Genomic DNA, 54,776 nt, shown 5'->3' with positions numbered 1-54,776 from the left:
TACGACCTGCCGGTGATCGACACCTTCTTCGCTCTCGACGACCCGACGCCCGTGGGCGACACCGCCTTCGTGCCGCCGAAAACCGAACCCGTCCGCTGGGTCGAGCATTTCGCCGGGCTAGACATCGCCACCGGGCAGGAGGCGATCGAGGCCACCATCGACTTCGCCGAGGCCGCGGGCTGGGGTCGGGGTGTCGAGCAGTTCCGCCTGCGCGACTGGGGCCTGAGCCGTCAGCGCTACTGGGGCTGCCCGATCCCGGTCGTCCATTGCGACAAATGCGGCGTGGTGCCCGAGCGCAAGGAAAACTTGCCCATCGCCCTGCCCTATGACGAAGACGGGCGGCCCATCGACTTCTCGATCCCCGGCAACCCGCTGGACCGGCACCCGTCCTGGCGCGACTGCGCCTGCCCGGCCTGCGGCGCCCCCGCCCGGCGCGAAACCGACACCATGGACACCTTCGTCGACAGCTCCTGGTACTTCGCCCGCTTCACCGCCCCCCGGGCCGAGACCCCCACCGACCCGGCCGAGGTCGGCTATTGGATGAACGTGGACCAGTATATCGGCGGGGTCGAACACGCGATCCTGCACCTGCTCTATTCACGCTTCTTCGCCCGGGCGATGCATCTCTGCGGCCACCTGCCCGAAAGCGCGCGCGAACCCTTCGACGCGCTCTTCACGCAAGGCATGGTGACCCACGCGATCTACAAGACCACCGGCACCGATGGCCGCCCGGTCTATCACTACCCCGAGGAGGTCGAAACGACCGAGGAGGGCGCCGTCCTGAAAAAGACCGGTGCGCCGGTGGATATCGTGCCGTCGGCCAAGATGTCGAAATCCAAGAACAACGTGGTCGACCCGCTCGCGATCATCGACGCCTACGGGGCCGATACCGCGCGCTGGTTCGTGATGTCCGACAGCCCGCCGGAGCGTGACGTGGAATGGACCGCCTCGGGCGCCGAGGCCGCCTTCAAGCACCTCGGAAGGGTCTGGCGTCTGGCTGAGGATCTGCGCCGGAACGCCGAGGAGGCCGCGACCGCAGGAAGCGCCGAGGAGGCGCGCGCCCTGGCGCGCGCCTCCGCCCGCGCCATCGCCGAGGTCACCGCCGGGATCGAAGGCTTCGCCTTCAACAAATCCGTGGCCAAGCTCTACGAATTCACCAACACGATCCAGAAATCCAAGGCCCCCCGCGCCGAAAAGCGCGCTGCCCTGAAAACCATGGCGCAGCTGATGTCGCCCATGACGCCCCACCTCGCCGAAGAGGTCTGGTCGATGCTCGGCGGCATCGGCCTGGTGGCCGAGGCGCCCTGGCCCGAAGCCGACCCGGCGCTGCTCGTCGAAGACACCGTCACCCTGCCGATCCAGATCAACGGCAAGCGCCGCTCCGAGCTGGCCGTGCCCAAGGACATGCCCCGGGAAGAGGTCGAGAAACTGGCGCTGGCGGACGCGGCCGTGCTCAAGGCGCTCGCCGGGGGCGCGCCCCGGAAACTCATCGTCGTGCCGGGCCGGATCGTGAATGTCGTCATTTGACCGCCGCACCCTCCTGATCCTGCTGGCGGCGGCACCCCTCGCCGCCTGCGGCTTCACGCCGGTCTATGCCCCGGGCGCGGAGGCGACCCGGCTCCGTGGCGCGGTCCGCATGCCCGACCCCGAAACCCCGGACGAATTCGACATCGTGCGCGAGATCGAAGCCCGCCTCGGCCGCCCGGACACCCCGCTTTACGAGCTGACCATCACCCCCCGCGTGACCGAGGATTCCCTCACCCTCGTCGGGGCCCGCGACATCACCCGATTCAACCTGATCGGCACCGCGCGTTACAGCCTGCGCCCCATCGGGTCCGAGACCGACCTTCTTTCGGGCGAGGTCAACAGCCTGACCTCCTATTCGGCGACCGGCACCACGGTCAGCACGCTCTCGGCCGAACGCGACGCCCGCAGCCGCCTGATGATCATCCTCGCCGACCTGGTCGTCACCCGGCTTCTGGCCAATGCCGACAGCCTGCCGCAATGAAACTCGCCCCCCGCGACCTGCCCGGATTTGTCGCCCGGCCCGAACCGGGACGGGCGGGCATCCTGCTCTACGGCGCGGATGCCATGCGGGTCTCCCTGCGCCGCCAGGCCCTGCTCAAGGCGCTGGTGGGCGAGAAGGGCGACGAGGAAATGCGCCTGACCCGGCTGCACGGCCCCGACCTGCGCCGGGATCCCGCCGCCCTGATGGACGCCATGAAGGCGATCAGCATGTATCCCGGCCCCCGCGCCGTCCATGTGGATGCCGCGACCGATCAGGCGGCCCCCGCCATCACCGCCGCCCTGGGCGACTGGCGCGAGGGCGACGCGGTGCTCGTGGTCACCGCCGGCAGCCTCGGCGCGAAATCCGCCCTGCGCAAGGCGTTCGAGGGGCATCGCAACGCCTATGCCGCGGGCATCTATGACGACCCCCCCGACCGGGCCGAAATCGAAGCCCTCCTGCGCAGCGCCGGCATCGCCGAGGTCGGGCGCGACGCCATGTCGGACCTGACGGACCTGTCGCGCGCGGTCGATCCCGGCGACTTCGCGCAGATCGTCGAGAAGCTCGCCCTCTACAAACACGGCGATGCCAGCCCGATCACCCCCGAGGATCTCGCCGCCGTCGCCCCCGCCACCACCGAGGCCGAAATCGACGCGCTCCTGCATGCCGTGGCCGAGGCCGAGGTCGCGCGCATCCCCCCCCTCGTTGCGCGGCTTTCGGGCCAGGGCGAGGGCGCGGTCCGGCTCTGCATCGGCGCGGTCATGCACTTCCGCCGCCTCTACACCGCCGCCATCGACCCCGGCGGCCCCGCCGCGGGCATCTCCCGCGCCCGCCCGCCGGTCTTCGGCCCGGCCCGCAACCGCATGATCCGCCAGGCCCAGTCCTGGGGCGCGCCGAAACTGGAAACCGCGCTCTCGATCCTGACCGAAACCGACCTCGCCCTGCGGTCCTCGCAAAAGGCCCCGCAAATGGCGCTGATGGAACGCGCGCTCATCCGCCTCGCCATGCTGAACGCCCAACGCTGAGACCGGAGGCCCCCATGCCCGACTACACCCTCTACGGCACCCCGCGCAGCCGCGCCTTCCGCGTGTTGTGGATGCTGCACGAGTTGGAGCTGCCCTTCAACCACCACCCCGAGCCGCCCCAATCGGCAGCGGTCCGCGCCGTCCATCCCGGCGGCAAGATCCCCGTGCTGGTGGCCGACGGGACCCCGATCTCCGACAGCAGCGCGATCCTCACCTATCTCGTCGACCGCCATGGCGGGCTCACGCACCCCGCGGGCACCCTCGACCGCGCCCGGCAGGACGCCCTGCATTTCCGCATTCTCGACGAGATCGACGCCCTGCTATGGACCGCCGCGCGCCACTCCTTCGTGCTGCCGGAGGCGGAGCGTGTCCCCGCCATCAAGGACAGCCTGAAGACCGAGTTCACCCGCAACGCCGCCCGGCTTGCCGATGACCTCGGCGCGGCTCCGTTCCTGATGGGCGACACGCTCAGCCTGCCCGACATCGTGCTGGGTCACTGCCTCGGCTGGGCGAAACTGGCGAAATTCCCCGCCCTGCCCGACCCGCTCGACGCCTATCTCGCCCGGATGCGCGCCCGCCCCGCCTACGCCCGCGCCGCCGCCTGAGCACCCCGCAGCCAGTCCACCGCCCCCAGCCCGGCCCAACGCCCCGTCGCGAAACAGCCCGTGAGCAGGTAGCCCCCCGTCGGCGCCTCCCAGTCCAGCATCTCGCCGCAGGCGAACACGCCGGGCCGGTCGCGCAGCATCAACCGGTCGTCCAGCGCCGCGCGCGCGACACCCCCGGCCACCGAAATCGCCTCGTCCAGCGGGCGCACCCCCTGGTGCGGCACCCCCAAATCCTTGAGAACCCGCGCCAAATCCGCCGGATCGCGCGACAGGGGGCGCGCGCATTCCTGCACCAGCGCCTGCTTGACCGGCGACAGGCCCGCGCCCTTGCGCAACCGGCTGGCCCCGCTGGCCTTGGCCGGCACCCGGGCCAGCCGCGCGGCCAGCGCCCCGACCTCCAGGTCCGGGCACAGATCCACCCGCAGCCCCGCGCCCTCCCGCAGGGCCGGGCACAGCGGATAGAGCCCGCCGCCCTCCAGCCCCCGGGCCGAGACCACGACCTCGCCGCGCGACACCACCCCGCCCGACGACAACGCGGCCCCCTTCACCGGCGCCCCGAAATGGCGCGCCATATGCGGGCTCCAATCCACCCGCAGCCCCACATTCGCCGGGGCGAACGGCGCGCACGCGGCCCCGATCCACCCGGCCCAGGCCCCGTCCGAGCCAAGCCGCCGCCAGCTCGCCCCGCCCAGACCCAGCACCACCGCCCGCGCCCGCACCCGCACCGGCCCCGCGGGCGTCTCGAACCGCAGCGCCCCGTCCTGCCACCCGAGACAGCGCCAGCGCGTGTCGAGCCGCACGCCCAGGCCCGCCAGCCGCGCCAGCCACGCGCGGAGCAGCGGCGACGCCTTCATCGCCTCGGGAAACACCCGCCCCGTGGACCCGGTGAAGACCGGCTGGCCCAGCCCCCGGGCCCAGTCCTGCACCGCGTCGGGCCCGAACGCCTCCAGCATCGGCGCCAGCCACGCCGCCGCCCCGCCATAAGCCCCCAGGAACGCGGGCATCTCTTCATCCTTGGTCAGGTTCAGCCCGCTCTTGCCCGCCATCAGGAACTTGCGCCCGGCACTGGGCATCTGCTCGGCGATACGCACGGAAAACCCCGCCTGCGCCAGCTGCTCGGCGGCCATCAGCCCCGCGGGACCGGCCCCCACGACCAGCGCATCCGTCTCGATCTCGGGCAAGGGGGCGATACCTGTCATGCCCCCGTCATCCGGGCTCCGCGCGCGGAAATCAACCCACTTGCCACTGCCCGCCCGCGCCCCACCCTTGCCCCATGGACCAGCCCGACGCGCCGCCCCTCTGCCCGCTCTGCGACCGCCCGATCCCGCCGGGCGCGCCCCAAAGCCTGCACCACCTCGTCCCGAAGCTGCGCGGCGGCAAGGGCGGCCCCACGGTTCTGCTCCACCAGATCTGCGGGCTTATGTATCAAGCGCACCAAGCTTTAAGCCCGCGAAAATCTCTATTATGCTTGCCTTCTAGAGGCTGAGGGTAGTGCATTGAGGTTTGTCAAAAGACTTCTGATCTTGTTCATCGCTGCTGTCGGAGCGGCAAATTTGGCCTTTTTTGTTTACTGGTACAGCGCCTCTGAAGTCACAGCGATCATGCCCGTTAGCCCCAACGGGTACACGATTGAAGCGTTGGCCTTGAATGTGACCATCCTTGAGATGATATTAGTTCTGGTAGGTTTTGTGTTCGCAGCGCTTGGCCTTTTCGGGTATACTGAGATCAAGAGCGCAGCTGTGCGCGCAGCGGTTAAGGCGGCGGAGAGAGAAGCGAAAGATACAGTCTCGGAGCAGTTGAAGCTGCTTGATGCTGTGAGGGGCCGAAGTGACACAAGCGCGCCTGAGTATGGCGGAGATTACCGCTTAGGCGACCAGACCACAGAAGGCGCAACACCAGCGAAAGACGAATGACTCTAACGTACCCAGAGCAGCTAGAAGTAATTCAAAAGCACCAGGCGTCCGCCCCGGTGCAAACTGTTGCGCTTGCCGATGATCTTGGTCTGAAGGTTTGGCACGTTCCTAATTGGCCGGATGATCTGTCAGGCAAGATCGTGAAGTCCGCCGATCAAGGTGGGCCATCTGGTTATGCAATCTATGTAAATAAAGGCCATCACGTCAATCGTCGGCGCTTCACAACCGCCCACGAAATTGCACACTTCATTCTCCACAGGCAGTTCATAGGTGACGGTCTGGTGGACGACGGCCTGTACAGAAGCCGCCTGAGTAACTCGATGGAAGCGCAAGCTAACAAACTTGCTGCGGACATTCTCATGCCGCGCAACCTCTTGAACCAGCATATTGCAAACGGTGTGACGTCAGTTGCGCGATTGGCAGAGATTTTCCAAGTTTCCGAAAGCGCAATGTCGATCCGCGTCGGCGCTCCCAACTAAAGTCGAACTTCAGATACACCTACCGCATCCAGGCATTGCATCATGTAGGCTGCGCTGAACTTTCCTCGTGAAAGCTTGTTCCTAATGTTCGCTTCTTTGTCCCCGATCATGTCGGCGAGCTGGGCATAGGTTACGCCTTTCCGCTTCAACTCGGCTTTCAGGAGGTTTGCGGCTTTAGCCTCCCACTCTGTTTGATCTGCCATGTACCACTCCCGGTGCAAAAGTATCGTATCCGATACATACGCCCTTGTATGCGGTACGGCAATGTACTATATTTGATGCATAGGCATCGGATACAGTACAAATGGCACAGCACTTCCTCCTTTCGGCGGCATCCCGCACCCTCAGCCTTCGCTCGATCTACAAGGCGGGCGAGGATGCGGCTTACAACGTGTTCTGCGAAATGCGCTGGCCTGAGACCAATGGCGAGGCTGTGTGCCCCCGCTGCTCTCACGGTGAAACCTACTCGATCAGCACGCGCCGCAAGTTCAAGTGCAAGAACTGCCACCACCAGTTCAGCGTCACGTCTGGCACCATCTTTGCCAGTCGGAAGATGGACTTTGTCGACCTGCTCGCGGCGATCTGCATTCTCGTAAACGCCTCCAAGGGCGTGTCCATGATCCAGCTTTCCCGCGATCTGGACTGCCAGTACAAGACCGCCTTCGTCCTGGCCCACAAGCTGCGCGAAGCCATGGCGCAAGAAGTTCAGACAGGCGAAGTTCTCGAAGGTCACGTTGAGATTGATGGGGCGTACTTCGGCGGGCACATTCGTCCGGAGAACCGGAAAGAGGATCGCAAGGACCGTCGCCTGAAAGAGAACCAGACCGGCAAGCGCCGCGTTGTCGTCGCCCTGCGCGAGCGGGAAGGCCGCACCCTGCCGTTCGTGACCAAGCTGGAAAGCGAAGGCGTTGCGCTGGCGAATGAGAACGTTTGCCGCATGGCGACAGTTTCTGCTGACGAGGCAAGCCACTGGGACATGCTGCACAACGGCTGGGACGTGCAGCGCGTGAACCATTCGCAGGTCTACAGCGACCACGGCAAGCACACCAATCTGGTAGAAAGCTTCTTCTCGCGCCTGCGCCGCATGGTGCAAGGCCAACACCACCACGTCAGTCCGCAGTACCTCTACCAGTACGCGAACCACGCGGCGTGGCTTGAAGACAACCGCCGCAAGGACAACGGTGCGCTGGCATCTGCGCTGATTACGAACGCGATGGATGCGCCGGTCAGCCGTCGGTGGAAAGGCTACTGGCAGCGCGCGGCGTAACAAAGTCTTGGTGTAACAACGTACTTGCGACGACAAATCATCGACCAGCTAAGATCTTGTTGGTAGCTTCACCGCCATGAAAGCCCAAACCATAATTGAAGTTTATGACGAAGACCTTGTGGAACTCTTCGCCAGCAGGAGGCCCGAGTTAGAAGTGGGCACACTGCCCTTCGAGGTAAGAAAATACTTGGGCTGCTCAAGAGACACAATTTTTCTATCTGACCAGTCGGCCCGGCACATTATCCAAGCTCACGGCGATCACATCACGAACACTCAACTGAAGCTATTACCAAAGATACTCTGTGAGGGTCTTTGGTTAAGCGACAACAGGGCAACACATGCAGTTGTGAGCTGCAACGTTTACGAAGTTGACTACAAAACGGTTATTAAAGTCACTGAAGATCGTACGCGCACTTATGTGAAGACGCTTCACCGCACTTCAGATCGCCAAAAGAGAGCGTTGCTAAGAAAGACCAATGTATTGCGCAACCGTTGGTAAGTGGCGGCTATGCGGTGGGGCCTGCCTGGAACCCCACAATGCGCTCCCACCCGCGAGTGGTGCTACGGCCGGCAGAATGTCACCGTGTCACGCATAGCCTATGCCTTGGTCAGCGGCCAAGTTGCACGCTTAACGGTAGCTAATTTTGAGCACCACAGTCAAGCTTAAATTAAGAAATATCCTATATTTTACAGATACTTACCTAAGTCATTGAAAGAATCCACTTTTTTGCAGCCTGCCAAAAAAGGCCAACAAGAAATCCGTCAGTTATCCACGACCTTACTCACACTCGCCAGCAAACCACTCCCCGTTCTTACGCTTGACCATCCCATGCCCCCGAAGCTGCGCTAAACAAACATACACGCGCTTGTATGCAGCGCCCTTCGGTAGGTCGGATCTTGCCGCCTCAACATAATCTGCGATCTGACGCCCTGTCTTCGGCCCTTCGCGCAGTGCCTGCAAAACCAAGCGGCGCAGTTCTCCCTTCTTGAATGCCTTGGGCGTCTTGCGCGGAACGGTAAGCGCGCTGGGGTTAACGCCCCGCATCTCAAGTAGGGCGTCTATGTGCGGAAGCGTATTGCACCCATCGCGCACCGCCTCTTGCCGCAGGAAGTGCAGCACGGAGACAATCGTATCTTCTTGGATGGGGCGGAAGTACCTGCGCGTCATAGGGATTCAATACATGAATCCAGCGTGTTATGCTTGGTGCGTTTGATACATAAGCCCGCAGATCTGCCATAACGAGATCCACGCCACCCTCTCGGAGGCGGAGCTTGCCCGCAGCTATGCCAGCATCGCGGCGCTGCGCGCCCATCCCCGGCTCGCCACCTTCATCGCCTGGGTCGCCAAACGCCCGCCCGACTTCCACGCCAAGACCGCAGGCGGCCGCCGCGCGTGGAAGTCGCGGCGGTGACAACCTGCGCTCCGGCCGGTATCCTGCCCCCGAAGGATCAAGGAGGGAGACCCATCATGGCCGTGACCTACACCGCCGACAGCCAGGCCCGCGTGGTCGAGCTGACCGTCTCGGGCAAGATCACCCACGCCGAGTTCGAAGAGGTCGTGCCGAAACTCGAAGCCGAACTGGCCCGCGGCCCGCTCAGCCTCGTCGAAGTCATCGACAGTTTCGAGGGGTTCGATGCCCGCACGCTCTGGGACGGGCTGAAATTCGACCTCGCCCACTGGTCCGAATTCCGCCGGGTCGCCGTGGTCAGCGACCTGACATGGTTCAGCCCCTTCACCCGGCTCGCGGACAGGCTGACCCATCTTCAGATCAGGGAATTCAAACGCGACCAACTCGAAGAGGCCCGCGCCTGGGCGCGGAACTGGACCAGCCTCGACGACTGATCCCGCTCAGAGACGACTGTCCTGCAGACGCAGCTGCCGCGCACGGGTCAGGATCGCATCCTCGACCGCCAGCACCGTGTCCGGATCCGCAGGCCCCGACCGCGTGGCCAGCGCCAGCCGCAGCGACCGCGCATCCAGCGCCGGGTCCTGGACATAGACCGTCGCGCGGTAGGCCCGGCTCGACCCAGGTGCCGTGCCGAACCCGGTCACGATCACCCCGGTGAACGGATCCACCGTCTCGATCGGCAGGAAATCCAGCACATCGAGGGCCGCGGCCCAGATATACTTGTTCACCTCGACCGTGGTGTTGGGATCGTCGCGCGCATCGAACAGGTCCCAGATCGTGCTGTCGGTCCCGGGCGCATCGTCGATATTGGTCGGCAACTGGTCCCGCGGCGCACTCGGCCCCAGACCGCAGGCCGTCAGAAACACGACCGGCAGACCAAGCCACGCGGACCTGTTGAAACGTTGCGCCATGTCGCTCTCCTCGCCCATCCCGGATCGACCATTCCGCAGGCTGTGTACCCGAGCGGCCCGAGCCTCACAACCCGTTCCGACACGGGGCCGATCGCCCGGCACCACGCCCACCGGGAGTTTCCGCCGAGCCCCGATTCCAGCCCGGTTTTTTCACTGTGTCATTGTTGCACCATTCCATCCGCAGAACGGAAACCCTCAAATGCCATTTCTTGCAATCAAGTTGGGAAAGGCGGAAAGAGAAGCATACCCAGCCGGATGCACTGCGCTGGGGTGCACTGTTTAACACACGAGGGAAATCCGATGAAAAAGCTTCTCATCGCTTCTACCGCCCTGGTTGCTACGTCCGGCTTCGCTTATGCCGACGTGACACTCGGCGGCTCCGCCCAGTTCGGCATCATCTACATCGAAGACCGCGCTGATCCGGTTGACCCGACCGAAGACGAAGAGCTGTTCCTGGATTACGAACTCCAGTTCGACTTCTCCGCTTCCGGCGAAACCGATGGCGGCCTGGGCTTCGGCATGAGCGCCGAGCTCGAGTCCGACTCCGACGCTGAAGGCAACCAGTTGTCAGACAACAACGTCGACCCGGAAATCTTCATCACTTCCGGCTTCGGCACTCTGACCGTTGGTGCGCTCGACACCGCCCCTGACCAGGCGGGCTTCGGCAACACCCGTGACCCCGGCTACGACGGCGTTGGCGTTGACAACCTGATCGACGCGATCCTGTTCCTGGACGCCGGGGCTCTGTTCAACGCAGACGAAGGCGGCAAGTCCAACATCATGTACCAGGGTTCCTTCGGCGGTCTGTCGCTGACGGCAACGGCCCACGCGCATGAGCAGGACTTCGGCATCGTCGCCGAGTACGACTTCGGCGCCTTCCGCGCTGGCCTGTCCTACATGGAAGTCGACGAAGTTGAAATCGATGGCGACCTCGGCGGTGGTGACACCATCGGTGTGACCGTTGGCGGCACCTTCGCAGGCTTTGACCTCGACTTCGTCTACGCTGATCACAGCAACGACTTCGACGTGGACGCAGAAGCCTACGGTCTGTCCGGTGCCTACGACCTCGGCGCCTACGGCATCACCTTCGGCGTGAACCAGGTGGAAATCGGCGACGTCGACGGCACCACCTACGGTATCGGTGTCGAGTATGACCTCGGTGGCGGCGCAGAGCTGCAAGCCGGTGTGGCCTCCCTCTGGGATCCGGAGGACGACGACAACTTCACCACCGCATCCTTCGGGATCGCGATGTCCTTCTAATCGACCTCGGTTGATTGAAGCGGAGAGCGGGCCTTGTGCCCGCTCTTTTCTTTTGGGATGACCCCATACAGCAAAGGGAGAATTCCATGGGAGTGTCCGAGATCACCGCACGGATCGGCGCCGCCGCCCGCAAGGCCGGCCGCGATCCCGCCGAGATCACCTTGATCGCCGTCTCCAAGGTTCAGCCCCTCGACCGCGTCGAGGCCGTGCTGGCCGAGGGCCACCGGGTCTACGGCGAGAACCGCGTGCAGGAGGCGCAGGGCAAATGGCCCGCCTTCCGGGAGAAATATTCCGGCATCGACCTGCACCTGATCGGCCCGCTGCAATCCAACAAGACCCGCCCGGCGGTGGAGCTTTTCGACGCCATCCACACCGTGGACCGCGCCAAGCTCGCCCGCCGCCTCGCCGACCACGCGCAGGAGCGCGGGCAAAGCCCAGACATCTTCGTGCAGGTCAATACCGGCGACGAGACCCAGAAGGCAGGCTGCGCCCTGTCCGAGGTGGACGCGCTCGTCACCGAATGCCGCGCCCTGGACTTGCCCCTGAAGGGCCTGATGTGCATCCCGCCCATCGACGAAGAACCCAGCCTGCATTTCGCCCTCTTGGCCAAGCTCGCCGCCCGCAACGGGCTGACGGGGCTGTCCATGGGCATGAGCGGCGATTTCGAGAGTGCCATCGCCCAGGGCGCCACCCATATCCGCGTCGGCTCCGCCATCTTCGGCGACCGGGTGAAACCCGCCTAGACCACGATCAGCCGCGTCTCGTACCGGATGCGCGGCGCCAGCCAGCGCAGGTCCGCGCGCGACAGGGCCACGCAGCCCTCCGTCGCCCGCCCCGGCCCGCGCCACTGGTGGATGAAGATCGCCGAGCCCGCCCCCTTGCGCGCAGAGGGCCAGTTCCAGTCCGTCAGGATCACCAGATCATAGAGCGGGTCCGCCCGCCACAACCGCTCGTGCCCGAACCCGTGGGGCCGGGTGACCATCAGGTTGTAGTCCGGGTCCCTCACGTCGTCCGACCACCCGTCCCGCGGCCGGATCGGCAGCGCCCAATCCGCGGGCCGCGCCATCCGGTCGGGGCGGTACAACATCCCCACCAACCGATGCACCCCGCGCGGCGTCGCCCCGTCCCCCTCGCGCTTGCGGTCCGTCACCCCGCCCCGCCCGATCGTGCAGGGCAGCACACGCCCGCCGAAGCGCAGGCCCATCGGGGTCAATACAAGGTCACGCGGGCCCATTCGGCCTCAGAGCCCAGTCACGATGCGCAGATCGGTCTCGGCCACCGCCTCGCGGATCGCCTTCGCCGCCGTGTACCCTGCGGACTCGTAGAACCGGCGCGCTGTCGCCACGTCGTCGAACTCCACCAGAACGGCAATCCCCGTATCGGCTCCCTCGCGCACCTCCGGCTGCGGGTCACGCGCCAGCACCCGCCCTCCGTACTCCGCGATCACCGGACCGGCGGCGGCGGCGAAGCGGCCGATCGTCTCCATGTCGTTGCTGCGAATGCTCGCGACGATGTATCCCTTGGGCATGATCCCCCCCTCCTTTTCCGGGCCGGCCTACAACAAATGCCCCGACTTCGCCGCCTTGGTCGCGAGGTACCCGGCGTTCTGCGGCGTCTCCCCGACCTTGAGCGGCACGCGCTCGGTCACCGCGATCCCGCAATTCTCCATCATCGCCACCTTGGCCGGGTTGTTCGTCATGAGCCGCGTGGCCGAAAACCCCAGCCGCCGCAGAAGCTCCGCCCCGATCCGGAAATCCCGCTCGTCATCCTCGAAGCCCAGCCGGTGGTTCGCCTCCACCGTGTCGAACCCCTGGTCCTGCAAGGCATAGGCGCGCATCTTGTTGGCCAGCCCGATCCCCCGCCCCTCCTGGTTCAGGTACAGCAATACGCCCGCCCCTTCGGCCCCCATCTGCGCCAGCGCCCCACGCAATTGCGGCCCGCAATCGCATTTCAGCGACCCCAGCAGGTCACCGGTGAAACACGCCGAATGCAACCGCGCCAGCACCGGCTGGTCGCGCGGCGGCGTGCCGATCTCGACCGCGTAATGCTCCTCGCTGCCATCCTCGGGCCGGAACACATGCAGCCGCCCCGCCTCCGACACCGACAGCGGCACGCGGGCCGAGACGACCTCGTCCATCACCATCGGCACGCGCAGGTCGGCGGCATCCAGAACCGTCAGACCCTCCGCCGGGCCGAACCCGGGCACCACGGGCGCGACCACCGCCGCAGGCAAGAGCCGCGCTTCCTTGCACAGGGTCAGCGCCAGCCGGTGCAACACTGCGTCTCCGTCGCGCAGCACCCGGAACGGCCCCTTCATCGGCATCCGCAGATCATCCGCAGGATCGGCCACCGCCCGCACCCAGTGCGCATCCGCATTGCCCGGCAGGGCGATCCGCGCGATATCCCCGTCATAGGGCACCGCGCGCAGGGTCTCGGCCCGCCGCGCCGTGATCGCGAGCACCGCTTCCGCCATGCCCGCCACCACCGACAATCGCGCAGGCTTGAGCGTCTCGCCCGCCAGCGCCAGCACCGCACGGCCCTCGGAATGCAGCACCACGGGCACGCCCATGCGCAGGTCCGCCCAGGCACGGGCGCGCAATTCGCGCGGATCGGGGGTCAGGGACATGGCCGGTTCCTGTAACACTTGGCCCCTCCCTGTACCCGTTGGCAGCGGAAATTGAAACAAATCCCGCGCTTGCGACACGAGGCCGTGAGCATTTTTCTCCAACCCTTGCTGGAACGCGGCACCGGGCGCATTTCTGATGCAGCGAACCGGAGGACCACATGGCCACTTTGAGAAAGATCCTGCTTGTCGACGATGACGAGGACCTGCGCGAGGCGTTGTCGGAACAACTCGTGATGACCGAGGATTTCGACGTGTTCGAAGCCGGTTCCGGCGCCGAGGCGATGGAAAAGACCAAGGCCGGGCTCTATGACCTGGTGATCCTCGATGTGGGCCTGCCCGACACCGACGGGCGCGAGTTGTGCCGCCTGATGCGCAAGCAGGGGGTGAAATGCCCGGTGCTGATGCTGACGGGCCATGACAGCGACGCCGACACCATCCTCGGGCTGGATGCCGGGGCAAACGATTATATCTCCAAGCCGTTCAAGCTGCCGGTGCTGCTCGCCCGGATCCGCGCCCAGCTGCGCCAGCACGAGCAATCCGAGGACGCGGTCTTCACCCTGGGGCCGTACACCTTCAAACCTGCCATGAAGCTGCTGGAGACCGAGGACGAGCGCAAGATCCGCCTGACCGAGAAGGAAACCAACATCCTCAAGTTCCTCTACCGCGCCACCGAAGGCGTGGTCGCCCGCGACGTGCTGCTGCACGAGGTCTGGGGCTACAATGCGGGCGTGACGACCCACACGCTGGAGACCCATATCTACCGCCTGCGCCAGAAGATCGAGCCCGATCCCTCCAACGCCCGGCTGCTGGTCACGGAATCCGGCGGCTACCGGCTTGTGGCCTGATTGCCGCACGCAGCCGAAAGTCGTATTTCAGCACCCGCAATGCTGCGGCTAGGGTGTAGGGTGAAGCAACCCCATGCTGTGACGGGGCATGACACAGCAACCTCCCTGTTGGACTTGCCGGGCCTCGTGCCCGGCATTTTTTTCGACAAGGCGTCCCCGAACACGAAGAAGCCGGGGTAAAACCCCGGCCTGGATCGTCGCGTTGGCCTCTGGCCTCAGCCGCGCGCCTTGCGCCGCCGCATCACCGCCAGACCGCCTGCCGCAAGCAGCAGGAGCGGAGCCGTCGCCGGCAGCGGAACGGGGGTAGGGCCCGCCCCGGGAAGCTGCGTCAGATACGCACCTTCGAGCAGGATGCCGTTCGGGCTGTCGGTGTTCGGGTCGAAAGTGAAGGTCAGGCTGTCTGCCGTGAAGCTCACCTGCAGGTTCACAAGATTGGTCTGCGTGACCAAGAATCCCGTCAACTCGGACCCGTCGTTGAAATTCATGTCGCTGATGACAAGACTGCTGACGTTCCCCACGGTCCCGAAAACGTCCCCGTCCACAACCAGCAGGTTGTTGGTGCCGTTTGGATTCAGGTCGAAGGTTGTGCCGTCGAGATCAAATTCGATTCCGCTGCCCACCACGACATCTACGGCGCCGAAACCGGGAAGAGCCAGGTTGACTGTATCGCCCGCAAGCGTCGTCGCCGAAGCAACCGCTGGACATAATGCGACGAGAGAAGTCAGAAGAAGTTTACGCATAGTACACCTACAATTCACACAGGTCAGTTATCAACCGTTAGCGCGACCCGCGCAACGCTGCCTTGCACATTAAGCTTTTCTTAACCCCGATTGCGAGGGCCGATCGCTCATTATTACAGTAATGTGTGCGTACAAACCGACTTTTTCGATGAAAACCGCGCGTCCGGGCCAGTGTTAACCATTTCCAGCCAAGTCTCGACGGCCGAAGGGCATTGATTTGCAATGGTTAACAACCAGATCCGAATCACGCAGCCCGCATGCCCCCCTTTCCGGCCCCGGGCCTCTGGCGGTCGCGCCCGATCTCCCCTAGGGTCGCGCCGGTCCGCGAGGGAGCACGCCCATGTCCATCACCATCGCCACCTGGAACATCAACTCCGTCCGCCTGCGGGCCGATCTGGTCGCGCGCCTGCTGCGCGACGAGGCGCCGGATGTCCTGTGCCTGCAGGAATGCAAGAGCCCCGTCGACAAGATCCCGCTGGAGACCTTCGCCGCCCGCGGCTACGGCCACATGGTCGCCCGCGGCCAGAAGGGCTATAACGGCGTGGCGATCCTGTCCCGCCTGCCCCTCGAAGACGCCGGGCACCGGGATTTCGTCGGCAAGGGTGACGCCCGCCACGTCGCTGCGCGGCTGGAAAACGGTCTGACCATCCACAACTACTACGTGCCCGCGGGCGGCGACGTGCCCGACCGCGACGTCAACGAGAAATTCGGCCACAAGCTCGACTTCCTGGCCGAGATGCGCGCCTGGTTCACCGATACCGCGCCGGAGAAATCCGTGCTCGTGGGCGATCTGAACATCGCCCCGCGCGAGGACGACGTCTGGTCGCACAAGCAACTCCTCAAGGTCGTCAGCCACACCCCCATCGAGGTCGACACCTTCGAGACCACCCGCGAAGCCGGCAACTGGGTCGACGTCACCCGCGCCGACATCCCCGAGGGCCAGCTCTATTCCTGGTGGTCCTACCGCGCCCGCGACTGGTCGGCGGCCGACAAGGGCCGCCGCCTCGATCACGTCTGGGCCAGCGCCGACATCGCCGCCGCGGCCCACGGCTCGCGGATCCTGCGCGAGGTGCGCGGCTGGGACCAGCCCAGCGACCACGCCCCGGTCTTCGCCAGCTTCGACCTCTGAACCCGCCATTCGGCCCTTGGAGTCCGGCGGCAGACACGCCATATACGAAACCGAACGGACAATGAGGGAAGCCATGCTGGAATTCGGACAGACAGGCGGCGGCGCCCCCGCCGCGGGCGATCTGGTCAAGGACACCACCGAGGCGACATTCATGGCCGATGTCGTGGATGCCAGCCAGGAAATCCCCGTCATCGTGGATTTCTGGGCCCCCTGGTGCGGCCCGTGCAAGACCCTCGGCCCCGCGCTGGAGGCCGAAGTGACCGCCGCCAAGGGCAAGGTCCGCATGGTCAAGGTCAACGTGGACGAGGCCCAGATGATCGCGGGCCAGATGCGGATCCAGTCGATCCCCACGGTCTACGCCTTCCACAAGGGCCAGCCGGTCGACGGCTTCCAGGGCGCGATCACCCCCGCCGAGATCAAGGATTTCGTCTCCCGCGTGGCCGCGCTCGGCGGCGATGACGGGCTGGGCGAAGCGGTAGAGGCCGCCGAGGCAATGCTGACCGAAGGCGCCGCCGTGGATGCCGCGCAAACCTTCGCCGCGATCCTCGGCGAAGAGCCCGAGAATGCCGCGGCCTATGGCGGGCTCGTGCGCGCCCACCTGGCAATGGACGAGCTGGACAAGGCCGAGGCCCTGATCGCCGCCGCCCCCGATGCGGTCGCCAAATCGCCCGAACTCGACGCCGCCCGCGCGCAGCTCGAACTGGCGCGCCAGGCCGCCCAGGCCGGCCCCGTGGCCGAGCTGCGCGCCAAGGTCACCGCCGATCCCGACGACCACCAGGCCCGCTTCGACCTGGCCCAGGCGCTCTATGCCAACGGCGACACCCAGGCGGCGGTGGACGAGTTGCTCGACCTGTTCCGCCGCGACCGCGACTGGCGGGACGGCGCCGCCAAGACCCAGCTCTTCACCATCTTCGATGCATTGAAGCCCGAAGACCCCATCGCGCTCCAGGGCCGCCGCCGCCTGTCGTCGATGATATTTGCCTGAGCGCGCCCCGGGGCTACCTGAACCTCATGAAACTTTCGGCTGCAGACCTGCCCGACACCATCCCCGTCTTTCCGCTGCCCGGAGCCCTGCTCCTGCCGCGGGCCCGGTTGCCCCTTCACATCTTCGAGCCGCGCTACCTCGCCATGCTCGAAGATGCGCTGAAGACGCCCCACCGGCTGATCGGCATGGTGCAGCCGCGCGAAGTGCCCGGCTCCAAGGACCGCCGCCTGCACAGCATCGGCTGCGCGGGCCGGGTCTCGGCCTTCTCCGAGACCGAGGACGGGCGCTACATGATCACCCTGAACGGCATGTCGCGCTTCCGCATCACCCGCGAGGTCAGCGGTTTCACCCCGTATCTCAAGGCAGACGTGACCTGGGACGATTTCGGCCGTGACCTGGGCAAGACCGAAGAAGACCCGGGCTTCCAGCGCGGCGCCTTCCTCGACCTCTTGCGCCGGTTCTTCGAAGACCAGGACATGCGTACCGACTGGGACAGCCTGTCGGAGGCCGAGGACGAGTTGCTGATCAACTCGCTCTCGATGCTCTGCCCCTTCGATCCGGAGGACAAGCAGGCCCTGCTGGAGGCGCCCTCGCTCTCCACCCGGCGCGAAACCCTCGTCACCCTGATCGAGTTCGCCCTGCGCGGCGGCTCCAGCGAGGAATTGCTGCAATGAGCGCCGACGAGATCGAGGCGGAGTTCGACCGCCACATGCTGGAATCGCTTGTCTGCCCGGTGACCCGCGCGCCCCTGACCTACGACGCCGAGGCGCAGGAGCTGATCTCCCGCGCCGCCCACCTGGCCTTCCCGATCCGCAACGGCATCCCGGTGATGATCGAGGACGAGGCGCGCAAGCTCGACTGAGCCCCCGCGCCGCCCTGCCGGACCGCGCCGCGGCGACCCCGGCCCACCGGCCTGCATCCCATGCTGCCTTGAACGCCCCATGTCCGCCCCTTAGGCTGCGCCGCGACCCCAGCCCGGAGCCCCCCGTGATCCAGCCCGCCTCCAACCCGCGCCACACCCCATGAGCGCCGCCTTTCCCCGCTCCGCCGCCCTGTGGCTCTACCTTGCGGTGAACGCGCGGCTCACCGGCTGGGCCGAGCGCAAGATCGCCGAGCGTCGCGAGGCCGGCAAGGAAGACCCCGACCGCTACGGCGAACGTCTCGGGCGCCCCGGCCTGCCCCGGCCCGACGGCCCGCTGATCTGGATGCACGCCGCCAGCGTGGGCGAGGCGCTCTCGGTGCAGGAACTGATCCGCCGTCTGCGCGAGGAACGCCCCGACACCACGATCCTGCTGACCACGGGCACCCGCACCTCCGCCGAACTGCTGGCCACCCGCCTGCCCCAGGGCGCGATCCACCAATTCGCGCCCGTGGACACCAAACCGGCCATCGCGGGCTTTCTCGACCACTGGAAACCGGACCTCGCCATCTGGATCGAGAGCGAGCTCTGGCCCCGCATGATCCACGACACCGCCGACCGGGGCATCCCGATGATGCTGATGAATGCGCGCATGTCGCCCGACAGCTACCGGCGCTGGCGCTGGATGCGCGGCCTGTCCCACGCCCTGCTGTCGCGGTTCCGGCGCATCCTGGCGCAGGACAAGGACACCATGCGCCTGCTCGCCCGGCTCGGCGCGCCCCAGGACCGCCTCCGCACCATCGGCACCCTGAAGGAAGGCGCGCAGCTCCTACCCTACTCCCAGACCCAGTACGCCTCCTTCCTCGACGAGATCGACGGCCGCCCCCTCTGGCTCGCCTCCTCCACCCATGCGGGCGAGGAGGAGATGATGAGCGACGCGCATCGCAGCCTCGTGCGCCGGATGCACCGGCTCCTGATGGTGCTCGTGCCCCGCCACCCCGAGCGCGGCCCCGAGATCGCCCGCGCCCTGCGCGCCGAAGGCTGGGAGGTCGCTTTGCGCAGCGACGACGACAGCGTCGATCTCGACACCCAGATCTATGTCGCCGACACCCTGGGCGAGCTGGGCCTGTGGTACCGCCTCGCCCCGGTCAGCTTCATCGGCGGCTCCCTCACCGAGGTCGGCGGCCACAACCCGTTCGAGCCCGCGGCCCTCGGCTCCGCCATCGTCCACGGGCCCCATGTGTTCAACTTCGCCGATATCTATGACCGGCTGACCCAGGCCGGCGGCGCGCGGCAGGTGGACGGGCCGGTCACGCTGGCCGAGACCATCGACGACCTGCTGGCGCCGCACAACGCCGCCGCCATGGCCCATGCCGCGTGGGAGGTCTCGTCCCGTGGCGCGCAGGTCACCGACCTGGCCCTCTCCGAAGTGCTCGACCAGCTCGACGGCGCCGAGCCCGCCGCGCGCAAAGCCCCCTGATGCGCCCGCCCGGCTTCTGGCACGCGCCCCCCGACGCGCTCGGCTGGCGCGCCCGGGCGCTGGCCCCGCTGGGCGCGCTCTACGCCGCCGCCACCGCCCGGCGCGTGGCCCGGCCGCCCGCCCACCGGCCCGGCATCCCGGTGATCTGCGTCGGCAACATCAATGCGGGCGGCACCGGCAAGACCCCGACCGTGATCGCGCTGCAGATGATCCTCGCCGCTCGTGGCATCGCCGCCCATGTGGTCAGTCGCGGCTATGGCGGGCGGCTGGAGGGCCCCGTCGCCGTGGACCCGCGCCGCCACGATGCGGCCGAGGTGGGAGACGAGCCGCTGCTGCTCGCCGCCTTCGGTCCCACCTGGGTCGCCCGGGACCGCGCGGCAGGGGCACGGGCGGCGGAAGGCGCAGGCGCCCAGGCGATCCTGCTCGATGACGGGTTCCAGAACCCGACGCTCGCCAAGGATCTCTCCCTCGTGGTGGTGGATGCCCAACGGGGCTTCGGCAATGGCCGGGTCATCCCCGCGGGCCCGCTGCGCGAACCCGTGGCCCGCGGCCTCGCCCGCGCCGACCTGCTCCTGACCATCGGCCCCCCCGCGGCGCAAGCCCGCTTCGACGCGCTCTGGGGGCCTGCCACCGTCACCCTGCCCCACCTGCGCGGCGCGCTCACCCCGCTGCAGACCGGCATGCGGTGGGAGGGCCTGCGCGCCGTCGCCTTCGCCGGGATCGGCCATCCGCAGAAATTCTTCGACACCCTGCAGGACCAGGGCGTGATCCTCTGCGCCACCCACCCGCTGGACGACCACCAACCGCTGGACGCGCGGCTGATCACCCGGCTTCTGGCCGATGCCAAGGCCCAGGGCGCGCAACTCGTGACCACCGAAAAGGACGCCGTCCGCCTGCCGGCCGAGCTGCGCGGCCAGGTCCTCAGCCTGCCCGTCCGGCTCGCGCTTGCCGACGACACCGCCCTGACCGCGGCCCTCGACACGCTGTTTCCGAACGCAACACGCCGCTTGTAACCCCGCGCGGCGCGTCACATTCCCCGGCGCGGGGCTTATTCTTCGAGCAGCCCGTCCAGCACCGCCGCGAAATCGCGGAAGTTCATGTTGGAATAATTCTCGCCATTGATCACGAAGGACGGGGTCGAGTTGATCCCGTCCGCCTCGGCGTTCTGCTGGTACCAGGCCACCAGCGCCTGTGCCTTCTCGCCGTCCTGCAGGCAGGCATCGACCTGTTCGTCCGACATGCCCGCAACCCGCCCGATCCGGCGCAGGTTGTCGGCAACCTCCGCCGGGCTGCCATTGCCGGTCCATTCGCTCTGCTGTTCATAGAGCATGTCGGTGATCCCGAAATACCGCTCCTCGCCGCCGCAGCGCGCGACCATCCCGGCCCAGAGCCCGAACCGGTCGAAATACACCTCCCGGTAGATGAACTGCACCTTGCCGGTCTCGATGTAATTCTCCTTCAGCTCCGGAAACACGTTCTGGTGGAAGGTGGCGCAATGGGGGCAGGTGAAAGAGGCATACTCCACCACCGTGATGGGCGCATCCGCCGCGCCCAGGGTCATCTCCACGATGCCCGACGTATCGACCTCCTGCGCCTCGACCGACCCGACCGGGTTCAGGGTGACACCGGCCGTGGGCACACCGGACTGGCTGGTATACCAGTAGGCGCCCGCAGCGGCGATCGCGACCCCGAGGGCCAGAGAGGTGAGTTTCCGAGCCATGACGGATCCTTTCAAGAGGGATGTTTGCTGTTCAGAATGTTGCTGCCCAACCGCGCAAGCGCGTCGCGCAGACCGGGGTCCTGCACCGCACCGGCCACGGCCCGCGCGGCTTCGGTGACCGGCTTGGGCTTGGGCGGCCCTTCGCGCCTCGGGGCGGGGGTGAAATCCGCGCCCGGCTCGGCAAAGCCGGTGGACGCGGTCTGGGTGATCTTGATCCGGCTGATCGCGTTGTAGCCGTAACAGGCATTGACCTTCTCGCGCAGCCGCTCCTTCTGCATCTCCAGCAGCGGCGCGAAGGCCCCGCTGGTCAGCACCGTGAGCGTGGCCCCGAACCCCTTGCGGCCGTAGTTGACCGTCACCGGGCGCACCTTGGCCGCCATGTCCGGACCTGCCACTTCCTCCCAATGGGTCAGCAGCTTGGACACCGCGAAGCCCCGGCTCTCCCCCGCCGTTCGGATCCGGGTCTCCAGAAGCTGTCCCGTCTGGCGGAAGCCGTAGCCGCGCCGCCGTGTGCCTGTCGCCATCTCGCGCTCGCTTTCGATGCGTTCGACCCTAGTCTAAGCTCATGCGCGCCCAGAACCAGAGGCGAAGCGACGGAGACCGCGCAGAATGCATAAAAAAATCGCGAGCGACGCGGCGGCGGCGGCGCTGAGCAGCACCCTGCTCGACTGGTACGATGCCCATGCCCGCGTGATGCCCTGGCGCGTGGGGCCTGCCGAGCGCGCCGCGGGCACGCGCCCGGACCCCTATCGCGTCTGGCTCTCCGAGGTGATGCTGCAACAGACCACCGTGGCCGCCGTGCGCGACTACTTCCGCGCCTTCACCGACCGCTGGCCCCGGGTCACCGACCTGGCGGCGGCCGCGGATGCCGATGTCATGGCCGCCTGGGCGGGGCTCGGGTACTACGCCCGCGCGCGCAACCTGCTGAAATGCGCGCGGGTGGTGACGCAGGACCATGGCGGGCGCTTTCCCGACACCGCCGAAGGCTTGCGCGCCCTGCCCGGCATCGGCCCCTATACCTCCGCCGCCATCGCCGCGATTGCCTTCGACCGGCCCGAAACGGTGGTCGACGGCAATGTCGAACGGGTCATGGCCCGGCTGCGCGGGATCGAAACGCCCCTGCCGCCCGCCAAGCCGGAACTGACCGAGGCCGCCGCGGCCCTCACGCCGGACAAACGCCCCGGCGACTACGCCCAGGCGGTGATGGATCTCGGCGCCACGATCTGCACCCCGCGCAACCCCGCCTGCGGCATCTGCCCGTGGCGGGACCCTTGTGTCGCCCGCGCCACCGGCATCGCCGCCGAACTGCCCCGCAAACTGCCGAAGAAGCCCAAACCGACCCGTTTCGGGCTGGTCTATGTCGCGCGCCACCCGGACGGTGCCTGGCTGCTGGAAACCCGTCCCGACCGGGGCCTTCTGGGCGGCATGCTCGCCTATCCCTCCACCGACTGGACCGAGGAGGCGCCCGCCGACGCCCCCCCGGTCGCCGCGGACTGGCACGACCCGGCCCTCGAAGTGCGCCACACCTTCACCCATTTCCACCTGCGCCTGGCCCTGCGCACCGCGATCACGGACGCCCCGCCCGCAAGGGGCCGCTTCGTGCCGCGCGCCGCCTTTCGCCCCGCCGATCTGCCCACGGTGTTCCGCAAGGCCCATGACCTCGCGGCGGCACATCTTGACACAGGCTTCCCTTCCCCGCTCTGATCACGCCATGAGCACCCCCGACACCGCCTCCATTCCCCCCGCCCGCATGGCCCGCCTGACCCGGGCCCTGCCCTTCTGGCTGTCGCTGGGCCTGTTCCCGGCGATCCTGCTGGCGGCGGAATATGGCGGCTGGGCGCTGCTGCTGCCGCCCCTGGCCAGTTGGGGGCTGTTTTCCCTGCTGGATGCGCTCGCGGGGCTGGAGACCGGCAATGCCGACACCGGCACGCCCGAAGAGGCACTCGGCTGGTACCGGGCCATCACCCTGGCATGGTTCCCGCTCCAGGCGGCGATGCTGATCTGGCTGCTGGCCACCGTGCCCGCCGCCGCCCATCTGGGCGCGGCCGAGAAGGTCGGCGTGTTCTTCGGCATGGGCGTGGCCTCCGGCACGGTCGGGATCACCTATGCGCATGAGCTGATGCACCAGAAGAACCGGCTGGAGCGGTGGCTGGGCGACCTGCTCATGGCCTCGGTGCTCTACGGTCATTTCCGCTCAGAACACCTGCTGGTACACCACCGCTACGTGGGCACGCCCCGCGACCCGGTCACCGCGCGTTACAACGAGGGCTTTCACCGGTTCTATCCGCGTGTGCTGTGGCAATGCCTGGCCTCGGCCTGGCGGGCGGAGGCGGCGATGCTCGCCCGCCGCAACCGCCCTGTCTGGCACCCGGCCAACCCGTTCTGGCGCTACGCCGCGCTGCAGGCAGGCTGGCTCGCGCTCGCCTTCGCCCTGGGGGGCTCATCGGGCGTTGCCCTCTTCGCCGTGCAGGCGGCCACCGCCATCTGGCAGCTCGAACTGGTCAACTACGTGGAACATTACGGCCTGACCCGGAAACATCTGGGCGACGGGCGCTACGAGCATGTGCAGCCGCGCCATTCCTGGAACGCCGCGCAGAAGGCGTCGAACTGGCTGCTGATCAATTTGCAGCGCCATTCCGACCACCATTACAAGCCCGACCGCCGCTTCCCCCTGTTGCAGACCTACGGACCCGAGGAGGCACCGCAACTGCCCTTTGGCTATCCGGTGATGACCATGGCCGCCATGGTCCCGCCCCTCTGGCGCCGGATCATGAACCCCCGCGTGCGCGCCTGGCGTCGGCAATACTACCCCGAGATCGAGGATTGGGGCCCCTACAAGCGCGCCGAAACGCCGCTGCCACGCTGACTGGACCGGGCGCGGCCTGTGGTCCGCGCGTGGATTGTCAGACAATTTGCCCGACAGGTGCCCGACAGGTGCCATACACCTGCCATACAGTTTGCCGACACGCCCCCGACGCGCGTTTTCGGCTCAGCGCACCAGCACCGGCGCGTCGTGAATATGGCTGCCCTCCTTGAGCGCGCGGATCAGGAAATCCCCCACATCCGCCCGCGAAATCAACCCGTTACGCCACTCCGCGGGATCGCTCAGCACCCGGTACTGCCCCGTCCGCGCATTGTTGGTCAGGATCCCGGGCCGCGCGATTGTCCAGTCGAGGCCAGAGCCCTTGATCATCTCCTCCTGCACCGCCTTGTCCGCATAGGCGCGGCCCAAAAGTGCTTTATGTCCAAGGCGTTCCAGGGTGCTCATGGCCGCGTTGCTCTCGCCCGCACCGAACCCCGTGACCGCCAGAAGCCGGGTGATCCCCGCCGCCTTCATCGCCGGGATCAGCACTGCCGTCGCGTCGGAAAACACCGTCGTGGGCCGCGCCAGCGCCGGCAGGCTTTTGGGAATGCCGATGGCCGAGATCACCGCCTCGCACCCCGCCAGCGCATCGCTCACCGCCATGGCATCGGTCGCGTCCCCCGCCACCAGTTCCAGATCTGCGTGCTCCAGCCCCACAGCCTCGGGCTTGCGCGCCATGACCCGTACCGCAAACCCCTGTTCCAAGGCGATTTTCACGGCCTCCAGGCCGATCCCCTTGCTGCCACCGATCACCAGTATCTTCTGCATCGCGCACCTCCTGTTGTCCGACACATAGGCCGCCCCACCCGGAGGAAACCCCCAACGCGACGATTGGCCTGGCTCAGGCCGCTTCCTGCATCGGCAAATGCCCGGTCTTGACGTAGATCAGGCAGCCCTCCTCCGAGAACGGCGCATGTTCGGACTGGTGCGGGCTGCGCAGCCAGCTGCCCGCCGGGTAATCCCCATGCTCGTCCTGGAACACCCCCTCCAGCACGAAGATCTCTTCCCCGCCCCAATGGCGATGCGCGGCAAACCGCGTGCCAGGCGCCCAACGCACCAGCGCCACCGACTCCCCCGGCACCGTATGCAGCGGCAGCACGCTCAGCCCCGGCGCGGCGCCCGGCAGAAACGCCGCCACGCGGGTGTCGATGACCTTCTGCTCGGTGTCCTCCGGGTCGAACTGGTGCAGTTTCACCAGGATCGTCGCGCCCTCGGGCCCGATATGGGGCGTATGGGCGGTGCCGATGGGATTGCGCACGTAAGACCCCGCCGGGTAATCCGCATGCTCATCCGAGAACACCCCCTCCAGCACGAGGAACTCCTCGCCCCCACCATGGCTATGGGCGTCGAACTGGCTGTTGGGGGCGAAACGGACGAGGCTGGTGGCCCGCGCCACCTCGTCGCCGATCCGGTCCAGCATCATCCGCTGCACCCCGCTGGCCGGGCTGTCGACCCAGGCGTAATCCTCGGGGCGCACCACCACGCGCCGGGTGAAATCCGCGTTCAGTTTCATGCTCGGCTTTCCTTCGTCACCTGTCCCGTTTGCCCGAAAATAGGCCATGACCCCGGGATTGTCGCCCCACATGGGCAACGAGCGCCGACCAAGCGGTTTCGAAACCGCTTGATGCACCCGGCGGCACGGCCCCGCACCGCCCCTGTCGCAGCGCCTATCCCGGGCCGGGCACGGCGCGCGCCATCCCAGCCCGCGCGACCCCAAGCGGTTTCGAAACCGCTTGTTCCCCGCACGAAAAAACCCCGCCTGACAGGCAGGCGGGGCAAGTCGCGTGCCACTTCGGCAAGGGCCGCAGGCACGGGCGGTAACCCGGAATGCGGGGATCAGTTGGCGCGCATCTCCGCGCGGATCTGCTGGCGCAAGAGGTCGATGGGCACCGACTTGCCGTCGCGCTTGAAGTGCCAGTAGGTCCAGCCATTGCAGGACGGCGCATGCTCCAGCGCCGCCCCCACCTGGTGGATCGAGCCCGCGACCTGGTCTGCCACCAGCGTGCCATCAGCACGGACTTTCGCGACCTTCCCGCCCGGCGAGGTCAGCACCTCGCCCGGGCGCAGCATCCCGCGCTCGACCAGCTGGCCGAAGGGCACCCGCGGCTCGGACCGTTTGGATTGCGTCACCGCCAGGCTTTCGCGGTCGTATTTGCGCACATCGGCCAGACGGGCCTCGGCCACCTTGCGATAGGCCTCTTCACGCTCGATCCCGATGAAATCTCGGCCCAGCTTCTTGGCCACGGCCCCGGTCGTGCCGGTCCCGAAGAACGGGTCGAGCACCACGTCGCCGGGATTGGTCGTCGCCACGATCACCCGGTGCAGCAGGCTCTCGGGCTTCTGGGTCGGATGGGCCTTGTCGCCCGCCTCGTCCTTGAGCCGCTCATGCCCGGTGCAGATCGGCAGCACCCAGTCGGAGCGCATCTGGATCCCCTCGTTCAGCTGCTTCAGCGCCTCGTAGTTGAAGGTGTATTTCGCCCCCTCCGACTTGCTGGCCCAGATCAGGGTCTCGTGCGCGTTGGTCAGCCGCTTGCCGCGGAAATTCGGCATCGGGTTCGACTTGCGCCAGACCACGTCGTTCAGGATCCAGTAGCCGGTGTTTTGCAGCGCCGCGCCCACACGGAAGATGTTGTGATAGGACCCGATCACCCAGATCGCCCCGTTGGGCTTGAGCAACCGGCGCGCCGCGGCCAGCCAGTCGGCGCTGAAGCGGTCATAGCTGTCGAAGCTCGCGAAGCGGTCCCAGGCATCGTCCACCGCGTCGACCTTGGAATTGTCCGGCCGGTGCAGATCACCCTTCAATTGCAGGTTGTAGGGCGGGTCCGCGAAGATCAGGTCCACCGATGCCTCCGGCAGGGAGTTCATCACCTCGATGCAATCCCCGGCCAGAATCTCGTTCAGCGGAAGCATGCCCGCTTCCGGCTGTTTGGTCTTGGTTTTCATTGTCTGCCTCGTCTCGCGCTTTGCGCTTCTTGTTGCGCCTAGGATGAGTCAAAGCTGATTCGCCGTCAAATTCTTTTTTGAATCAAGGGCTTAGTTATTTTTCTTGATACAAGATATTGTGGACGGGGCGGAAACTGCGTCTATGATGTGGGCTGACCCCAATATCTAGAAGCGCGGCGCGATGGGCCTGGGTCGGGTATCCGGCGTTCGTCTCCCATCCATAGCCCGGAAATTCCGCCGCCAGCGCCGTCATCACCCGATCCCGTGCCACTTTTGCAACAATGGACGCGGCGGCGATGGACAGGGATTTGGTGTCCCCCTTGATGATCGCATGGGCCGCGCAGGGCAGGTCATCAGGCCGGTCGCGCCCGTCGATCAGCGCCATGTCCGGCGGCGCGGGCAGGGCGTCCAACGCCCGCAGCATCGCCAGATGCGCCGCGCGGCGGATGTTGAGCCGGTCGATCTCGGCCACCTCCGCCACCCCGACACCGACCTGGGCCACCTGCGCCAGCTGCGCGGCCAGCGCCTCCCGCCGCTTCGCGGTCACCTGCTTGGAATCGTTGAGCCCCTCGGGGATGGCACCCGGGTCCAGCACCACCGCCGCGGCCATCACCGGCCCGGCCAAGGGGCCGCGCCCGACCTCGTCCACCCCGGCGATGCGCAGATACCCCCGGGCGGCGAGGTCGGTTTCGAACTGGAAATGCGGGCGGCTCATGGGCCGGACTGTCGCCCGCGCCGCCCGCAGGCTCAAGACCCGATCACACCGCGTCCACGATGCCGAAGCGGCGCAGGCAGCCCCGGCTGAAATACTGCACCCAGCGCCCCTGCGCCCAACGCTGGCGCAGGCAGGTCTGGGGCACGTCCACATCCGCCCCCACCCGGTCGAGGCAGGCCTGGCTGTAGAACTTCACCCAGCCGGTCTCGGTCTGCAGCTTTCGTTGGCACTGGATGCGGCGAGTCAGCGCCTCGCGCCGGGTCCCCGCCCCCTCGAACGCCTGCCCGGGCCGGGTGCCGGGACCATAGACTACCCGCCCCCGGGGACCATAAGCGCGCCAGCGGTCGGCCTCGACCACCTGCACCGGGGGCGGGGCGGCCCGGGCGGCCCGTTCGCGGGCCTTGCGGTCCTCCCGGTCGTTATAGACCTTGGCGGCAAGCGCGATGGCCGCCGCCCCGAAGAGCAGCTGCCCGAGGGTTTCACGCTCCAGCGCGCGGGCGGGGCTGGCGGTGGCGGCCAGGCTGGTCGCCCCGATCACCGCCGACAACAGGAGCGCGGCGGCGGCGCGGAGACCGCGGGTGCAAAAGGTCTGGGTCATGGCATCTCTCCATCTGTGAACGATGCCCCGACCGTCGCCCCGCCCGCGCCGCGCAGGCAATAACCGCCCGCCGCCAGCCGATGACGGGCCTGCGCTATTGAATATCGGCGCGGCGGCGGTCACGATCTTCCCCATGGACAAGATCCGCCTTCCCCTTCTGGCCGCCTGCTTCGCGCTGCTGGCCGCTCCGGCCCAGGCCGCCTGCTATGCCGATTACAAGGCCAAGCAGGACGATCCCCTGCGGCTGCATTACGGGGTGATCGCGCTCAGCGACGGGGCCTGCGACGACCGCCGCGCCGCCAGCGAGGAGGCCGCGCGCAAGATCGCCGCCGGGGGCTGGACGCTTCTGAATATCGTCTCCACCTTCGGGGAGGACGGGCTTGCAGAACGGAAAGACAATGCCGGACCCTATTACCTCCGCTTCTAGGACGCTGCGCACGGGCACGCGGGTGGTCACGCTCGGGCTGGCGGCGATCGTGGCGATCCTGCTGGTGGCGGCGGTGGTGCTGTTCCGGAGCCTGCCCGACGCCAATGCGTTCAACAGACAGGTCGAGCAGATCTTCGTCGAGAACGACGCCCTGACCACCACCGACCAGATCCGCCTGCTGGAGATCCTCGCCCAGAGCGGCACGGCGTTTTCGGATGTGCTGGCCTCTTACCGGGTGGTGATCTTCGTGCTGCTGGTGTTCTCGGCCGCCCTGCTGGTGGCGGCGCTGGCGAGCCTCGTGGCGCTGGTGACAGTGAACCGGCGGGTGTCGGAGATCGACAAGAAGGGGATCATCGTGTCCTCCCTGCTGATCAGCCGCGAGGAGCGTCTGGTGGTGCTCAACGACATGGAATTCAAGCTGACCGAAGCAGCGATGGAGACGCTGTCGGTGCTGGCCGAGGCGCGAATGGACGGGGACATCCTGTCGGGGGCCGCACTGGAGGGGATGATCCAGGGCCGGGACGCGAGCGACTGCGAAGAGGCGGCGGGGGCCACGCGGATCAAGCGCCTGCGCGACGCGCTCGGCAACCAGATGGTGAGCGAATTGCTGGTGCGGAACATCTCCCGCAAGGGCTACCTGCTCAGCGTCGACAAGACCGCGATCAAGATGATTTAGGCTGCATTGCAAAGCAATGCAGCGCAGTGGGCGGCAGCGATTGGCAAAGACAATCGCGTGCCCACCCAGATGATCAAGCCACGCAACAGACCCACCAGAGCCAACACGCGATGCAGCGCAGTGGGCGGCAGCGATTGGCGCAGACAATCGCGTGCCCACACCGTGGATCGAACGCGCAGACGGAGGCGGACGGACCGGATAGCAATGCCGCGCCGGTGCCACCTCTGGATCGACCGCATGCTCCCAATGCACCGACTCACCCCGCCCAAATTGGGGGATTCGTGGCGCTCCCGCCCCCGGTCCGCGCCCCCTGCCGGGGGCTTGCCCGGCCTTGGGCCCGGCCGCCGCTGCGCGGCGGCGGGCGCATAGCCCCCGAAAGACGCCAAAACCTTCCCCGCGGGGAAGGTTTTCGTTGCGTTTTCAAGGTATTGACCGCGCGCCCCGTTCACGAAATATCAAGGTTAACGCGCCCGGCACGCGCCGCAACCCGAACCCGCGCCAGCCCGCCGATGCCCCCCGGCGCGTCCCCGCAAGACCCGCCCCTGTCTTCTTTTGTGCAAAAATACTCCGGGGGGGTCGCGCAGCGACGGGGGCAGCGCCCCCAACCCGCGCCTCAGCCCGCGCGCGCCTGGCGCTTGCGCTCATGCGGGTCCAGGTACCGCTTGCGCAGCCGGATCGCGTTCGGTGTCACCTCGACCAGTTCGTCATCGTCGATATAGGCGATGGCCTCTTCCAGGCTCAGGGTGATCGGCGTGGTCAGCCGCACCGCGTCATCGGTACCCGAGGCCCGCACGTTGGTGAGCTTCTTGCCCTTCAGCGGGTTCACCTCCAGGTCGTTTTCCCGGCTGTGCTCCCCGATGATCATGCCGGTATAGACCGCCTCCTGGGCGCCGATGAACATCCGGCCCCGCTCTTCGAGGTTCCACAGGGCATAAGCCACCGATGTGCCGTTCTCCATCGAGATCAGCACGCCCGCCCGGCGGCCCGGGATCGGCCCCTTGTAGGGCGCCCAGTCGTGGAACACCCGGTTCAGCACCCCGGTGCCGCGGGTGTCGGTCAGGAACTCGCCATGGTAGCCGATCAGCCCGCGCGAGGGCACATGGGCCACGATCCGGGTCTTGCCCGCGCCGGCCGGTTTCATCTCGACCAGATCGCCCTTGCGCGCGCCGGTCAGCTTTTCGATCACCGTGCCGGAATACTCGTCGTCCACGTCGATGGTGGCTTCCTCGATCGGCTCCATCTTCACGCCGTCGACCTCGCGCATGATCACCTGCGGGCGGGAGATGCTGAGCTCGAACCCCTCCCGGCGCATGTTCTCGATCAGCACGCCCATCTGCAACTCGCCCCGGCCCGAGACCTCGAAGGCCTCGCCGCCGGGCGTGTCGGCGATCTTGATGGCGACGTTGGATTCGGCTTCCTTCATCAGCCGGTCGCGGATCACCCGCGACTGCACCTTCTTGCCATCGCGCCCGGCAAGCGGGCTGTCATTGATCCCGAAGGTGACGGTGATGGTGGGCGGGTCGATCGGTTGCGCATCGAGCGGCGTGTCCACGGCGAGCGCACAGATCGTGTCGGCCACGGTGGCCTTGGACATGCCCGCGATCGACACGATGTCGCCCGCCTGGGCTTCCTCGATATCCGCGTGGCCCAGGCCGCGGAAGGCGCGGATCTTGGTGACGCGGAACTGCTCGATCTTCTGGCCGATGCGGGACAGGGCCTGCACGGTGGCCCCGACCTTGAGCGTGCCGCTCTCGACCCGGCCCGTCAGGATGCGGCCCACGAAGGGATCCGCGCTGAGCGTGGTGGCCAGCATGCGGAAATCCTCGTCCAGATGGGCGATCTGCCGGGGCTTGGGCACGTGGTGCACGATCAGGTCGAACAGGGCGGCGAGATCCTTGCGCGGCCCGTCCAGCTCCGCATCGGCCCAGCCGGAGCGGCCCGAGGCGTAGAGATGGGGAAAGTCCAGTTGGTCGTCATCGGCGTCGAGATTGGCGAAAAGATCGAAGCACTCGTCCAGCGCCCGGTCGGGCTCCGCATCGGGCTTGTCGACCTTGTTGAGCACCACGATGGGCCGCAGCCCCAGTGCCAGCGCCTTGGAGGTGACGAACTTGGTCTGTGGCATCGGGCCTTCTGCGGCATCGACCAGCAACACGACCCCGTCGACCATGGACAGGATCCGCTCCACCTCCCCGCCGAAATCGGCGTGGCCGGGGGTGTCGACGATGTTGATCCGGGTGCCCTTCCATTCCACCGAGGTGGCCTTGGCCAGGATGGTGATGCCGCGCTCGCGTTCGAGATCGTTGCTGTCCATCGCCCGCTCGGTGGTGGCCTGGTTGTCGCGATAGGTGCCGGATTGCTTGAGAAGCTCGTCCACGAGGGTGGTCTTGCCGTGGTCCACGTGTGCGATGATCGCAATATTGCGAAGGTCCATGGGAGTGCCTTTGGATAGGGAGTTGGCCGCCACGTAGCGGGAGTCGGCCGCGAAATAAAGCGTTTTCTCTGCGCTGCGGCGCCACGGGCGCGGGGCGAGGCGGTGCGGGCACGGGACGCGGCCGGGCGATAAACCTTGATCGGAGCCGGGCTCTGGGCCACGCTGGCGGCGGGTGGTCGAGACGGATCCGGGCGCGGCTTTGCGCCCTTTATTTCTGATTCACAAGGACTTTTCCCATGGCAGCACATGTTTCAACCTTCACACGCCGCGCCTTCCTGGGGCTTCTGGGGACCACCGCGCTGGTCCGTGCCACGGGCGGGCCGGGCCGAGCCCAGGCCCGCACCACCGGCAGCTTCCGCGCCCCGCCCCTGATGACGCCCGCCCCGACCACCGGGCCGGGGCAGTTCGACGCCCCCGCCTGGGCCACCTATGCCGACAGTTTCGCCGATTTCGTCGAGACCTGGCGCGACCAGCCCATCGCCCGCGAGCGCCCGCCGCTGGATCTCGCGCCCGGGGACTACGCCAGGATCGACCGGTTCTACGCGGTCGCCGCCCTGTCGCGCGACGGTGTGGAACTGACCCGGGCGGACGGCACGACCGCACGGCTGTGGTCGCCGGTCTATGCCGACCGGATCGCGCCGGAGGCCGCCAGCCTGCGCGCGGTGGGCCCGACCATGGAATTCACCCGCGGCGAGATCACCGGCGTCTGGCTGACCAACGACCTGCAGGTCTGCGGCACCAACCCCGAGATCGCCCCGGACGCCCCCGACGCGGGCTACACCCCGCATAATTTCAATTACACCAACCTGCATACCCACGGGCTGCACGTGACGCCGCGCGCGCCCTCGGACGATGTGCTCGTCACCGTGGTGCCCGACGAGATCAAGGAGATCTGCCTCAAGCACCCGGATGCGATCACCGCCGAGGACCCGGCCACCTTCCCCTATTTCTACGACGTGCCGGACGACCACCCCGTCGGCACGTTCTGGTACCACCCGCACATGCATGGTGCGGTGGCCAGCCAGGTGGGCGCGGGCATGGCGGGTGCGCTGCTGATCCGTTCCAAACCCGGCGAGATCGACCTGGACGAGGCGCTGGCGATCCACTGCAACATCACACGGGACGACGAGCGGATCATGGTCCTGCAACAGATCGCCTATAACACCCGGCCCGAGGCCGGCACCGGCATCTATGTCGCCGACAATTTCTACGCCAGCACACCCGCGCAGAACTTCGCCTGCACGCCCTCGATCCTCCCCGGCAGCCCGACCTACCAGGCGGGCAGCGCGGTCACGGCGGTCACTTCGGTCAACGGGATGGTCACCCCGACCCTCGCCATGGCTCCGGGCGAGATCCTGCGCTTTCGCATGATCAACGCCACCAATGGGACGAACTACATTCCGAAATTCCGCATCCTGGGCGACGCGCCCGCGGGACAGCCCCTGCCCGAGGTCTATGCCATCGCCGTGGACGGCATCCCGCTCTACCCGGTGAACCCGGCGGACGACCCCGAGGGCCGGTTTGCCCCCGATGCGCCCTGGTTCCCCATCGACTACGACCAGCCGCGTCCGGAGGACGGTGACACCTCCCATGCCGCCCGCAGATACTGGACGACCGCCGAACTGATCACCCTCGCACCCGCCCAGCGGCTCGACCTGCTGGTCAAGGCCCCAGACATCCAGGGCGCCGAAGAGGTCCGCTTCGCCCTCGCGGGCGTGCCGCAATACGACACCCCCGCCAGCGGCACCTCCCCGGGCACCGCCGCGCGCAGCGCGCCGAACGTGCTCGACAACGAAGAGGCCGGCAAGGCCGCGACGGACGGGATCGTCACGGTGGTGGTCTCCGGCCCGCCCAGGACCGACCAGAGCCTGCCCCACATGGCGTTCTTCGAGGTCGCCGCCCTGCGCCGCCTGCCCGGCCTTGGCCAGGCCAACCTCGTGCGGCCCGAACTGCCCCTGGCCGACATGCCCGGCGCCGCCCAACCCGACAGCCTGTCGGTGGCCGAGATGCTGGCGCGCTGGCGCGCAAGTTTCGCCGCCGCCGCCGAGACCGTCACGACACCCAGCCTCGGGGTCACGGACCCGCACTGGAAATCCCTGAACTTCGCCTTCGTCGCCGAGCCCGACCCGGACGGCACCCCGGCCAATTTCCAGATCAACGGCCAGTCCTTCGATGCGGACCTGAGCGACGATCCGCAATTGATGCTGCCGGCAAGCGACTGGACGGCCTGGGAGCTCTATTCCAGCAGCGACCTGCACATGTTCCACATCCACATCAACTCGTTCATGGTGCTCGGCCGCTACCGGGTCAGCGCCCCGGACGACCCGGAGGCGATCACCAGCTTCATCCCCTACCTGCTGCCGATCTGGCGCGACACGGTCTATTTCGACGCCGGGAACGACGCGACCGCCACACCGCTCACCGGGCGCCGGGTGGCCGCGCTCAGCTACCAGGTCGATTTCACCGGGGAATTCGTCTTCCACTGTCACAGCCTCTATCACGAGGATAACGGCATGATGTTCACGGTGGAGATCGCCTGACCGGCACCCCTGCGGACCGCCCGCCCGCGACGCCGGATGACCGATCCGCCGCCCCCCTTCATCCTTGCCGAAATACTCCGGGGGAGGCCGCGCCCCGCGCCGGCGGGGGCAGCGCCCCCCCCCTTGGGAACCAACCGGCCCCCGGGGCGTTGGCAGCCCATGTCCGCACACACCCCCCATGCCGCCTTGGCGCGGCAACCCGGCTTTCTTGCCCTGCTCGCCTGGATCGGCGTGATCGGCGTCGGCGCCCTGCTGACCGGGACGGTGATCGGCCCGCTCTTTGTGCCCGCCCATGACCCCATGGCCGACACAATCAGCGATCTTGCCGCCGGACGTGGCGAGATCATCATGGATGTGGCCCTCTACGGCTTCGCGGCGGGGCTGTTTGCCCTGGCCCTGGCCTGCGCCCATGTCCACCAGGGGGGGCTTGCGTGGTCCGCGGGCACGCTCTGCCTCGCGGTCCTGGCGGCGACGATCGTGGTGGTGGGCGCGCGCAACGAGTATGGCGACGGCGATGCCGAGGGCGTGGTGATCCACGAATACCTCGTCTACGGGCTGGGGGTCCTGTTCACCGCGATGCCGCTCTGCCTCGCGCCCCGGGCGGCCCGGCTGCTGCCCTGGAGCCGCCCGGCGCTGATCGGGACGGGCCTGCTCTGGGCGGTGATGTCGCCGGTCTTCTTCCTGCTGCCCACGGATGTGGATGGCGGCTACGAGCGGCTGCTGGGGGGCGTGGCCTGCGCGCAGGTGCTGATCCTCGCTACGGCCCTCTTCGCTCATGCGCGGCAGGCCCAGCCGGAACACGCCCGCTGACCCGCCACCCCCTTCATCTGTGCAACACGCCTCCGGAGCAGGCCGCGCGCCCTAGCCGAGATGTTTTGCGCCGCAGGCGCGCCGTTGGATCACCGCAAGCGCCGCAGGATGTCGAGCGAGGCATACCCGTCCGGCACCACCCCGATGCTGGCCTGGTAGCGGCGCACCGCGTCGATGGTGTTCGGCCCGATGATCCCGTCCACCTTGCCGGTGTCGAACCCGGCCCGGCCCAGCAGGCGCTGCATCTCCTTCTTTTCGGTGAAGGACAGCGCGCGATCCCCCCGGGGCCAGTCCGCGCGGATGCCTTGCCCGCCCGCGATCCGGTCGCTCAGAACCCCCACCGCGATGACATAGGCATCGGCGGTGTTGTAGCGCTCGATCACGTGGAAATTGTCGAAGATCATGAAGGCCGCGCCCCGCGCCCCGGCCGGCAGCAGGATCGACGCCCGCCCATGGTTCGGCACCGCGCGCCCGTCCATGTCCAGCACCCCCAGCCGCGCCCAGTCCGCCGGGCTGCGCTTCACCTTCTCGCCCGTCAGGCTGTAATCGAACCCGGCCGGCAGGCGCACCTCCACCCCCCAGGGCTGCCCCCTGGTCCAGCCGAACGCCTCAAGATACGCGGCGGTCGAGGCCAGCGCATCGGTCGGATCCTCGCCCCAGATATCGCGCCGCCCGTCGCCGGTGAAATCCACCGCGTAGTCCAGGTAACTCGTGGGCATGAACTGCGTATGCCCCATCGCCCCCGCCCAGGAGCCGGTCATGCGCCCCGGCGTGGTATCGCCGTCTTGCAGGATCTTAAGCGCCGCGATCAGCTGGTCTTCGAAAAACGCCGCCCGCCGCCCCTCATAGGCCAGGGTCGCCATGGCCGACAGCGTGGGCGTCGCGCCCCGGTAGCTGCCATAGGCGCTCTCCAGCCCCCAGATCGCGGTGACCACCTCGGCCTCGACGCCGTAGCGCCGCTCGATCGCGCGCAGGGTGTCGCGCCGGGCGGCAAAGGCCGCGCGCCCGTTGCGCAGCCGTGCGTCCGAGACCGCGCTGTCCAGGTATTCCCAGATCTGCTTGGTGAACTCCGCCTGGGACCGGTCCCGCCGGATCACATCGGGCAGGTAATCGACCCCGGCGAAGGCCGCGCGGAACGTGGCCGGGCGGATGCCCGCGGCGCGCGCGCGCCGCTCGAACGCACCGATCCAGGCCTCGAACCGCGCAGGCAGGGCCACGGCCTGCACCACCGCGCCGGGGCGGGCCGTGGGATGGGGGGATTGCGCCAAAGGGGTGGCCATCGCGGCCACGGGAAGGGTGATCGCCACCGACAGGGCGGCCAGCGTTGCACGGATCATGGGGTCTGCTCGTCCCTGTTGTTGATCTCTTGTTGGGCCAGAGGGTAACCCGAAAACCGCGTTCGGCAAAGCGTTCCGCACTCCGCAAGGGCCCGGGCGCGATCCACTGCCCATCTCAAGTCTGGAAATATCCCCGCCGGAGGCTCCCAGATTATCCAAGGGGTGCGACCGCGGGATTTCTGGCGAAAACCGCTGCCGCGCACGCGGCGCGATGCCCTCCGGGCACACGCCGGATATCCCCGCCGGAGGCTCTTTCGATGCAACCGGGTGTCGGTCGCAGGTTTTCGAGGAAAACCGCTTTCCCGCACGCGGCGCGATGCCCTTCGGGCACACGCCGATATCACCGCCGGAGGCTCTTCCGATGCAACCGGGTGCCGGTCGCAGGTTTTCGAGGAAAACCGCTTTACCGCACGCGGCGCGATGCCCTTTGGGCACACGCCGGGGCTGCGGATCAGACCCGCTTGCGCTTGAGCTTCTTTTTCAGCTTGCCCGCCTTGGCCTTCTTCGCCGCGATCTTGCGCCGCACGGGCCGGGATTTGCCGCGCCTGCGCCCGGTGGGCACGGTCTCGTCCTCCACCGCGAGCAGCTCCAGCCCGATGCCGCCCGTCACCGGCACCGCCTCGGCCAGCCGCACGGTCACTCGCTGGCCCATGGCCAGCCGGAAGCCCGTGTCGGAGCCCACGAGCGCCTGCGCGTCCGCGTCGAAATGAAAGAACTCCGCCCCGATGGTGCGGATCGGGATCAACCCGTCCGCCCCGGTCTCGTCCAGCCGCGCAAACGCCCCGAACCGCGCCACGCCACTGATCCGCGCGGAAAACTCGTTGCCCACCCGGTCCGCGAGATAGGCGGCGAGATAGCGGTCGATCGTGTCGCGCTCGGCGGCCATGGACCGCCGCTCGGCTTCCGAAATCAGCTTGCCGGTCTCGTCCAGCCGCTCGATGTCGGCCTCCGACAACCCGTCCTCGCCGAATCCATGCGCGGTGATCAGTGCCCGGTGCACGATCAGGTCCGCATAGCGCCGGATGGGCGAGGTGAAATGGGCGTAGTTTTGCAAGGCCAGCCCGAAATGGCCGAAATTCTCGGGGCTGTAATAGGCCTGGGTCATCGACCGAAGGGTGGAGATGTTGATCAACTCCGCATCATCCGTGCCCGCGGCCTGCGCCAGCAGCCGGTTGAGGTCCGCCGTGCGCAGCACCCGCCCCTTGGCCAAGGTCAGCCCCGCCGCCTGCACGGTCTCGCGCAGCGCATCGAGCTTGGTCTCGGCCGGCTCCTCGTGGACGCGGTACAAGAGAGGCGTGCGTTTCTTGGCGAGCGTCTCGGCGGCAGCCACATTGGCCAGCACCATGAATTCCTCGATCAGCCGGTGCACCTCCAGCCGGTCGCGGAAGGCCACCGAGGTCACCTCCCCCGTCTCGCTGAGCGCGATGCGCCGCTCCGGCAGGTCCAGGTCCAGCGGTTGCCGCCGGGCCCGCGCGGCCTTCAGCGCCTCGTAGGCGGCAAACAGCGGACGCAGGATCGGCTCCAGCAGGGGCTCGGTCCGTTCGGTCGGATCGCCATCCACCGCCGCCTGCACCTCGCCGTAGGCCAGCGAAGCGCGCGACCGCATCAGCCCCCGGTGGAAGGTCTGGCCGCGCTTGGTGCCCTCGGCATCGATCACCATCCGCACCGCCATGCAGGCCCGGTCCACATCCTCGTGCAGCGAGCACAAATCCCCCGACAGGCTATCGGGCAGCATCGGCACCACCCGGTCGGGGAAATAGGTGGAGTTGCCGCGCTTGCGCGCCTCGCGGTCCAGCGCGCCGCCCGGGCGCACCGCCGCGGCCACATCCGCAATCGCCACCCAGAGCACGAAGCCGCCGGGATTGGCCGGGTCGTCATCGGGGATCGCACAGACCGCGTCGTCCCGGTCCCGGGCATCGGGCGGGTCGATGGTAATCAGCGGCAGGTCGCGCAGGTCGGTGCGCGCGCCCAGCTCGGGGGCTGTGACCGCCTCGGCCTCCGCCAGGGCGGCCTCGGGGAATTCGTCGAGAATGCCATGCTGGTGGATCGCGATCAGCGAGACCGACTTCGCCCCGCCCGGATCGCCCAGCACCTGCGTCACCCGTGCCAGTGGCAGGCCCATGCGCCCCTTGGGTCCGGCCTGCTCGGCCTCCACCAGGTCCCCGTCCTGCGCGCCCAGCAAGCCCCCCTGGGCCACGCGCCATTCGCGGTCCGCGCCCTTGTCGATGGGCACGATCCGCCCGCCCTCGGCGGTCTTGCGCAGGATGCCGAGGATCTTGCGCGGCCCGGTGCCGATCCGGCGAATGAGCCGCGCCTCATAGGCGTAATCCTCGCCCTCCACCCTGGTGAGACGCGCGAGGATCCGGTCGCCCTCGGCCAGGGCCGGATCGCCCTTGCGCGGGATGATCAGGCACGCAGGCTCCGCCCCCGCGCCCTGCCAGTCCAGTGGCCGGGCAAAGAGATCGCCGTCGCCATCGGCATCCCCGACCTTCAGGACCGAGACCGGCGGCAGGCTCTCGGGATCGCGGTAGCTGCGCTTGCGCTTTTCCAGATGCCCCTTGCCCTCCAGCTCCTTCAGGAGCCGCTTGAGGTCGATGCGCGCGGCCCCCTTGATGCCGAAGGCACGGGCGATCTCGCGCTTGTTGGCGCGGGCGGGATTGTCCTCGATCCAGGCGAGAACTTCGTCTTTGGTGGGAAACCGATCCATCCCCGTCGCCTAGCGCGTTTGCCGCGCCCGTTGCAACCGCGACGCGCAAGGTCCCTTCATCTTTGCCGGAATACTCCGGAGGTGCGGGGGCAGCGCCCTCGCGGTCTGTTCGCTTCATTACGCAAAGCGCCCGCGCAGGCCCCAGAGGCGCGCGCGCAGCGCGCGCCCCCGGCGACGGGGCTCTGCCCCGGCGCAATCCCTCAAACCCGGCGCAAATCTTCGACTGTGTCCACATCCTGCAATTCCGCCACGTGGGCGATCCGGCAATCGCCGAGCGACCGGATCGTATCGGCGCGGGTGTGTTCGGTGGACCAGCGGACGCTCTCGAAGGTGGCGGCTGGCAGCGCGCGGCGCCCCGCCCAGCCGATCAGCCAGTAGCCGCCGTCCGGCGCGGGCCCCAGCACAGCGTCGGCGCGGCCCAGCGCGGCGAAGGCCTCAGTGATGCGGGCGCGGTCGATGCCGGGAATATCCGCGCCGATCACCGCCACCGGCCCCGGCCCGAACCCGCGCAACGCCCGCCCCATCCGATCGCCCAGATCGCCCCGTCCCTGCGGCCAGCGCGGCAGGTCGGCGGGCCAGACCCGGCTGGCCAGCCCCTCGGTATCGGGCGAGACCGCCAGCACCAGCTCCCAGCGCGGATCGCGCAGCCGCCGGATCAGGCGCGCGCCCTGGTGCCGGAACCACCAGGCCGCCCCGACCATCCCGATCTCGCGCCCCAGACGGGTTTTCACGCGGCCCGGGCGCGGCTCCTTGACCATCACCACCAGCGTCGGGCGCATCACAGCGGCTTCGTCATCCAGCGGTGGGGCATCCCGCCATCCATGAATTCCGCGCCATGGGCCGTGAACCCCAGCGCCTCGTAGAACGGGATCGCGTGGAGCTGCGCGCCCAACCGCGCCTCGGTCACCCCGGGCGTCTCGGCCAGCGCCGCCAGGGCCGCGCGCATCAGGGCCAGCCCGTGCCCCGAACCGCGATGGGCCGCGCGTACGCAGACCCGCTCGATCTTGCCCACCTCGCCCAGCACCCGCAGCCGCATGGTCGCCACCGGCACCGCGCCGTCGAAGACCAGCCAATGGCGCGCCTCCGCGTCCAGCCCGTCCCATTCCTCGGCCTCGGGCACGGCCTGTTCCTCGATGAACACCTCCCGGCGCAGGGTGCGGCACAGGGCCAGCTCCTGCGGCCCGGAAATCTCCCGCACCGTGCTCATGCGAAATAGTCGCGCAATATCCGGGTGTAGATCGCCTTGAGCTGCGGGATCTGGGCAATCGCCACCCGCTCGTCCACCTGGTGCATGGACTTGCCCACAAGGCCGAACTCCACCACCGGGCAGTGGTGCTGCACGAACCGCGCGTCCGACGTCCCGCCAGAGGTCGACAGCACCGGCACCCGGCCGGTCTCGGTCTCCACCGCCGCGGCGACCAGGTCCGACAGCCGCCCCGGGGGGGTGATGAAGCTCTCGCCCGAGACCGACACCCGGTCGGTGATCTCGATCCCGGTCTCGGCGGCCACCTCCGCCGCGATCCCGCGCACCATCGCGGTCAGGCTTTCCGACGAATGGGCATCGTTGAACCGGATGTTCACCGTGGCCCGGCACGCCGCCGGGATCACGTTATTGGCCGGGTTGCCGGTGTCGAAGGTGGTCACCGCGAGCGTCGAGGGATCGAAATGATCGGTCCCGGTATCCAGCTCCAGCCCCGCCAGCCGATCCACCAGCTTGGCCAGCGCGGGCAGCGGGTTCTTCGCGCGGTGCGGATAGGCGGAATGGCCCTGCACGCCCAGCGCCTCGAAGAAAAACGTCATCGAGCCGCGGCGCCCGATCTTCATCATCTCGCCCATCTCGTCCGGGCAGGTCGGCTCCCCCACCAGGCAGACATCCATCGCCTCGCCCTGCGCCGCCATCCAGTCCAGCAGGGCGACGGTCCCGTCCTTCGCATCGCCCTCCTCGTCCCCGGTGATCGCCAGGATCACCGCGCCATCGGGGGGCGTGTCGGCCACGAAATCCATCGCCGCGGCGGCAAAGGCGGCCACGGCGGATTTCATGTCCACCGCGCCCCGGCCATACATCCAGTCACCCTCCACCTGCGCCCCGAACGGGTCGAACCGCCAATCGGCCCGCGCGCCCACGGGCACCACATCCGTGTGCCCGTTGAACCCGAAACTCCGCGCATGGCCCTTTTCGCCCCACCGGGCAAAGAGGTTCGCGATCCCGTTCCGGTCCACCCGGGTGCAGGCGAAACCCGCCGCCGACAGCCGCGCCTCCAGCAGGCTCAGCGCGCCGCCCTCCTCGGGCGTCACGGACGGGCAGCGGATCAGATCGGCGGTCAGGGCAACAGGGTCGGTCATGGGCTCAGTCTTCGTAAAACGCGGTGGTCTGGGCCACCACCACGGAATTCTCGTCCAGCGCCCGCTGCATCAACGCGCGCTCTTCGTCGGAAATGTCGTGGCCGTCCTCCAGCCGCTCGTCGAGCGTGCCATAGCCCGTCACCTCCAACGGGTTGAGATCCGCCTGCTTGAGCAGCGCCACGGTCTCCCGCACGGCCTCGGCCTCGTCCACGCCGGAGGCATAGCACATCAGCGCCGCGCCCGTGGCCGCCTTGGGCAGGCCGTCATCCTTGGCCCGGCCCACCTCCACCAGCAGGGTATAGACCTGGTGCGGGCGCTTGGCGGGTTTGTCGGTCTTGGGATTCCGGGCCATGGCCCCCTCCGGGTTCGGGATCGCGCGAGACCTAGCACCACAACCCGACCGAGACCAGAGGCCGCCCGCGCCCGGGAACGATCCCCGGCGTCGGACGTTTGACCCATGACACCCACCAACCCCGGGAGATCGGCATGACCCAGCACGACACCGCCCACACCGGCGCGCACAAATCCGGCACCGGCGCGAATTACGGCCGGTTCCTGGCCATGATCGCTACCTCGACCGCAGTGATGTACGGGCTGATGTATCTCAACACCTATGCGCTCGACCACGTGTTCTTCTCGCAGACGCGGGCCTGGATGGCGCTCTACATGGGCGGGGCCATGGCGGTGGTGATGCTGGCCTTCATGCTGGGGATGTATTCCAACCGCCGCGCCAATATCGCCGTGTTCACGGGCGCGGTGCTCGCCTTCGCGGCGGGGGTCTTCCTGGTGCGGTCCCAGGACACCGTGGGCGACGTGGCCTGGATGAAGGCGATGATCCCGCACCATTCCATCGCCATCCTGACCAGCGAACGCGCGACGCTGTCGGACCCCCGCGTGCGCGCCCTGGCCGACGAGATCATCGCCACCCAGCGCGCCGAGATCGCCGAGATGAAGCGCTACATCTCGCAGATCGAGACCGCCGCGGAGGCAAGTGACCCTGCGTCGTGACCGGGGCGGCGCGCGAATAGCGCTTGCTTAATTGCGCACAAGAGCCTAGGGAGAGCGGGTTACGTTACCTCTATCGAAAATCCTGCTCCTTACGGCTCAGTGTCTCGATCTAGCACTGACATAGCCGACCTGCCGCATCCCGCGGGCAGCAAACAAGGAGACTTACGATGGCCACTGGCACCGTAAAATGGTTCAACGCAACCAAAGGTTTTGGATTCATTGCCCCCGATGGCGGCAGCCGCGATGTGTTCGTGCACATCTCCGCGGTTGAGCGCGCCGGCCTGACCGGCCTCGAGGACAACCAGAAGGTTACCTTCGACATCGAATCCGGCCGCGACGGCCGCGAAAGCGCCGCCAACCTCGCGCTGGCATAAGCCCGGTCCCGTTTCGGGACAGAGCTGACAATTTCGAACGGGCGTATCGGCAACGATACGCCCGTTTTGCGTGTGGGGGTCGGGTCCACGCGATCCGGGAGCAGGGTGCAGAGCCGCGCCAGCCCCTGCCCGGGGGAGGACGCTCATGGGCTCTGGGCTAGAGAGCTTTATGGCCGCCACGCACATCTTCGCTACAGGCTCCGCGCGACCCCGACCCAAGCGCCAACCCGCCGGACCGGGCAGGCGCCGGCGCGGCGGGCCTGCGGCCCTCGTCCCGCGCCGGGCGCCATAACCAACGACCTCTCTGATTGCCCTACAGCGCACCGATTGGCTCAGCGGACCTTTGCGTGGTCCAGTTGGCCAGATCTAGAGTGGACGAAAACGGTTGTTATCGCCGGTGACGGAAACGGTTGAGTTTTGGTAATTTTTAGGAGCATCCGGTTTTAAGTCTTTTTGGCATTTTTCTACGCTATTGTAGCTGGCTGAGCCGATTATTGCGTTTCCAACGCTAGCGCACCGGACACAGAATTTACAACGATCATCATAGTGGAGATGTTCGAGACGACTCGATTTACTGTCGTGCGACCTTCAGAATTTGCAGCGGCGTCCGGGCCAAAGTCAATTTCCTGAAGCCTACCCATCAATTCAGCTAGTGCCAAACTTTGGTCACTAGAATAGCGCGCGAGATCGGCTGCAGTCTCGATCTCCGCGTTCCTTACCAGCTGGATAGCACCCTCATCGATTTGTGCGACGGCCTCTATTGACACGACGAGTGCCTGTAAGTCGTCTGTCTGCAAATCCTGAAACAGTTCCGCAGCTGAAGTAAGCCTCTCTATCGCAGCAGAAGTTGCTTCTAAGGAGTTAACGCTCGTCTCAGCCTGCTCAATTTGTAGCAGCACTTGGTGGATTAGCGCCAAACCTTCGAGAGTATTTACTGCCGCTTCTTGAAAGCGTGCCAGCGTCTCCTCCGAAACCGATCCTGGCGGAGGCTGGAAGAACCATGCATGAGCGGGCAACGTATAAACTACGGCGCTGAGGAGTATTCCGAGAAGTCTATTGCGCAATGCTGCATCCTCTTAAAATATCGGTGAAGTCACTTGGAAAATCGCCACGCTCAAGCAAAGGAGCAGCTATTCTAAGAAAGCCAGGCGATTGATATGTTTGACACATTTCCCGCTGGACTAGTTCCCACGTTTCATCATCGATAAGACCACCGTCACGGTAAATGTATTGTTCTGAGAAAAAGCTAAGTGTCTTTTGGACGAAAACTGTTTCTTCTAGCTGCGGAGGCTCTACTCCAAAAAGCCTCTCAGCGAGATCAGCGTTTGCCGCTAGAGCATCATAGAGGTCTCTACCGTGCGCAAGCGAGGTTCCAATGGCCTGCGCTTGAACGGCTTGGCGGGCCAGGTAGAACTGCCGAGCGCTGATGACAACGGACACAATTAGAACGATTGCTGAGATTATCGAAATGATCGCAGCGGTTGAGGCAATCTCGTCTTTGTATGTCTTGAGGAAAGCCAAATTCAAATGCCTTTCTGTTGGTTGATGCGTACCACGCTCCTCAATCAGTGAAGCAGATACCGGTCATCTTCGCAGTTTAGCTGGCTCGCGCAACCCCAAAGGGACAGCACGGATTTCGGTGATGCCAGAATTGAGACCCAAACCCCCTGACAATACCTATACGCCAAAATCCGTCACCTATAAGCCAAAATTCGTCGTTTTTGTCACTCGCGGTACTTCGCCCGCAAGCGTTGAAAAGTCTTGCGCCACAAACCCATGGCAAAACCGTCTTCAGGTTTGTCACGTTCTTGGCCGAGGCTTGGCTTCAAGGCATTGCTGAGTCGCTCCCCACGGACCTGCCGCGGGGAGCATGGTAAGCGGTCCCGCAGGCTTAATCGCGCAGCAGCTCGTTGATGCCGGTCTTGGAGCGGGTGCGTTCGTCCACGCGTTTCACGATCACCGCGCAGTAGAGGTTGACGCCGTTCTTCGACGGCATGGACCCGGCGACCACCACGGAGTAGGGCGGGACCTCGCCATACATGACTTCGCCGGTCTCCCGGTCCACGATCTTGGTGGACTGGCCGATGAACACGCCCATGCCCAGCACCGAGCCTTCGCGCACGATGCAGCCCTCGACCACCTCGGAGCGCGCGCCGATGAAACAGTTGTCCTCGATGATGGTCGGGCCGGCCTGCATCGGCTCCAGCACGCCGCCGATCCCCACGCCGCCCGACAGGTGCACGTTCTTGCCGATCTGCGCGCAGGACCCGACCGTGGCCCAGGTGTCGACCATGGTCCCCTCGTCCACGTAAGCGCCGAGATTGACGAAGGACGGCATCAGCACCACGCCCGGCGCGATATAGGCCGACTTGCGCACCACGCAGCTGGGCACCGCGCGGAAGCCCGCCTTCTCCCAGGCGCCGCTGTTCCACCCGAGGAACTTGCTGTCGACCTTGTCCCACCAGCCGCCGCCCTGGGGGCCGCCCGACTGCGCCTCCATGTCCTTGATCCGGAACCCCAGCAGCACCGCCTTCTTGGCCCACTGGTTGACATGCCAGGACCCGTCCGCACCGCGTTCGGCCACGCGCAGCGCGCCACTGTCCAGCGCGTTCAGGGTCTCTTCGATGGCCTCGCGGGTCTCGCCCGTGGTGGCCGGAGAGATCGTGTCGCGCGCCTCCCAGGCGGCCTCGATGGCGGTTTCAAGCTGAGCGTTGGACATGGGCTCCCCTCCGAGCGTGCAGATCAATTCCGCTGGCTATAGACGACCCCGCGCGGGGCTGCAATTGCACGCGCCCCGCTGCGCTTGCGCCGCGGCCCCGCGCCTACCGCCCCGCGCGCGAACCTGCATGACGCTCCGCCTCCCCCGACCGGGCGCGCAGGTCGTCCGGCCTCCGCTCGGTCAGCGCCCCGCCCGGCCCGTCCGGGCCCCGCAACGCCCGCGCCACCGTCCGCGCCGAGAGCGTGAAATCCACCGCCACCGAGACCAGGATCCAATCCCCCAGCCGCCCCACCGCCCCACGCAGCACCAGATGCTCGAAATGGGCCTGGCCGAGCACCTCCCAGGACCCGGCCGCCCGCTGCTCGGCGGTCAGGGCGGCATGGGTGTCCACCGCGAACCGCGCGGGCGGCAGCTCCGCCTCCACCGCCGCATGCAGCGCCGCGCCAGACACCCCCAGCCCGTCGCAGATCCGCGCCATCATCGCCCGCTCCGCCGCCCCGTCGCGCACCCCGAACCCGTCGCTCACCAGGCACTGCACGGCGGGCCGCAGGGTGATCGGCGCCTCCAGCGGCGGCGCCCGCCAGGCCCGCGCACCATGATCCCAGTGGTTCAAGACCGCCGGGCCGGGCACCAATCGCGCCGCCCAATGGGCCGAAAACCCCCTGAAATCATCGAACCGCTCGAACGGCACCACGTCCAGCGACCTGGTCCCCACCGCAATGCTCAAAGCCACGCGCACCCCCAACCAACAGAACCGGCCCCTGCCACCCGCGCAAATTACCCCGGTCCCGCGCGGACCCGCAAGCATTCCGCGCTCGGGCCGCACGAGACGCCGCAGATCGGGCGCTTGGTCTTGCGTTTCCGACAAATCCCGGCACGGTGGACACTCCCGTCCCCCCACAAGGCAGCAGCGATGAGAGACGACCACAAGCAAGGCCCCTTCCGCGACGCCCACCAGGATGTGGAAACCGCCGAGAGCATCCCGGACACGCCCCAGACCCGCGCCCCGGCCTACCGGCTGGCCTTCGACGACCCGGATTTCCTGTGCCGCGAGGAACTGCGCCCGGTCCGGCTGCAACTGGAACTGCTCAAGCCGCAGATGGTGCTGGACGAGCGCGGGGTGGAAAGCACCATCGTGATGTTCGGCGGCGCGCGCATCCCGGCCCCAGCCGACAAGGCCAGCGCCCGGACTGAAACACTCGCCGAGCTGTCGGGCTATTACGAGGAGGCCCGGAAATTCGCCTATGCCATGACCCAGAAAAGCATGGAGACCTATGGCCGCGAGAACGTGATCGTCACCGGCGGCGGGCCGGGGGTGATGGAGGCGGGCAATCTCGGCGCCCACGAGGCCGGCGGCGCGTCCATCGGGCTGAGCATTGTGCTGCCGCACGAACAGGCCCCGAACACCTATGTGACGCCGGACCTGTGCTTCAACTTCCACTATTTCGCGATCCGCAAGATGCACTTCCTGATGCGCGCCAAGGCCATCGCGGTCTTCCCCGGCGGCTTCGGGACTTTGGACGAGTTGTTCGAATCCCTGACCCTGATCCAGACCGGGCGCATGTCGCGCCTGCCCTTCCTGCTCTTCGGGACGGAGTTCTGGAAGACCATCATCAACTGGGACGCCCTCGCCGAAGCCGGCACGATTTCGGAGGAGGATCTGGACCTCTTCCGCATGGTCGACACCGCCGAAGAGGCCGTCGCCCTGATCGAGGCCTGGGACCGCAAGGCCGGCTGGCATGACAGCCCGCCGGGCCAGCCTGCACTTTAGTCAACATTCAGCTCAGCTAAAAGTGCACTTCCACAGCAAGACTTCTTTGTCGATCTCAATGATTTCATAGAACAGTCTGAAACCGGGCCTAAAGCCCGATCGCGCTGTTTCGTGAACCCAAAAGTCTCTGTCTCGATCGAACTTTAGCGGGGTGCCACGGGAGCGCGGGTCGTACTGCAACCAGTCTTCCGTAGCCTCAAGAAGCTGAAAAATCGCTTCTGTCGAGTAATGGGGCGACTCAATGGCGATCAAGCATTGCTGCTCGTAAAGCTCTTGGTGGACGACCTTCCAAGTCGGCCGCTCTGATGGGTCGCGCGTCTTCAATTTCCTTTGCAACGGACATACCCCAAGAAAGAGCATCTTCCGTTTCTTCGTTGGGAACGAGATTTAACGCGGAATGATAGGGTATATCTTCGCCAAATTCTACCATCTGCCACACGATGTCGTGTGAAAACTCAGATATAGTTACAGCACTGTTCCTTAAACATACAAACTCAACAACGTCTCTAAGTAGAGAGATCTCATCCGCGCTGATCAATGTTGGTGAAAACCTACCAAGAAGAGCGAACGTTGTCTTTTTGTAGCCATAGTAGTTCTGACGCGTAACTTCGAGGCAACCTTCCTTGGAAAGCTCGTCTTGTATTCCCAGCAGCGCGTCGCAAGTCGGCCCGTAAGGTCGTTTACGGAAAATCGCCCCTGTCAAAGGTCTACCAGTAGCGAGGAAAGTGAGCATCTCTGCGTAGTAGAGAACCTTGTGAAGCTTTGTTTGACCAAGCGCCTCCGGGCCAACCGAGTTTACAACCCAGCAGACTACTTCCTTCAACTTCGCTCGATCTAGCTGTTCGCTCATATGAAGATGATAGGAGATTACCCTTGAAGATTCAATCGGTTAGAAAAAAAGTAAAGCAATTCTCCTAACCGATTCCAATCGTTAGACTATTCCGCCGGGATCGCGCTGTCCTCGATGCCGAGCGGCGCGGGGATATGGACCAGCATCTCCTTCGGGCAGACCTGCAGGAAGTTGGCCTTCTCGATATCCCAGTGCTGCAGGATATCGGCGGCCTTGCGGCTTCCGGTCTCCGCCAGGTGGCGCTCGATCAGGCCCTTGAGCTGGCCCTCCCAGTGATCCACCGTCACCGGGCAGGTCACCAGCGTCTCCATGTTCATCATGTCCGGCGCGCGGCCCGCAGGGTCATAGAGATAGGCCATCCCCCCGGTCATGCCCGCGCCGAAATTCGCGCCGATCTCGCCCAGGATCACCGCCACACCGCCGGTCATGTATTCGCACCCGTTCGAACCGCAGCCCTCGATCACCACCTTCGCGCCGGAGTTGCGCACGGCGAACCGCTCGCCCGCCCGTCCCGCGGCGAAGAGATAGCCGTCGGTCGCACCGTAGAGCACCGTGTTGCCGATGATCGTGTTCTCATCCGCCTTGAGCGGCGAGCCCAGCACCGGCTTGACCACCACCGTCGCCCCGGACAGACCCTTGCCCACGTAGTCGTTGGCATCGCCCGAAACCTCCAGCTTCAGCCCCGGCGCGCCGAACGCCCCGAGCGACTGCCCCGCGGATCCCTCCAGCTTCACCGTCAGGTGATCGGGCTGGAGCGCGTTGCGCATCCCGAAATTGGTGACGATATGGCTCGACGTGCGCGTCCCGATGGTCCGCAGCGTGTTCTGCACCGCATAGGACAGCTGCATCTTCTCGCCATCCTTGAGGAACCGCGCCGCGTCCGAGACGATCTGCGCGTCCAGCGTATCGGGCACCGGGTTGCGCGGCTTGTTGCGGTCGTAGACGATATGCTGCGCCCCATCCACCGAGATCAGCAGCGGATTGAGGTCGAGATCGTCCAGATGCGCCGAGCCGCGGCTGACCTGGCGCAAGAGATCCGCGCGCCCGATCACCTCGTCAAGGCTCCGCGCCCCGATGGCGGCGAGCACTTCGCGCACCTCCTGGGCATAGAAGGTGATCAGGTTGACCACCTTGTCGGCGTTGCCGGTGAACTTGGCGCGGAGCTCCTCGTCCTGGGTGCAGACCCCTACGGGGCAGGTGTTGGACTGGCACTGGCGCACCATGATGCAGCCCATGGCAATCAGCGCCGCGGTGCCGATGCCGTATTCCTCGGCCCCCATCAGCGCGGCCATGACGATGTCGCGCCCGGTGCGCAGACCGCCATCCGTGCGCAGGGTCACGCGGTCGCGCAGGTTGTTCATCGCCAGCACCTGATGCGCCTCGGTCAGGCCCATCTCCCAGGGCAGACCTGCGTATTTGATCGAGGTGGCCGGCGAGGCCCCTGTGCCGCCATTATGGCCCGAGATCAGGATCACGTCCGCCTTGGCCTTGGCCACACCGGCGGCGATGGTGCCGACGCCGGACGACGCCACCAGCTTCACCGTCACCTTGCAGCGCGGGTTGATCTGCTTGAGGTCGTAGATCAGCTGCGCCAGGTCCTCGATGCTGTAGATGTCGTGATGCGGCGGCGGGGAGATCAGGGTCACACCCTTGGTCGAATGCCGCAACCGCGCGATCAGGTCGGTGACCTTCATCCCCGGCAACTGTCCGCCCTCCCCGGGCTTGGCACCCTGGGCGACCTTGATCTCCAGCTCCTCGCAGTGGTTGAGATACTCGGCGGTCACCCCGAACCGCCCCGAGGCCACCTGCTTGATCTTCGCGGACGGGTTGTCGCCATTGGGCTCGGGCACGAAATGGGCCGGATCCTCCCCGCCCTCGCCGCTGTCGGATCGCGCGCCGATCCGGTTCATCGCCACGTTCAGGGTCTTGTGCGCCTCCGGGCTCAGCGCGCCCAGGGACATCCCCGGCGTGACGAACCGCTTGCGGATCGCGGTGACGCTCTCCACCTCCTCGATGGGCACCGGCGCGCCGAGCGGCGAGATCGCCAGCAGATCGCGCAGATGGATCGGCGGGTTGGCCTGCATCGCCTTGGAATACTGCTTCCACAGCTCATAGGAGGACCGGTTGCACGCCGCCTGCATCAGATGCATCGTCTGCGCTTCCCAGGCGTGCTTCTCGCCCGACCGCCGCGACTTGTAGAACCCGCCGATGGGCAGCACATCCTGCCCCCCGCGCCAGCCGCGCGCATGCACCTCTTCGAGCTTGGTCTGGATCCCCGTCGTCCCGATCCCGGAAATCCGGCTGGTCATGCCGGGGAAATACTCCGCCACCATGGCGCGGCTCAGCCCCACCGCCTCGAAGTTCAGACCCCCGCGGTACGACGAGATCACCGAGATCCCCATCTTCGCCATGATCTTCAACAACCCCTGGTCGATGGCATTGCGATACCGCGCCACCGCCTCGGTCAGCGTACAGTCGAGCAGCCCGCGCCGGATCCGGTCCGCCAGGCTGTCCTCGGCGAGATACGCGTTCACCGTGGTCGCCCCGCAGCCGATCAGCACGGCGAAATAATGCGGGTCCACGCATTCCGCCGCCCGCACGTTCAGCGAGCAGAACGTCCGCAGCCCCTTGCGCGTCAGCCAGCTATGCACCGCGGAGGTCGCCAGGATCATCGGCATCGGCACCCGGTCCTCGGACTGGCCCAGGTCGCTCAACACGATATGGGCCGCGCCGGAGCGCACCGCATCCTCGGCCTCGGCCCGGATGCGCCCGAGCTCGCGGCGCAGGGTGTCGCGATCCTTGCCCGCCGGGAAGGTACAGTCGATGTAGCACACCGACTCCCCGAACTGGGCGATCAGACGCTCGAACTGGGCATTGCCCACGAACGGGCTCTCCAGCACCAGGATCTCCGTCTGCTCGGAGGTCTCGTCCAGCACGTTCTTGAGGTTGCCGAACCGGGTCTTGAGGCTCATCACCCGGTATTCGCGCAAGGAATCGATCGGCGGGTTGGTCACCTGGCTGAAATTCTGCCGGAAGAAATGGCTCAGGGGCCGGTACTGGTTCGACAGAACCGCGGGCGGCGTGTCGTCGCCCATCGACGCCAGCGTCTCCTTGCCGTCCTCGGCCATGGGCACGAGGATCTGCTCCAGCTCCTCGATGGAATAGCCCGCCGCGATCTGCCGCTTGCGCAGCTCGCCCCCCTCGTGGATCGCCACCTCGGTCACCTTGGCCAGGGCACTGTCGAGATCGGTGATCTTGCCCACCCACTCGCCGAACGGCTGGGAGGCCGCGAGCTTGTCCTTGATCTCGGTGTCATGGAAAAGCCGCCCCTCTTCCATGTCCACGGCCAGCAACTGCCCGGGGCCGAGCGCGCCCTTCTCGACCAGGTTCGCCTCGTTCACCGGGACCATGCCCGCCTCGGACCCCGCGATGACCAGCCCGTCGCCGGTCACCACGTACCGCATCGGACGCAACCCGTTCCGGTCCAGCCCGGCGCAGACCCAGCGCCCGTCGGTCATGGCCAGCGCAGCGGGGCCGTCCCACGGCTCCATCACCGAGTTGCAGTAGGAATACATGTCGCGCCAGGCCTGGGGCAGCTCCACCGCCTGCTTGGACCAGGATTCCGGCACCAGCAGGGTCTTGGCCATGGGCGCGTTCCGGCCCGAGCGCACCATCACCTCGAACACCGCGTCCAGCGCCGCCGAATCCGACGACCCCCCCGGGATGATCGGCTTGATGTCCTCGGCCATCTCGCCAAACGCCGCCGAGGCCATGCGGATCTCGTGGCTCTTCATCCAGTTGATGTTGCCCTTGAGCGTGTTGATCTCGCCGTTATGGGCCAGCATCCGGAACGGCTGCGCCAGCCACCACTGCGGGAAGGTGTTGGTGGAATAGCGCTGGTGATAGATGGCGAAGGCCGACACGAAGCGCGCATCCTGCAAGTCGGGATAGAACTCGGCCACCTGCTCGGCCAGCATCATGCCCTTGTAGATGATCGACCGACACGACAGCGAACAGATATAGAGACCCGCAACCTGCGCCGCCGCCGCCGCCTTCTCGATCCGGCGGCGGATCACGTACAGTTCGCGCTCGAAGGTTTCCTCGTCCACGCCCTTGGAGTTGGAAATGATGATCTGCTCGATCTCGGGCCGGGTCGCGTTGGCCTTCTCGCCCAGGCACGAGATGTCCACCGGCACATGCCGCCAGCCATAGATGTGATAGCCCAGGCGCAGGACCTCGGATTCCACGATGGTCCGGCAGGTCTCCTGCGCCCCGTGATCGGTGCGCGGCAAGAACACCTGGCCCACCGCCATCAGCTGGTCCATCTCCGGCTCGTGGCCGGTATTGCGCACCTGGTCATAGAAGAACTCGACCGGGATCTGCACGTGGATGCCCGCCCCGTCGCCGGTCTTGCCGTCCGCATCCACGGCGCCCCGGTGCCAGATCGCCTTCAGGGCGGTTATGCCCGCCTCGACCACGGCGCGGGACTTCTCGCCCTTGACGTTGACCACGAGGCCCACGCCGCAGGAGGAGTGCTCTTCTTGCTCCGAATACATGCCGTTTTCGGCCAGCCACTTGCGCTTGGCCTCTTCGGCGGCGGCCCAGTTTGCGTCATACTTGGTCATGGCGTGTCTCCTGGCGGGGGAGGGGCGTGCGCCGCGCTCCGGGTGATTTCGGTGTCTGTTGCGCCCCGTTACGGGAACCCGTGCGGGGCGCGTTGCGATTTTTAATTGGGTCAGCGGTCCTGACCGTTGCGTTTTTTGGCGTTAACCGGATGCCATACACTTGCCCGACACTTTGCCGACAGGTGTCCGACCCCGATCCGACCGGGGTCGGGCCCTATTCCGCGGCCATGGATGTGGCCTTGGCGTTGAATTTTTCCAGCATGGCCTCGGCGGCCTCGCGCCCGTCCCGGATGGCCCAGACCACCAGGGACGCGCCGCGCACGATATCGCCCGCCGCATAGACCCCCGGCAGCGCCGTCTCATGGGTGCGGAAATCGGCCTTGATCGTGCCCCAGCGGGTCACTTCCAGCTCCGGTGTGCCCCAGAGCGTCGGCAGATCCTCGGGCTCGAAGCCCAGCGCCTTGATGACCAGATCCGCGTCCTCGACGTAATCCGCGCCCTCGATCAGTTCGGGGGCCTGGCGGCCCGTGGCGTCCGGCGCGCCGAGGCGCATCTTCTGCACCATGACGCCGGTGACGTCCGTGTCGCCCGCAAACCCCTGGGGCGCAGTGAGCCAGACGAATTCCACGCCCTCCTCTTCGGCGTTCTGCACTTCGCGCTGGGAGCCGGGCATGTTCGCCCGGTCCCGGCGATAGAGGCATTTGACCGATGTCGCGCCCTGGCGCGTGGCCGTGCGCACGCAGTCCATGGCCGTGTCGCCGCCGCCGATGACGACCACGCGCTTGCCTTCGGCGTTCAGCTCGCCGCTGTCGAACTCCGGCACCGCGTCGCCGAAGCTCTTGCGGTTGGACGCCGTGAGATAGTCGATGGCGCGCACGATCCCGCCCGCGCCCGCGCCCGGACCGCCCAGATCCCGTGATTTATAGACGCCCGTGGCGATCAGCACGGCGTCGTGCTTCTCGCGGATCTTGTCGAAGGAGATGTCCGTGCCCACGTCACAGTTCAGCTCGAACGTCACCCCGCCCTGCTCCAGCTGGTCGTTGCGGCGCATGACCACGTCCTTTTCCAGCTTGAAGCCCGGGATCCCATAGGTCAGCAGGCCGCCCGCGCGGTCGTAGCGGTCATAGATCGTGACCTGCACGCCCTGGCGGCGCAGCACGTCCGCCGCCGCAAGCCCACCCGGGCCCGCGCCGATGATGCCGACGCTCTCGGGGCGTTCCTGGGCGGGGGTGATCGGCTTGACCCAGCCCTTTTCCCAGGCGGTGTCGGTGATGTATTTCTCGACCGAGCCGATGGTGACGGTGCCGTGCCCGGACTTCTCGATCACGCAGTTGCCTTCGCACAGGCGGTCCTGCGGGCAGATGCGGCCGCAGATCTCGGGGAAGGTGTTGGTGGCCTGGCTGAGCTCATAGGCCTCTTCGAGCCGGCCTTCGGCGGTCAGCTTGAGCCAGTCGGGGATGTTGTTGTGCAGGGGGCAATGGCTCTGACAATAGGGCACGCCACACTGCGAACAGCGCGAGGCTTGCTCGGCGGCCTTCTCGGCGGCATACTCCTGGTAGATCTCGTCGAAGTCCTGCTTGCGCGTATCCGCATCCCGTTTCTCGGGCATGTCCTTCGGGATCTTGACGAACTTGAGCATCGGCTGGTTGGCCATAAAGTCCTCCTAACTAGCCCGCGCTGTATAAAGCCGCTTTTCGGCAAATAAAAGTCACATTTACTGACCTAGTTCGCAAAAATTCTATCGGGGACGTTGGGAAACAATGAATCTCGACATATTTTAT

55 protein-coding genes and 2 pseudogenes (1 of these 57 running past the window's edge) are annotated in these 54,776 nt (G+C 66.7%); 28 read left to right on the top strand and 29 right to left on the bottom strand.

Annotation, left to right across the window (positions count from 1 at the left end; genetic code table 11):
- The 4 genes in view from leuS to DSHI_RS00255 are tightly spaced (at most 14 nt apart) and all read left to right on the top strand, a layout consistent with a single transcriptional unit that may run on beyond the window.
- Positions 1–1,527: the 3' portion of a leucine--tRNA ligase gene (gene leuS, locus DSHI_RS00270; RefSeq protein ID WP_012176739.1), read on the top strand. It extends 1,083 nt beyond the left edge of the window; 1,527 of the gene's 2,610 nt are visible here — the last part of the coding sequence; its start codon lies off the left edge, out of view; it ends in the stop codon at positions 1,525–1,527.
- A complete protein-coding gene (lptE, locus tag DSHI_RS00265; RefSeq protein ID WP_012176738.1) occupies positions 1,514–2,008 on the top strand; it encodes an LPS assembly lipoprotein LptE in 495 nt (164 codons plus the stop codon). The genes leuS and lptE overlap by 14 nt, the downstream gene beginning before the upstream one ends.
- On the top strand, positions 2,005–3,030 hold the full coding sequence (gene holA / locus DSHI_RS00260; protein WP_012176737.1) for a DNA polymerase III subunit delta: 1,026 nt from the start codon (positions 2,005–2,007) through the stop codon (positions 3,028–3,030). Before lptE ends, holA begins: the two co-directional genes overlap by 4 nt.
- Before the next feature lie 14 nt (positions 3,031–3,044).
- Positions 3,045–3,635 carry a glutathione S-transferase family protein gene (locus DSHI_RS00255; RefSeq protein ID WP_012176736.1) on the top strand — a complete coding sequence of 197 codons (591 nt, stop codon included), beginning with the start codon at positions 3,045–3,047 and terminating at the stop codon, positions 3,633–3,635.
- Here the strand turns inward: DSHI_RS00255 and DSHI_RS00250 are convergent.
- Positions 3,614–4,834 carry a TIGR03862 family flavoprotein gene (locus tag DSHI_RS00250; RefSeq protein WP_012176735.1) on the bottom strand — a complete coding sequence of 407 codons (1,221 nt, stop codon included), beginning with the start codon at positions 4,832–4,834 and terminating at the stop codon, positions 3,614–3,616. The two genes, DSHI_RS00255 and DSHI_RS00250, sit on opposite strands and share 22 nt — an antisense overlap.
- A 74-nt stretch (positions 4,835–4,908) precedes the next feature.
- Between DSHI_RS00250 and DSHI_RS22670 the strand changes: the two are divergent.
- The 3 genes and pseudogenes from DSHI_RS22670 to DSHI_RS00240 all read left to right on the top strand — a co-directional run.
- A pseudogene (locus tag DSHI_RS22670) lies at positions 4,909–5,049 on the top strand (HNH endonuclease); the annotation flags it as partial.
- A gap of 109 nt (positions 5,050–5,158) precedes the next feature.
- Complete coding sequence (locus tag DSHI_RS00245) at positions 5,159–5,548, top strand: hypothetical protein (protein ID WP_044027557.1); 390 nt, start codon at positions 5,159–5,161, stop codon at positions 5,546–5,548.
- The gene (locus tag DSHI_RS00240) at positions 5,545–6,027 is read left to right on the top strand and encodes an ImmA/IrrE family metallo-endopeptidase (protein WP_012176732.1); all 483 of its coding nucleotides are present in this window, start codon (positions 5,545–5,547) and stop codon (positions 6,025–6,027) included. The genes DSHI_RS00245 and DSHI_RS00240 overlap by 4 nt, the downstream gene beginning before the upstream one ends.
- On the opposite strand, the gene DSHI_RS00235 is transcribed toward DSHI_RS00240, so the two are convergent.
- On the bottom strand, positions 6,024–6,230 hold the full coding sequence (locus DSHI_RS00235; protein ID WP_012176731.1) for a DUF6471 domain-containing protein: 207 nt from the start codon (positions 6,228–6,230) through the stop codon (positions 6,024–6,026). The two genes, DSHI_RS00240 and DSHI_RS00235, sit on opposite strands and share 4 nt — an antisense overlap.
- 101 nt (positions 6,231–6,331) lie before the next feature.
- Here DSHI_RS00235 and DSHI_RS00230 point away from each other — a divergent pair, with 101 nt between their 5' ends.
- On the top strand, positions 6,332–7,294 hold the full coding sequence (locus DSHI_RS00230) for an IS1595-like element ISDsh3 family transposase (RefSeq protein WP_012176730.1): 963 nt from the start codon (positions 6,332–6,334) through the stop codon (positions 7,292–7,294).
- Between the two features lie 778 nt (positions 7,295–8,072).
- On the opposite strand, the gene DSHI_RS00225 is transcribed toward DSHI_RS00230, so the two are convergent.
- The gene (locus DSHI_RS00225; RefSeq protein WP_157865164.1) at positions 8,073–8,414 is read right to left on the bottom strand and encodes a hypothetical protein; all 342 of its coding nucleotides are present in this window, start codon (positions 8,412–8,414) and stop codon (positions 8,073–8,075) included.
- A gap of 106 nt (positions 8,415–8,520) precedes the next feature.
- Here DSHI_RS00225 and DSHI_RS22665 point away from each other — a divergent pair.
- Together DSHI_RS22665 and DSHI_RS00220 are read left to right on the top strand one after the other, a co-directional pair.
- Positions 8,521–8,706, top strand: a pseudogene (locus tag DSHI_RS22665) (HNH endonuclease); the annotation flags it as partial.
- Positions 8,707–8,762: 56 nt separating this feature from the next.
- The gene (locus tag DSHI_RS00220) at positions 8,763–9,137 is read left to right on the top strand and encodes a SpoIIAA family protein (RefSeq protein ID WP_012176727.1); all 375 of its coding nucleotides are present in this window, start codon (positions 8,763–8,765) and stop codon (positions 9,135–9,137) included.
- Between the two features lie 6 nt (positions 9,138–9,143).
- Here the strand turns inward: DSHI_RS00220 and DSHI_RS00215 are convergent, their stop codons facing one another.
- Positions 9,144–9,614, bottom strand: a complete 471-nt coding sequence (locus DSHI_RS00215) for a DUF3576 domain-containing protein (RefSeq protein WP_012176726.1) — start codon at positions 9,612–9,614, stop codon at positions 9,144–9,146.
- A 300-nt stretch (positions 9,615–9,914) separates the two neighbouring features.
- On the opposite strand from DSHI_RS00215, the gene DSHI_RS00210 reads away from it, so the two are divergent.
- Positions 9,915–10,874 (top strand): porin, encoded by a 960-nt coding sequence (locus DSHI_RS00210; protein WP_012176725.1) that lies wholly within the window; start codon positions 9,915–9,917, stop codon positions 10,872–10,874.
- Between the two features lie 86 nt (positions 10,875–10,960).
- Complete coding sequence (locus DSHI_RS00205) at positions 10,961–11,617, top strand: YggS family pyridoxal phosphate-dependent enzyme (protein ID WP_012176724.1); 657 nt, start codon at positions 10,961–10,963, stop codon at positions 11,615–11,617.
- Here the strand turns inward: DSHI_RS00205 and DSHI_RS00200 are convergent.
- Genes DSHI_RS00200 through ribA form a run of 3 tightly spaced genes read right to left on the bottom strand, consistent with a single transcriptional unit; the run spans position 11,614 to position 13,500 of the window.
- Positions 11,614–12,108 carry a L,D-transpeptidase family protein gene (locus tag DSHI_RS00200; RefSeq protein ID WP_012176723.1) on the bottom strand — a complete coding sequence of 165 codons (495 nt, stop codon included), beginning with the start codon at positions 12,106–12,108 and terminating at the stop codon, positions 11,614–11,616. The two genes, DSHI_RS00205 and DSHI_RS00200, sit on opposite strands and share 4 nt — an antisense overlap.
- Positions 12,109–12,114: 6 nt before the next feature.
- Positions 12,115–12,402, bottom strand: coding sequence for a DUF1330 domain-containing protein (locus tag DSHI_RS00195; protein ID WP_012176722.1), 288 nt, complete (start codon positions 12,400–12,402; stop codon positions 12,115–12,117).
- Between the two features lie 27 nt (positions 12,403–12,429).
- Positions 12,430–13,500, bottom strand: a complete 1,071-nt coding sequence (ribA, locus tag DSHI_RS00190) for a GTP cyclohydrolase II (RefSeq protein WP_012176721.1) — start codon at positions 13,498–13,500, stop codon at positions 12,430–12,432.
- Positions 13,501–13,658: 158 nt separating this feature from the next.
- Between ribA and DSHI_RS00185 the strand changes: the two genes are divergently transcribed.
- Positions 13,659–14,345, top strand: coding sequence for a response regulator transcription factor (locus DSHI_RS00185; protein WP_012176720.1), 687 nt, complete (start codon positions 13,659–13,661; stop codon positions 14,343–14,345).
- Positions 14,346–14,560: 215 nt separating this feature from the next.
- Here the strand turns inward: DSHI_RS00185 and DSHI_RS00180 are convergent, their stop codons facing one another.
- Complete coding sequence (locus tag DSHI_RS00180) at positions 14,561–15,085, bottom strand: VPLPA-CTERM sorting domain-containing protein (RefSeq protein WP_012176719.1); 525 nt, start codon at positions 15,083–15,085, stop codon at positions 14,561–14,563.
- Positions 15,086–15,425: 340 nt separating this feature from the next.
- Between DSHI_RS00180 and DSHI_RS00175 the strand changes: the two genes are divergently transcribed.
- The 6 genes from DSHI_RS00175 (at position 15,426) to lpxK (ending at position 20,551) form a co-directional block, all read left to right on the top strand.
- Entirely contained in the window at positions 15,426–16,214 is a 789-nt protein-coding gene (locus tag DSHI_RS00175) for an exodeoxyribonuclease III (RefSeq protein ID WP_012176718.1), read from the top strand.
- 73 nt (positions 16,215–16,287) lie between these two features.
- A complete protein-coding gene (locus tag DSHI_RS00170; protein ID WP_012176717.1) occupies positions 16,288–17,199 on the top strand; it encodes a thioredoxin family protein in 912 nt (303 codons plus the stop codon).
- 26 nt (positions 17,200–17,225) lie between these two features.
- Positions 17,226–17,873, top strand: coding sequence for an LON peptidase substrate-binding domain-containing protein (locus DSHI_RS00165; RefSeq protein ID WP_012176716.1), 648 nt, complete (start codon positions 17,226–17,228; stop codon positions 17,871–17,873).
- On the top strand, positions 17,870–18,061 hold the full coding sequence (locus DSHI_RS00160; protein WP_012176715.1) for a Trm112 family protein: 192 nt from the start codon (positions 17,870–17,872) through the stop codon (positions 18,059–18,061). The genes DSHI_RS00165 and DSHI_RS00160 overlap by 4 nt, the downstream gene beginning before the upstream one ends.
- A gap of 160 nt (positions 18,062–18,221) precedes the next feature.
- Positions 18,222–19,538: a 3-deoxy-D-manno-octulosonic acid transferase gene (locus DSHI_RS00155; RefSeq protein WP_012176714.1), complete on the top strand. Its 1,317-nt coding sequence runs from the start codon at positions 18,222–18,224 to the stop codon at positions 19,536–19,538.
- Entirely contained in the window at positions 19,538–20,551 is a 1,014-nt protein-coding gene (gene lpxK / locus DSHI_RS00150) for a tetraacyldisaccharide 4'-kinase (protein WP_012176713.1), read from the top strand. The genes DSHI_RS00155 and lpxK overlap by 1 nt, the downstream gene beginning before the upstream one ends.
- Before the next feature lie 35 nt (positions 20,552–20,586).
- Here the strand turns inward: lpxK and DSHI_RS00145 are convergent, their stop codons facing one another.
- A complete protein-coding gene (locus DSHI_RS00145; protein WP_012176712.1) occupies positions 20,587–21,258 on the bottom strand; it encodes a DsbA family protein in 672 nt (223 codons plus the stop codon).
- A gap of 11 nt (positions 21,259–21,269) precedes the next feature.
- Entirely contained in the window at positions 21,270–21,782 is a 513-nt protein-coding gene (locus DSHI_RS00140; protein WP_012176711.1) for a DUF721 domain-containing protein, read from the bottom strand.
- Positions 21,783–21,867: 85 nt separating this feature from the next.
- Here DSHI_RS00140 and mutY point away from each other — a divergent pair, with 85 nt between their 5' ends.
- Together mutY and DSHI_RS00130 are read left to right on the top strand one after the other, a co-directional pair.
- Positions 21,868–22,962, top strand: a complete 1,095-nt coding sequence (gene mutY / locus DSHI_RS00135; protein ID WP_012176710.1) for an A/G-specific adenine glycosylase — start codon at positions 21,868–21,870, stop codon at positions 22,960–22,962.
- 7 nt (positions 22,963–22,969) lie between these two features.
- Entirely contained in the window at positions 22,970–24,124 is a 1,155-nt protein-coding gene (locus DSHI_RS00130) for an alkane 1-monooxygenase (RefSeq protein WP_012176709.1), read from the top strand.
- Positions 24,125–24,247: 123 nt separating this feature from the next.
- On the opposite strand, the gene DSHI_RS00125 is transcribed toward DSHI_RS00130, so the two are convergent.
- The 5 genes from DSHI_RS00125 to DSHI_RS00105 all read right to left on the bottom strand — a co-directional run bounded on the left by DSHI_RS00125 (position 24,248) and on the right by DSHI_RS00105 (position 28,377).
- Positions 24,248–24,889, bottom strand: coding sequence for an NAD(P)-dependent oxidoreductase (locus DSHI_RS00125; RefSeq protein ID WP_012176708.1), 642 nt, complete (start codon positions 24,887–24,889; stop codon positions 24,248–24,250).
- Between the two features lie 73 nt (positions 24,890–24,962).
- Positions 24,963–25,634, bottom strand: coding sequence for a cupin domain-containing protein (locus tag DSHI_RS00120; protein WP_012176707.1), 672 nt, complete (start codon positions 25,632–25,634; stop codon positions 24,963–24,965).
- Positions 25,635–25,957: 323 nt separating this feature from the next.
- Positions 25,958–27,064: a site-specific DNA-methyltransferase gene (locus DSHI_RS00115; RefSeq protein WP_012176706.1), complete on the bottom strand. Its 1,107-nt coding sequence runs from the start codon at positions 27,062–27,064 to the stop codon at positions 25,958–25,960.
- Positions 27,065–27,158: 94 nt separating this feature from the next.
- The gene (locus DSHI_RS00110) at positions 27,159–27,779 is read right to left on the bottom strand and encodes a ribonuclease HII (RefSeq protein WP_012176705.1); all 621 of its coding nucleotides are present in this window, start codon (positions 27,777–27,779) and stop codon (positions 27,159–27,161) included.
- A 43-nt stretch (positions 27,780–27,822) separates the two neighbouring features.
- Entirely contained in the window at positions 27,823–28,377 is a 555-nt protein-coding gene (locus DSHI_RS00105) for a hypothetical protein (RefSeq protein ID WP_012176704.1), read from the bottom strand.
- 133 nt (positions 28,378–28,510) lie between these two features.
- Between DSHI_RS00105 and DSHI_RS00100 the strand changes: the two genes are divergently transcribed.
- Together DSHI_RS00100 and DSHI_RS00095 are read left to right on the top strand one after the other, a co-directional pair.
- Positions 28,511–28,804: a hypothetical protein gene (locus DSHI_RS00100; protein WP_044028146.1), complete on the top strand. Its 294-nt coding sequence runs from the start codon at positions 28,511–28,513 to the stop codon at positions 28,802–28,804.
- Positions 28,776–29,480, top strand: a complete 705-nt coding sequence (locus DSHI_RS00095) for a winged helix-turn-helix domain-containing protein (protein WP_083768341.1) — start codon at positions 28,776–28,778, stop codon at positions 29,478–29,480. The genes DSHI_RS00100 and DSHI_RS00095 overlap by 29 nt, the downstream gene beginning before the upstream one ends.
- A 613-nt stretch (positions 29,481–30,093) precedes the next feature.
- On the opposite strand, the gene typA is transcribed toward DSHI_RS00095, so the two are convergent.
- Positions 30,094–31,911: a translational GTPase TypA gene (gene typA, locus DSHI_RS00090; protein ID WP_012176701.1), complete on the bottom strand. Its 1,818-nt coding sequence runs from the start codon at positions 31,909–31,911 to the stop codon at positions 30,094–30,096.
- Positions 31,912–32,147: 236 nt separating this feature from the next.
- Here typA and DSHI_RS00085 point away from each other — a divergent pair, with 236 nt between their 5' ends.
- Positions 32,148–34,451, top strand: coding sequence for a multicopper oxidase family protein (locus DSHI_RS00085; protein ID WP_012176700.1), 2,304 nt, complete (start codon positions 32,148–32,150; stop codon positions 34,449–34,451).
- A 159-nt stretch (positions 34,452–34,610) separates the two neighbouring features.
- Positions 34,611–35,261, top strand: coding sequence for a DUF998 domain-containing protein (locus tag DSHI_RS00080; protein ID WP_012176699.1), 651 nt, complete (start codon positions 34,611–34,613; stop codon positions 35,259–35,261).
- An 89-nt stretch (positions 35,262–35,350) separates the two neighbouring features.
- Here DSHI_RS00080 and DSHI_RS00075 read toward each other — a convergent pair whose 3' ends face one another.
- From DSHI_RS00075 to DSHI_RS00050, 6 genes are all read right to left on the bottom strand, one after another.
- Positions 35,351–36,598, bottom strand: a complete 1,248-nt coding sequence (locus DSHI_RS00075; RefSeq protein WP_012176698.1) for a lytic murein transglycosylase — start codon at positions 36,596–36,598, stop codon at positions 35,351–35,353.
- Positions 36,599–37,049: 451 nt separating this feature from the next.
- Entirely contained in the window at positions 37,050–39,305 is a 2,256-nt protein-coding gene (gene rnr / locus DSHI_RS00070) for a ribonuclease R (RefSeq protein WP_012176697.1), read from the bottom strand.
- Positions 39,306–39,505: 200 nt separating this feature from the next.
- Positions 39,506–40,084, bottom strand: coding sequence for a TIGR04282 family arsenosugar biosynthesis glycosyltransferase (locus DSHI_RS00065; protein WP_012176696.1), 579 nt, complete (start codon positions 40,082–40,084; stop codon positions 39,506–39,508).
- Positions 40,084–40,512: a GNAT family N-acetyltransferase gene (locus tag DSHI_RS00060; RefSeq protein ID WP_012176695.1), complete on the bottom strand. Its 429-nt coding sequence runs from the start codon at positions 40,510–40,512 to the stop codon at positions 40,084–40,086. Before DSHI_RS00060 ends, DSHI_RS00065 begins: the two co-directional genes overlap by 1 nt.
- Entirely contained in the window at positions 40,509–41,648 is a 1,140-nt protein-coding gene (dapE, locus tag DSHI_RS00055; protein WP_012176694.1) for a succinyl-diaminopimelate desuccinylase, read from the bottom strand. The genes DSHI_RS00060 and dapE overlap by 4 nt, the downstream gene beginning before the upstream one ends.
- 4 nt (positions 41,649–41,652) lie before the next feature.
- Entirely contained in the window at positions 41,653–42,000 is a 348-nt protein-coding gene (locus DSHI_RS00050) for a hypothetical protein (RefSeq protein WP_012176693.1), read from the bottom strand.
- Between the two features lie 134 nt (positions 42,001–42,134).
- On the opposite strand from DSHI_RS00050, the gene DSHI_RS00045 reads away from it, so the two are divergent.
- Positions 42,135–42,656, top strand: coding sequence for a DUF305 domain-containing protein (locus DSHI_RS00045; RefSeq protein ID WP_012176692.1), 522 nt, complete (start codon positions 42,135–42,137; stop codon positions 42,654–42,656).
- Between the two features lie 167 nt (positions 42,657–42,823).
- The gene (locus DSHI_RS00040; RefSeq protein ID WP_012176691.1) at positions 42,824–43,030 is read left to right on the top strand and encodes a cold-shock protein; all 207 of its coding nucleotides are present in this window, start codon (positions 42,824–42,826) and stop codon (positions 43,028–43,030) included.
- A 491-nt stretch (positions 43,031–43,521) separates the two neighbouring features.
- Here the strand turns inward: DSHI_RS00040 and DSHI_RS00035 are convergent, their stop codons facing one another.
- The 4 genes from DSHI_RS00035 to DSHI_RS00025 form a co-directional block, all read right to left on the bottom strand.
- Positions 43,522–44,094, bottom strand: a complete 573-nt coding sequence (locus tag DSHI_RS00035) for a hypothetical protein (protein WP_012176690.1) — start codon at positions 44,092–44,094, stop codon at positions 43,522–43,524.
- Positions 44,084–44,557 (bottom strand): hypothetical protein, encoded by a 474-nt coding sequence (locus DSHI_RS22165; protein ID WP_157865162.1) that lies wholly within the window; start codon positions 44,555–44,557, stop codon positions 44,084–44,086. The genes DSHI_RS00035 and DSHI_RS22165 overlap by 11 nt, the downstream gene beginning before the upstream one ends.
- Before the next feature lie 364 nt (positions 44,558–44,921).
- Positions 44,922–45,749: a 2,3,4,5-tetrahydropyridine-2,6-dicarboxylate N-succinyltransferase gene (gene dapD, locus DSHI_RS00030; protein ID WP_012176689.1), complete on the bottom strand. Its 828-nt coding sequence runs from the start codon at positions 45,747–45,749 to the stop codon at positions 44,922–44,924.
- Positions 45,750–45,852: 103 nt separating this feature from the next.
- Complete coding sequence (locus DSHI_RS00025; RefSeq protein ID WP_157865160.1) at positions 45,853–46,482, bottom strand: hypothetical protein; 630 nt, start codon at positions 46,480–46,482, stop codon at positions 45,853–45,855.
- Positions 46,483–46,662: 180 nt separating this feature from the next.
- On the opposite strand from DSHI_RS00025, the gene DSHI_RS00020 reads away from it, so the two are divergent.
- Positions 46,663–47,520, top strand: coding sequence for an LOG family protein (locus DSHI_RS00020; protein ID WP_012176687.1), 858 nt, complete (start codon positions 46,663–46,665; stop codon positions 47,518–47,520).
- A 238-nt stretch (positions 47,521–47,758) separates the two neighbouring features.
- Here DSHI_RS00020 and DSHI_RS21580 read toward each other — a convergent pair whose 3' ends face one another.
- From DSHI_RS21580 to DSHI_RS00005, 3 genes are all read right to left on the bottom strand, one after another.
- Entirely contained in the window at positions 47,759–48,370 is a 612-nt protein-coding gene (locus DSHI_RS21580; RefSeq protein WP_083768339.1) for a type II toxin-antitoxin system antitoxin SocA domain-containing protein, read from the bottom strand.
- 86 nt (positions 48,371–48,456) lie between these two features.
- On the bottom strand, positions 48,457–52,995 hold the full coding sequence (gene gltB, locus DSHI_RS00010) for a glutamate synthase large subunit (protein ID WP_012176686.1): 4,539 nt from the start codon (positions 52,993–52,995) through the stop codon (positions 48,457–48,459).
- A 214-nt stretch (positions 52,996–53,209) separates the two neighbouring features.
- A complete protein-coding gene (locus tag DSHI_RS00005; RefSeq protein ID WP_012176685.1) occupies positions 53,210–54,649 on the bottom strand; it encodes an NAD(P)-dependent oxidoreductase in 1,440 nt (479 codons plus the stop codon).
- Positions 54,650–54,776: the final 127 nt, after the last annotated feature.

Origin of the sequence: Dinoroseobacter shibae DFL 12 = DSM 16493 (genome assembly GCF_000018145.1) — a bacterium.
Classification (GTDB): domain Bacteria; phylum Pseudomonadota; class Alphaproteobacteria; order Rhodobacterales; family Rhodobacteraceae; genus Dinoroseobacter; species Dinoroseobacter shibae.
This window is presented reverse-complemented; position numbering and strand designations above follow the sequence as displayed.

What these genes read in the sequence shown, in the direction of transcription:
- lptE (WP_012176738.1), top strand. Translation starts at nt 1,514, where the DNA reads ATGTCGTCATTTGACCGCCGCACCCTCCTGATCCTGCTGGCGGCGGCA.
- holA (WP_012176737.1), top strand. Translation starts at nt 2,005, where the DNA reads ATGAAACTCGCCCCCCGCGACCTGCCCGGATTTGTCGCCCGGCCCGAA.
- DSHI_RS00255 (WP_012176736.1), top strand. Translation starts at nt 3,045, where the DNA reads ATGCCCGACTACACCCTCTACGGCACCCCGCGCAGCCGCGCCTTCCGC.
- DSHI_RS00250 (WP_012176735.1), bottom strand. Translation starts at nt 4,834, where the DNA reads ATGACAGGTATCGCCCCCTTGCCCGAGATCGAGACGGATGCGCTGGTC.
- DSHI_RS00240 (WP_012176732.1), top strand. Translation starts at nt 5,545, where the DNA reads ATGACTCTAACGTACCCAGAGCAGCTAGAAGTAATTCAAAAGCACCAG.
- DSHI_RS00235 (WP_012176731.1), bottom strand. Translation starts at nt 6,230, where the DNA reads ATGGCAGATCAAACAGAGTGGGAGGCTAAAGCCGCAAACCTCCTGAAA.
- DSHI_RS00230 (WP_012176730.1), top strand. Translation starts at nt 6,332, where the DNA reads ATGGCACAGCACTTCCTCCTTTCGGCGGCATCCCGCACCCTCAGCCTT.
- DSHI_RS00220 (WP_012176727.1), top strand. Translation starts at nt 8,763, where the DNA reads ATGGCCGTGACCTACACCGCCGACAGCCAGGCCCGCGTGGTCGAGCTG.
- DSHI_RS00215 (WP_012176726.1), bottom strand. Translation starts at nt 9,614, where the DNA reads ATGGCGCAACGTTTCAACAGGTCCGCGTGGCTTGGTCTGCCGGTCGTG.
- DSHI_RS00210 (WP_012176725.1), top strand. Translation starts at nt 9,915, where the DNA reads ATGAAAAAGCTTCTCATCGCTTCTACCGCCCTGGTTGCTACGTCCGGC.
- DSHI_RS00205 (WP_012176724.1), top strand. Translation starts at nt 10,961, where the DNA reads ATGGGAGTGTCCGAGATCACCGCACGGATCGGCGCCGCCGCCCGCAAG.
- DSHI_RS00200 (WP_012176723.1), bottom strand. Translation starts at nt 12,108, where the DNA reads ATGGGCCCGCGTGACCTTGTATTGACCCCGATGGGCCTGCGCTTCGGC.
- DSHI_RS00195 (WP_012176722.1), bottom strand. Translation starts at nt 12,402, where the DNA reads ATGCCCAAGGGATACATCGTCGCGAGCATTCGCAGCAACGACATGGAG.
- ribA (WP_012176721.1), bottom strand. Translation starts at nt 13,500, where the DNA reads ATGTCCCTGACCCCCGATCCGCGCGAATTGCGCGCCCGTGCCTGGGCG.
- DSHI_RS00185 (WP_012176720.1), top strand. Translation starts at nt 13,659, where the DNA reads ATGGCCACTTTGAGAAAGATCCTGCTTGTCGACGATGACGAGGACCTG.
- DSHI_RS00180 (WP_012176719.1), bottom strand. Translation starts at nt 15,085, where the DNA reads ATGCGTAAACTTCTTCTGACTTCTCTCGTCGCATTATGTCCAGCGGTT.
- DSHI_RS00175 (WP_012176718.1), top strand. Translation starts at nt 15,426, where the DNA reads ATGTCCATCACCATCGCCACCTGGAACATCAACTCCGTCCGCCTGCGG.
- DSHI_RS00170 (WP_012176717.1), top strand. Translation starts at nt 16,288, where the DNA reads ATGCTGGAATTCGGACAGACAGGCGGCGGCGCCCCCGCCGCGGGCGAT.
- DSHI_RS00165 (WP_012176716.1), top strand. Translation starts at nt 17,226, where the DNA reads ATGAAACTTTCGGCTGCAGACCTGCCCGACACCATCCCCGTCTTTCCG.
- DSHI_RS00160 (WP_012176715.1), top strand. Translation starts at nt 17,870, where the DNA reads ATGAGCGCCGACGAGATCGAGGCGGAGTTCGACCGCCACATGCTGGAA.
- DSHI_RS00155 (WP_012176714.1), top strand. Translation starts at nt 18,222, where the DNA reads ATGAGCGCCGCCTTTCCCCGCTCCGCCGCCCTGTGGCTCTACCTTGCG.
- lpxK (WP_012176713.1), top strand. Translation starts at nt 19,538, where the DNA reads ATGCGCCCGCCCGGCTTCTGGCACGCGCCCCCCGACGCGCTCGGCTGG.
- DSHI_RS00145 (WP_012176712.1), bottom strand. Translation starts at nt 21,258, where the DNA reads ATGGCTCGGAAACTCACCTCTCTGGCCCTCGGGGTCGCGATCGCCGCT.
- DSHI_RS00140 (WP_012176711.1), bottom strand. Translation starts at nt 21,782, where the DNA reads ATGGCGACAGGCACACGGCGGCGCGGCTACGGCTTCCGCCAGACGGGA.
- mutY (WP_012176710.1), top strand. Translation starts at nt 21,868, where the DNA reads ATGCATAAAAAAATCGCGAGCGACGCGGCGGCGGCGGCGCTGAGCAGC.
- DSHI_RS00130 (WP_012176709.1), top strand. Translation starts at nt 22,970, where the DNA reads ATGAGCACCCCCGACACCGCCTCCATTCCCCCCGCCCGCATGGCCCGC.
- DSHI_RS00125 (WP_012176708.1), bottom strand. Translation starts at nt 24,889, where the DNA reads ATGCAGAAGATACTGGTGATCGGTGGCAGCAAGGGGATCGGCCTGGAG.
- DSHI_RS00120 (WP_012176707.1), bottom strand. Translation starts at nt 25,634, where the DNA reads ATGAAACTGAACGCGGATTTCACCCGGCGCGTGGTGGTGCGCCCCGAG.
- DSHI_RS00115 (WP_012176706.1), bottom strand. Translation starts at nt 27,064, where the DNA reads ATGAAAACCAAGACCAAACAGCCGGAAGCGGGCATGCTTCCGCTGAAC.
- DSHI_RS00110 (WP_012176705.1), bottom strand. Translation starts at nt 27,779, where the DNA reads ATGAGCCGCCCGCATTTCCAGTTCGAAACCGACCTCGCCGCCCGGGGG.
- DSHI_RS00105 (WP_012176704.1), bottom strand. Translation starts at nt 28,377, where the DNA reads ATGACCCAGACCTTTTGCACCCGCGGTCTCCGCGCCGCCGCCGCGCTC.
- DSHI_RS00100 (WP_044028146.1), top strand. Translation starts at nt 28,511, where the DNA reads ATGGACAAGATCCGCCTTCCCCTTCTGGCCGCCTGCTTCGCGCTGCTG.
- DSHI_RS00095 (WP_083768341.1), top strand. Translation starts at nt 28,776, where the DNA reads ATGCCGGACCCTATTACCTCCGCTTCTAGGACGCTGCGCACGGGCACG.
- typA (WP_012176701.1), bottom strand. Translation starts at nt 31,911, where the DNA reads ATGGACCTTCGCAATATTGCGATCATCGCACACGTGGACCACGGCAAG.
- DSHI_RS00085 (WP_012176700.1), top strand. Translation starts at nt 32,148, where the DNA reads ATGGCAGCACATGTTTCAACCTTCACACGCCGCGCCTTCCTGGGGCTT.
- DSHI_RS00080 (WP_012176699.1), top strand. Translation starts at nt 34,611, where the DNA reads ATGTCCGCACACACCCCCCATGCCGCCTTGGCGCGGCAACCCGGCTTT.
- DSHI_RS00075 (WP_012176698.1), bottom strand. Translation starts at nt 36,598, where the DNA reads ATGATCCGTGCAACGCTGGCCGCCCTGTCGGTGGCGATCACCCTTCCC.
- rnr (WP_012176697.1), bottom strand. Translation starts at nt 39,305, where the DNA reads ATGGATCGGTTTCCCACCAAAGACGAAGTTCTCGCCTGGATCGAGGAC.
- DSHI_RS00065 (WP_012176696.1), bottom strand. Translation starts at nt 40,084, where the DNA reads ATGCGCCCGACGCTGGTGGTGATGGTCAAGGAGCCGCGCCCGGGCCGC.
- DSHI_RS00060 (WP_012176695.1), bottom strand. Translation starts at nt 40,512, where the DNA reads ATGAGCACGGTGCGGGAGATTTCCGGGCCGCAGGAGCTGGCCCTGTGC.
- dapE (WP_012176694.1), bottom strand. Translation starts at nt 41,648, where the DNA reads ATGACCGACCCTGTTGCCCTGACCGCCGATCTGATCCGCTGCCCGTCC.
- DSHI_RS00050 (WP_012176693.1), bottom strand. Translation starts at nt 42,000, where the DNA reads ATGGCCCGGAATCCCAAGACCGACAAACCCGCCAAGCGCCCGCACCAG.
- DSHI_RS00045 (WP_012176692.1), top strand. Translation starts at nt 42,135, where the DNA reads ATGACCCAGCACGACACCGCCCACACCGGCGCGCACAAATCCGGCACC.
- DSHI_RS00040 (WP_012176691.1), top strand. Translation starts at nt 42,824, where the DNA reads ATGGCCACTGGCACCGTAAAATGGTTCAACGCAACCAAAGGTTTTGGA.
- dapD (WP_012176689.1), bottom strand. Translation starts at nt 45,749, where the DNA reads ATGTCCAACGCTCAGCTTGAAACCGCCATCGAGGCCGCCTGGGAGGCG.
- DSHI_RS00020 (WP_012176687.1), top strand. Translation starts at nt 46,663, where the DNA reads ATGAGAGACGACCACAAGCAAGGCCCCTTCCGCGACGCCCACCAGGAT.
- DSHI_RS21580 (WP_083768339.1), bottom strand. Translation starts at nt 48,370, where the DNA reads ATGAGCGAACAGCTAGATCGAGCGAAGTTGAAGGAAGTAGTCTGCTGG.
- gltB (WP_012176686.1), bottom strand. Translation starts at nt 52,995, where the DNA reads ATGACCAAGTATGACGCAAACTGGGCCGCCGCCGAAGAGGCCAAGCGC.
- DSHI_RS00005 (WP_012176685.1), bottom strand. Translation starts at nt 54,649, where the DNA reads ATGGCCAACCAGCCGATGCTCAAGTTCGTCAAGATCCCGAAGGACATG.